The organism is Micromonospora sp. NPDC002389, from assembly GCF_040296095.1.
Classification (GTDB): domain Bacteria; phylum Actinomycetota; class Actinomycetes; order Mycobacteriales; family Micromonosporaceae; genus Micromonospora.
The window spans coordinates 115,344-171,708 of the sequence record NZ_JBEOWP010000013.1; the positions used below are offsets into that span (position 1 = coordinate 115,344).

Annotated in this window: 52 protein-coding genes, 1 tRNA gene, 1 other RNA gene and 2 pseudogenes (1 of these 56 running past the window's edge); 40 read left to right on the top strand and 16 right to left on the bottom strand. The window is 70.1% G+C overall.

The window, feature by feature from the left end; all coding sequences use genetic code 11:
- Positions 1-112 precede the first annotated feature (112 nt).
- The 3 genes from gltX to ABT008_RS23465 form a co-directional block, all read right to left on the bottom strand.
- A complete protein-coding gene (gltX, locus tag ABT008_RS23455) occupies positions 113-1,522 on the bottom strand; it encodes a glutamate--tRNA ligase (protein WP_350698434.1) in 1,410 nt (469 codons plus the stop codon).
- Between the two features lie 83 nt (positions 1,523-1,605).
- Positions 1,606-2,877, bottom strand: coding sequence for an MFS transporter (locus tag ABT008_RS23460; protein WP_350698436.1), 1,272 nt, complete (start codon positions 2,875-2,877; stop codon positions 1,606-1,608).
- Positions 2,874-4,223: a GH1 family beta-glucosidase gene (locus tag ABT008_RS23465; protein ID WP_350698438.1), complete on the bottom strand. Its 1,350-nt coding sequence runs from the start codon at positions 4,221-4,223 to the stop codon at positions 2,874-2,876. Before ABT008_RS23465 ends, ABT008_RS23460 begins: the two co-directional genes overlap by 4 nt.
- A 187-nt stretch (positions 4,224-4,410) precedes the next feature.
- Here ABT008_RS23465 and ABT008_RS23470 point away from each other — a divergent pair, with 187 nt between their 5' ends.
- The gene (locus ABT008_RS23470) at positions 4,411-4,857 is read left to right on the top strand and encodes an SRPBCC family protein (protein WP_350698440.1); all 447 of its coding nucleotides are present in this window, start codon (positions 4,411-4,413) and stop codon (positions 4,855-4,857) included.
- 100 nt (positions 4,858-4,957) lie between these two features.
- Here the strand turns inward: ABT008_RS23470 and ABT008_RS23475 are convergent, their stop codons facing one another.
- The 3 genes from ABT008_RS23475 to aceE all read right to left on the bottom strand — a co-directional run bounded on the left by ABT008_RS23475 (position 4,958) and on the right by aceE (position 10,292).
- Complete coding sequence (locus ABT008_RS23475; RefSeq protein WP_350698442.1) at positions 4,958-5,899, bottom strand: DUF8832 domain-containing protein; 942 nt, start codon at positions 5,897-5,899, stop codon at positions 4,958-4,960.
- Complete coding sequence (locus ABT008_RS23480; RefSeq protein WP_350698444.1) at positions 5,896-7,185, bottom strand: choice-of-anchor B family protein; 1,290 nt, start codon at positions 7,183-7,185, stop codon at positions 5,896-5,898. The genes ABT008_RS23475 and ABT008_RS23480 overlap by 4 nt, the downstream gene beginning before the upstream one ends.
- Positions 7,186-7,547: 362 nt before the next feature.
- Positions 7,548-10,292, bottom strand: a complete 2,745-nt coding sequence (gene aceE, locus ABT008_RS23485; RefSeq protein WP_350698445.1) for a pyruvate dehydrogenase (acetyl-transferring), homodimeric type — start codon at positions 10,290-10,292, stop codon at positions 7,548-7,550.
- A 221-nt stretch (positions 10,293-10,513) separates the two neighbouring features.
- Between aceE and ABT008_RS23490 the strand changes: the two genes are divergently transcribed.
- The 7 genes from ABT008_RS23490 to ABT008_RS23520 all read left to right on the top strand — a co-directional run bounded on the left by ABT008_RS23490 (position 10,514) and on the right by ABT008_RS23520 (position 16,979).
- Positions 10,514-10,918: a YjbQ family protein gene (locus tag ABT008_RS23490; protein ID WP_350698447.1), complete on the top strand. Its 405-nt coding sequence runs from the start codon at positions 10,514-10,516 to the stop codon at positions 10,916-10,918.
- A 59-nt stretch (positions 10,919-10,977) separates the two neighbouring features.
- The gene (locus ABT008_RS23495; protein ID WP_350698449.1) at positions 10,978-11,457 is read left to right on the top strand and encodes a MarR family winged helix-turn-helix transcriptional regulator; all 480 of its coding nucleotides are present in this window, start codon (positions 10,978-10,980) and stop codon (positions 11,455-11,457) included.
- A 40-nt stretch (positions 11,458-11,497) separates the two neighbouring features.
- Entirely contained in the window at positions 11,498-14,125 is a 2,628-nt protein-coding gene (locus tag ABT008_RS23500) for a thiamine pyrophosphate-dependent enzyme (protein WP_350698571.1), read from the top strand.
- A gap of 114 nt (positions 14,126-14,239) precedes the next feature.
- On the top strand, positions 14,240-14,677 hold the full coding sequence (locus ABT008_RS23505; RefSeq protein ID WP_350698451.1) for a DUF3052 domain-containing protein: 438 nt from the start codon (positions 14,240-14,242) through the stop codon (positions 14,675-14,677).
- A 59-nt stretch (positions 14,678-14,736) separates the two neighbouring features.
- A complete protein-coding gene (locus ABT008_RS23510; protein WP_350698453.1) occupies positions 14,737-15,201 on the top strand; it encodes a peroxiredoxin in 465 nt (154 codons plus the stop codon).
- An 87-nt stretch (positions 15,202-15,288) separates the two neighbouring features.
- Positions 15,289-15,363, top strand: a tRNA-Val gene (locus ABT008_RS23515).
- An 818-nt stretch (positions 15,364-16,181) separates the two neighbouring features.
- Positions 16,182-16,979: an alpha/beta fold hydrolase gene (locus tag ABT008_RS23520; protein ID WP_350698454.1), complete on the top strand. Its 798-nt coding sequence runs from the start codon at positions 16,182-16,184 to the stop codon at positions 16,977-16,979.
- Positions 16,980-17,021: 42 nt separating this feature from the next.
- Here ABT008_RS23520 and ABT008_RS23525 read toward each other — a convergent pair whose 3' ends face one another.
- The gene (locus ABT008_RS23525; RefSeq protein WP_350698456.1) at positions 17,022-17,588 is read right to left on the bottom strand and encodes a dihydrofolate reductase family protein; all 567 of its coding nucleotides are present in this window, start codon (positions 17,586-17,588) and stop codon (positions 17,022-17,024) included.
- Positions 17,589-17,668: 80 nt separating this feature from the next.
- Here ABT008_RS23525 and ABT008_RS23530 point away from each other — a divergent pair, with 80 nt between their 5' ends.
- Positions 17,669-18,244, top strand: coding sequence for a TetR/AcrR family transcriptional regulator (locus ABT008_RS23530; protein WP_350698458.1), 576 nt, complete (start codon positions 17,669-17,671; stop codon positions 18,242-18,244).
- A gap of 100 nt (positions 18,245-18,344) precedes the next feature.
- The gene (locus ABT008_RS23535; RefSeq protein ID WP_350698460.1) at positions 18,345-19,490 is read left to right on the top strand and encodes a polysaccharide pyruvyl transferase family protein; all 1,146 of its coding nucleotides are present in this window, start codon (positions 18,345-18,347) and stop codon (positions 19,488-19,490) included.
- A 42-nt stretch (positions 19,491-19,532) separates the two neighbouring features.
- On the opposite strand, the gene ABT008_RS23540 is transcribed toward ABT008_RS23535, so the two are convergent.
- Positions 19,533-19,739: a DUF8847 domain-containing protein gene (locus tag ABT008_RS23540; protein ID WP_350698462.1), complete on the bottom strand. Its 207-nt coding sequence runs from the start codon at positions 19,737-19,739 to the stop codon at positions 19,533-19,535.
- A 92-nt stretch (positions 19,740-19,831) separates the two neighbouring features.
- Here ABT008_RS23540 and ABT008_RS23545 point away from each other — a divergent pair, with 92 nt between their 5' ends.
- Positions 19,832-20,353, top strand: a complete 522-nt coding sequence (locus tag ABT008_RS23545) for a DinB family protein (RefSeq protein WP_350698464.1) — start codon at positions 19,832-19,834, stop codon at positions 20,351-20,353.
- Between the two features lie 50 nt (positions 20,354-20,403).
- On the opposite strand, the gene ABT008_RS23550 is transcribed toward ABT008_RS23545, so the two are convergent.
- Positions 20,404-21,273, bottom strand: coding sequence for a carbohydrate kinase family protein (locus ABT008_RS23550; protein WP_350698466.1), 870 nt, complete (start codon positions 21,271-21,273; stop codon positions 20,404-20,406).
- A gap of 116 nt (positions 21,274-21,389) precedes the next feature.
- Here ABT008_RS23550 and ABT008_RS30510 point away from each other — a divergent pair.
- The 3 genes and pseudogenes from ABT008_RS30510 to ABT008_RS23560 form a co-directional block, all read left to right on the top strand.
- Positions 21,390-22,152 (top strand): annotated as a pseudogene (locus ABT008_RS30510) (serine/threonine-protein kinase); the annotation flags it as partial.
- Between the two features lie 143 nt (positions 22,153-22,295).
- Positions 22,296-24,749 (top strand): annotated as a pseudogene (locus tag ABT008_RS23555) (DEAD/DEAH box helicase); the annotation flags it as partial.
- Complete coding sequence (locus ABT008_RS23560) at positions 24,746-25,711, top strand: SWIM zinc finger family protein (RefSeq protein WP_350698469.1); 966 nt, start codon at positions 24,746-24,748, stop codon at positions 25,709-25,711. The pseudogene ABT008_RS23555 and the gene ABT008_RS23560, both read left to right, overlap by 4 nt.
- 12 nt (positions 25,712-25,723) lie before the next feature.
- Here the strand turns inward: ABT008_RS23560 and ABT008_RS23565 are convergent, their stop codons facing one another.
- On the bottom strand, positions 25,724-25,981 hold the full coding sequence (locus ABT008_RS23565; protein WP_350698471.1) for a DUF3040 domain-containing protein: 258 nt from the start codon (positions 25,979-25,981) through the stop codon (positions 25,724-25,726).
- A 435-nt stretch (positions 25,982-26,416) separates the two neighbouring features.
- A complete protein-coding gene (locus ABT008_RS23570) occupies positions 26,417-26,662 on the bottom strand; it encodes a hypothetical protein (protein WP_350698473.1) in 246 nt (81 codons plus the stop codon).
- A 48-nt stretch (positions 26,663-26,710) separates the two neighbouring features.
- Between ABT008_RS23570 and ABT008_RS23575 the strand changes: the two genes are divergently transcribed.
- Genes ABT008_RS23575 through ABT008_RS23595 form a run of 5 tightly spaced genes read left to right on the top strand, consistent with a single transcriptional unit; the run spans position 26,711 to position 32,708 of the window.
- Positions 26,711-28,537 (top strand): DUF1800 domain-containing protein, encoded by a 1,827-nt coding sequence (locus ABT008_RS23575; protein ID WP_350698475.1) that lies wholly within the window; start codon positions 26,711-26,713, stop codon positions 28,535-28,537.
- A gap of 20 nt (positions 28,538-28,557) precedes the next feature.
- Complete coding sequence (locus ABT008_RS23580; RefSeq protein WP_350698477.1) at positions 28,558-29,925, top strand: DUF1501 domain-containing protein; 1,368 nt, start codon at positions 28,558-28,560, stop codon at positions 29,923-29,925.
- Entirely contained in the window at positions 29,922-31,331 is a 1,410-nt protein-coding gene (locus ABT008_RS23585; RefSeq protein ID WP_350698479.1) for a ferredoxin reductase family protein, read from the top strand. The genes ABT008_RS23580 and ABT008_RS23585 overlap by 4 nt, the downstream gene beginning before the upstream one ends.
- Before the next feature lie 19 nt (positions 31,332-31,350).
- A complete protein-coding gene (locus ABT008_RS23590; protein WP_350698481.1) occupies positions 31,351-31,935 on the top strand; it encodes an FMN-binding protein in 585 nt (194 codons plus the stop codon).
- Between the two features lie 50 nt (positions 31,936-31,985).
- On the top strand, positions 31,986-32,708 hold the full coding sequence (locus tag ABT008_RS23595; RefSeq protein ID WP_350698573.1) for an FAD:protein FMN transferase: 723 nt from the start codon (positions 31,986-31,988) through the stop codon (positions 32,706-32,708).
- 316 nt (positions 32,709-33,024) lie between these two features.
- Here the strand turns inward: ABT008_RS23595 and ABT008_RS23600 are convergent, their stop codons facing one another.
- The gene (locus ABT008_RS23600; RefSeq protein WP_350698483.1) at positions 33,025-33,696 is read right to left on the bottom strand and encodes a bifunctional DNA primase/polymerase; all 672 of its coding nucleotides are present in this window, start codon (positions 33,694-33,696) and stop codon (positions 33,025-33,027) included.
- A gap of 251 nt (positions 33,697-33,947) precedes the next feature.
- On the opposite strand from ABT008_RS23600, the gene ABT008_RS23605 reads away from it, so the two are divergent.
- The 5 genes from ABT008_RS23605 (at position 33,948) to ABT008_RS23625 (ending at position 38,984) form a co-directional block, all read left to right on the top strand.
- Positions 33,948-35,177 carry a helix-turn-helix domain-containing protein gene (locus ABT008_RS23605; protein ID WP_350698485.1) on the top strand — a complete coding sequence of 410 codons (1,230 nt, stop codon included), beginning with the start codon at positions 33,948-33,950 and terminating at the stop codon, positions 35,175-35,177.
- A gap of 13 nt (positions 35,178-35,190) precedes the next feature.
- The gene (locus ABT008_RS23610) at positions 35,191-35,763 is read left to right on the top strand and encodes a flavoprotein (protein WP_350698487.1); all 573 of its coding nucleotides are present in this window, start codon (positions 35,191-35,193) and stop codon (positions 35,761-35,763) included.
- A 393-nt stretch (positions 35,764-36,156) separates the two neighbouring features.
- The gene (locus ABT008_RS23615; protein WP_350698489.1) at positions 36,157-37,044 is read left to right on the top strand and encodes a Nif3-like dinuclear metal center hexameric protein; all 888 of its coding nucleotides are present in this window, start codon (positions 36,157-36,159) and stop codon (positions 37,042-37,044) included.
- Positions 37,041-37,778 carry a zinc ribbon domain-containing protein gene (locus ABT008_RS23620; RefSeq protein WP_350698490.1) on the top strand — a complete coding sequence of 246 codons (738 nt, stop codon included), beginning with the start codon at positions 37,041-37,043 and terminating at the stop codon, positions 37,776-37,778. Before ABT008_RS23615 ends, ABT008_RS23620 begins: the two co-directional genes overlap by 4 nt.
- Before the next feature lie 3 nt (positions 37,779-37,781).
- Positions 37,782-38,984, top strand: coding sequence for a bifunctional RNase H/acid phosphatase (locus tag ABT008_RS23625; RefSeq protein WP_350698492.1), 1,203 nt, complete (start codon positions 37,782-37,784; stop codon positions 38,982-38,984).
- 133 nt (positions 38,985-39,117) lie between these two features.
- On the opposite strand, the gene ABT008_RS23630 is transcribed toward ABT008_RS23625, so the two are convergent.
- On the bottom strand, positions 39,118-39,633 hold the full coding sequence (locus ABT008_RS23630; RefSeq protein ID WP_350698494.1) for a mycothiol transferase: 516 nt from the start codon (positions 39,631-39,633) through the stop codon (positions 39,118-39,120).
- A 94-nt stretch (positions 39,634-39,727) separates the two neighbouring features.
- Here ABT008_RS23630 and rnpB point away from each other — a divergent pair.
- Positions 39,728-40,144, top strand: an RNA gene (gene rnpB / locus ABT008_RS23635) — RNase P RNA component class A.
- A 615-nt stretch (positions 40,145-40,759) separates the two neighbouring features.
- Here the strand turns inward: rnpB and ABT008_RS23640 are convergent.
- Positions 40,760-43,438 (bottom strand): protein kinase domain-containing protein, encoded by a 2,679-nt coding sequence (locus ABT008_RS23640; protein ID WP_350698496.1) that lies wholly within the window; start codon positions 43,436-43,438, stop codon positions 40,760-40,762.
- 44 nt (positions 43,439-43,482) lie between these two features.
- Positions 43,483-43,902 carry a GntR family transcriptional regulator gene (locus ABT008_RS23645; protein WP_350698497.1) on the bottom strand — a complete coding sequence of 140 codons (420 nt, stop codon included), beginning with the start codon at positions 43,900-43,902 and terminating at the stop codon, positions 43,483-43,485.
- A gap of 598 nt (positions 43,903-44,500) precedes the next feature.
- On the opposite strand from ABT008_RS23645, the gene ABT008_RS23650 reads away from it, so the two are divergent.
- From ABT008_RS23650 to ABT008_RS23720, 15 genes are all read left to right on the top strand, one after another.
- Complete coding sequence (locus ABT008_RS23650) at positions 44,501-44,785, top strand: hypothetical protein (protein ID WP_350698498.1); 285 nt, start codon at positions 44,501-44,503, stop codon at positions 44,783-44,785.
- The gene (locus tag ABT008_RS23655; protein ID WP_350698500.1) at positions 44,775-45,116 is read left to right on the top strand and encodes a hypothetical protein; all 342 of its coding nucleotides are present in this window, start codon (positions 44,775-44,777) and stop codon (positions 45,114-45,116) included. The genes ABT008_RS23650 and ABT008_RS23655 overlap by 11 nt, the downstream gene beginning before the upstream one ends.
- Positions 45,117-45,243: 127 nt before the next feature.
- Positions 45,244-46,065, top strand: a complete 822-nt coding sequence (locus ABT008_RS23660; RefSeq protein WP_350698502.1) for a GntR family transcriptional regulator — start codon at positions 45,244-45,246, stop codon at positions 46,063-46,065.
- On the top strand, positions 46,053-46,829 hold the full coding sequence (locus ABT008_RS23665) for a glycosyltransferase (protein ID WP_350698504.1): 777 nt from the start codon (positions 46,053-46,055) through the stop codon (positions 46,827-46,829). Before ABT008_RS23660 ends, ABT008_RS23665 begins: the two co-directional genes overlap by 13 nt.
- A 914-nt stretch (positions 46,830-47,743) precedes the next feature.
- Complete coding sequence (locus ABT008_RS23670; protein ID WP_350698505.1) at positions 47,744-48,139, top strand: transcriptional regulator; 396 nt, start codon at positions 47,744-47,746, stop codon at positions 48,137-48,139.
- Positions 48,140-48,412: 273 nt separating this feature from the next.
- Positions 48,413-50,035 carry an FtsK/SpoIIIE domain-containing protein gene (locus ABT008_RS23675; RefSeq protein ID WP_502890492.1) on the top strand — a complete coding sequence of 541 codons (1,623 nt, stop codon included), beginning with the start codon at positions 48,413-48,415 and terminating at the stop codon, positions 50,033-50,035.
- On the top strand, positions 50,032-50,280 hold the full coding sequence (locus tag ABT008_RS23680) for a hypothetical protein (RefSeq protein WP_327024681.1): 249 nt from the start codon (positions 50,032-50,034) through the stop codon (positions 50,278-50,280). Before ABT008_RS23675 ends, ABT008_RS23680 begins: the two co-directional genes overlap by 4 nt.
- A 5-nt stretch (positions 50,281-50,285) precedes the next feature.
- Positions 50,286-50,477 carry a hypothetical protein gene (locus ABT008_RS23685; protein WP_350698507.1) on the top strand — a complete coding sequence of 64 codons (192 nt, stop codon included), beginning with the start codon at positions 50,286-50,288 and terminating at the stop codon, positions 50,475-50,477.
- Positions 50,474-51,019 carry a DUF2637 domain-containing protein gene (locus tag ABT008_RS23690; RefSeq protein ID WP_350698508.1) on the top strand — a complete coding sequence of 182 codons (546 nt, stop codon included), beginning with the start codon at positions 50,474-50,476 and terminating at the stop codon, positions 51,017-51,019. Before ABT008_RS23685 ends, ABT008_RS23690 begins: the two co-directional genes overlap by 4 nt.
- Positions 51,016-52,767, top strand: coding sequence for a replication initiator (locus tag ABT008_RS23695; RefSeq protein ID WP_350698510.1), 1,752 nt, complete (start codon positions 51,016-51,018; stop codon positions 52,765-52,767). Before ABT008_RS23690 ends, ABT008_RS23695 begins: the two co-directional genes overlap by 4 nt.
- Positions 52,768-52,769: 2 nt before the next feature.
- Positions 52,770-52,949, top strand: coding sequence for a helix-turn-helix domain-containing protein (locus ABT008_RS23700; RefSeq protein ID WP_169596195.1), 180 nt, complete (start codon positions 52,770-52,772; stop codon positions 52,947-52,949).
- Positions 52,949-54,166 carry a tyrosine-type recombinase/integrase gene (locus ABT008_RS23705; RefSeq protein ID WP_350698511.1) on the top strand — a complete coding sequence of 406 codons (1,218 nt, stop codon included), beginning with the start codon at positions 52,949-52,951 and terminating at the stop codon, positions 54,164-54,166. The genes ABT008_RS23700 and ABT008_RS23705 overlap by 1 nt, the downstream gene beginning before the upstream one ends.
- A 43-nt stretch (positions 54,167-54,209) precedes the next feature.
- Positions 54,210-54,491 carry a DUF7660 family protein gene (locus ABT008_RS23710; RefSeq protein WP_350698513.1) on the top strand — a complete coding sequence of 94 codons (282 nt, stop codon included), beginning with the start codon at positions 54,210-54,212 and terminating at the stop codon, positions 54,489-54,491.
- Positions 54,492-54,788: 297 nt separating this feature from the next.
- Positions 54,789-55,286 carry a helix-turn-helix domain-containing protein gene (locus tag ABT008_RS23715; protein WP_350698514.1) on the top strand — a complete coding sequence of 166 codons (498 nt, stop codon included), beginning with the start codon at positions 54,789-54,791 and terminating at the stop codon, positions 55,284-55,286.
- Positions 55,283-55,840 (top strand): DUF6036 family nucleotidyltransferase, encoded by a 558-nt coding sequence (locus ABT008_RS23720; RefSeq protein WP_350698516.1) that lies wholly within the window; start codon positions 55,283-55,285, stop codon positions 55,838-55,840. The genes ABT008_RS23715 and ABT008_RS23720 overlap by 4 nt, the downstream gene beginning before the upstream one ends.
- 243 nt (positions 55,841-56,083) lie before the next feature.
- On the opposite strand, the gene ABT008_RS23725 is transcribed toward ABT008_RS23720, so the two are convergent.
- Positions 56,084-56,365: the 3' portion of a hypothetical protein gene (locus tag ABT008_RS23725; RefSeq protein ID WP_350698518.1), read on the bottom strand. It continues 78 nt past the right edge of the window; only the last 282 of its 360 coding nucleotides appear in the window; its start codon lies off the right edge, out of view; the stop codon is at positions 56,084-56,086.

The following is a 56,365-nucleotide window of genomic DNA, read 5'->3' on the forward strand; positions in this document are numbered from 1 at the left end:
TGCTGCCGGTGACCCCGGCCGCCGCGCCTCCCGCCGTTGACCCGGATGTAAGGAGGGGTCCCCTGCTATACACCAGGCGTTAGCAGGGGACCCCTCCTTACACACCAGAGCCTTAGAACAGGCGGGCGCGGGCGGCGCGTAGCCGGGTCAGGGTGCGCTCGGCGCCGAGCAGCTCCAGCGACTCGAACAGCGGCAACCCGACCGTCCGGCCGGTGACGGCGACGCGTACCGGCGCCTGGGCCTTGCCGAGCTTGAGACCGCGCGCCGCGCCGACCTCCTCCAGGGTGGTCTTCAGCGTCGCCGCGTCCCACGAGGTCACCGCCGCGTAGGCGGCGATGGCGTCGTCCAGCAGCTCGGCCGAGCCCTCCTTCATCGCCTTGGCCCAGGCCGCCTCGTCGATCAGCGGCGAGGCGAGGAAGAGGAAGTCGACGTTCGCAACGATCTCGCTGAGGACCGCGATGCGGGTCTGGGCCAGCGGCGCCACCGCGGCGAAGGTCGCCGGGTCGAACTCGTCGGGCTGCCACGGCGGCGGGGGGATGCTGCCGGTACCGGTCAGCCACGGCCCGCAGACCTCGACGAACTCCTCGACCGACAACGCCCGGATGTACTCGCCGTTGAACGCCCGCAGCTTCTTCTCGTCGAAGAAGGCCGGTGACGGGTTGACCTCGTCCAGCCGGAACTCGTCCTCGATCACCGACCAGGGCACGATCTCCCGGTCGCCGGAGGGCGCCCAGCCGAGCAGCATCAGATAGTTGCGCATCGCGGCGGCGAGGTAGCCCTCGTCCCGGTACGCCTCCAGCGCGACCTTGTCCCGTCGCTTGGACAGCTTCTGCCGCTTCTCGTTGACGACCACGGGAACGTGCGCCCAGATCGGCGGCTTCACCCCGAGGGCGTCCCAGAGCAACTGCTGCTTCGGGGTGTTGGGCAGGTGCTCCTCGGCCCGGATGACGTGGGTGATGCCCATCGTCATGTCGTCGACGACGTTGGCCAGCAGGAAGACGGGCGAACCGTCGCCCCGGGCGATCACGAAGTCCTCGATGAGCTTGTTCTCGAAGGTCGGCTCGCCCCGGATCAGGTCCACGACCACCGTGGTGCCCTCGTCGGGCGTACGGAAGCGCAGCGCGCGGCCCTCGCCGGGCGGCAGGCCCCGGTCGCGGCAGTAGCCGTCGTAGCCGGTGTACTGGTTACCGGTCCGGGCCTGCACCGCCTCGCGGGTGCAGTCGCAGTAGTACGCGCGGCCCGAGTCGTACAGTCGGCGGGCGGCGGCGCGGTGCTCGTCGGCGTTCGAGGACTGGAACCAGGGGCCCTCGTAGCTGCCCCGCTCGATGCCGATCCAGTCCAGCGCCGACAGGATGCCCTCGGTCCACTCCGGCTTGTTGCGCGCGGCGTCGGTGTCCTCGATGCGCAGCACGAACACCCCGCCCTGCTGCTTGGCGTAGATCCAGTTCTGCAGCGCCGAGCGGGCACCGCCGACGTGGAACATACCGGTCGGGGAGGGGGCGAATCGCACACGTACCGTCACGGCCCCCAGCGTACAGATGTTAGGAGGGGTCCCCTGCTATCGCCTGGTGTTGTACAGGGGTCCCCTCCTTACATCACAGCCTGTCAGGGGACGGAGCGGATCTTCAGCACCAGGACGCTGCCGAGGACGGTCACCACGGCGGTGGTGGCGTAGAGGGCCGGGTAGCCGCCCAGGTACACCACGATCGGGGCGGAGATGGCCGGTCCGAGCACCTGTGGCGCGGAGTTGGCGATGTTGATCACGCCGAGGTCCTTGGCCCGGTCGGTGGCCCTCGGCAGCACCTGGCTGATCAGGGCGGCGTCCACCGACAGGTACACCCCGTAACCGGCACCGAGCAGCAGCGCGGCGACGATCGCCATCGGCCAGGTGGGGGCGACGGCCAGCAGCAGGGCCGCGACCGCGATCACCATCCCGGCGACGATCACGAAGATCTTGCGTTTGCCCGAGCGGTCCGACAGCCGCCCGGCGACCACCGTGGTGGCCATCAGCCCGGCGGTGTAGAGCAGGATCAGCACCAGCAGGCCACCCTCGGGGTCGGCCACCCGGACCTCGTCGGTGAGGAAGTACAGCAGGTAGAGGGTGCCGAAGGCGTTGCCGAGCTGGACCAGGAACCGGGTGATCCAGGCCCAGCCGAAGTCGGGGTACCGGCGCGGCGACACCCACATGCCGGCCAGCAGGCCACGCAGCGCCGGTCGGTGCGTACGCGGCAGCGGGTCGTCCGTGGTGCGCAGGGCGAACGGCAGCGCGAACAGCAGCACCGCGGCGGCGATCGCCAGGTACCCGGCGGCGTTGCCGGTGACCACGGCGGTGACCAGCACGACGCCGAGCACCAGCCCGAGCGCCTGCGGGATGCCGACCCAGCCGGAGACGCCGCCGCGTTGGGCGACCGGAACCCTGTCCGGTACGGCGGCGGTCAGGCTGGCCAGCATCGCGTTGAAGCAGGTCTGTGCCGCGATCCAGCCGACGACCACGCCGAGCACGGTCTGCGCCTGGGCGAGCAGCGCCAGCGACAGCGCGCCGAGCACCGCGCCGCCGAGGGTCCAGACGTGCCGACGACCGAACTCCCGACCGCCGATCCGCAGGCAGGTCCGGTCCGACAGCGCCCCGACCAGCGGGTTGACGATCACCGCGGCCAACGCGCCGAGGCCGGTGACCACCGCCAGCATGGTCTCCTTGTTGGTCGGCGCGATCTGCCCGAGCTGCTGCGGCAGCAGCACCTGGATCGGGGTGAAGAACGCCATCCAGACGCCGAGGTTCGCGGCGAAGAGCAGCGCGATCCAGCCGCGCCGCACCGGGACCGTCGGCTCCGCCAGCGCCGCCGGCAGCGAGGCCGGCGTCGGGTCGATGGTGGTCACCGGGGAGGTTCCCGCCGGGCCGCCGCGATGACCTCGCGCAGCCAGGAGTACGACGACTTGGGCGTACGTGCTCCGGTGGCGAAGTCGACGTGCACCAGCCCGAAGCGTTTGGTGAAGCCCTCGGCCCACTCCCAGTTGTCCAGCAGGGACCAGACGAAGTAACCGGTCACGTCGACCCCGTCGGCCATCGCCGCGTGCACCGCGCGCAGGTGACCGTCCAGATAGTCGATCCGCTCCGGGTCCGGCACCCGGCCGTCGGCGTCCGGGGTGTCGTCGTACGCGCAGCCGCTCTCGGTGATCTGGATCGGTGGCAGGTCCGACCCGTACTGCCGGTGAAGCCAGCCGAGCAGGTCCCGGAGCCCGTCCGGCGCCACCGGCCAGTCGAAGGCGGTACGCGGGTACCCGGTGAGCGGCACCAGCTCGAACGGCAGCGGAGAGCCCTCCTCGGGGGCGCGTACGCCGGTCGGGTTGTAGTAGTTGACGCCCAGCACGTCCAGCGGGGCGGCGATGACGTCGAGGTCGCCGTCGCGTACCACGCTGGTGTCGAAGCCCAGCTCGGTCGGGTAGCCGCGGCCGAGCAGCGGATCGGTGAAGAGCCGGTTGTGCAGCGCGTCGTAGGCGTACCCGGCGGCGGCGTCGGCCGGGTCGTCGCCGAGCATCCGTACCGGCGAATAGTTGTTGGCGATGGCGACCGGGCTGCTGCTGCGGGCGCGCAGCGCGGCGACCGCGAGACCGTGGCCGAGTAGTTGGTGGTGGGCGACCGGGAAGGCGTCGAAGAGCAGCGCCTTGCCGGGGGCGTGCTCGCCGGTGCCGTGGCCGAGGCTCATGTGGATGAACGGCTCGTTGAGGGTGATCCAGAGCTTGACCCGGTCGCCGAGGCGGGCGGCCAGCACGTCGGCGTACTCGGCGAAGCGGTGCGCGGTGTCGCGGTGCAGCCAGCCGCCGGCGTCCTGAAGCGGCTGCGGCAGGTCCCAGTGGAACAGCGTGGCGACCGGGTCGATGCCGTGGTCGAGCAGCTCGTCCACCAGCCGCTCATAGAAGTCCAGCCCGGCGGCGTTGACCGGACCGGTGCCGGTGGGCAGCACGCGGGGCCAGGCCACCGAGAAGCGGTACGCGGTCACCCCGAGCCCGGCCATCAGCGCGACGTCCTCGGCGTAGCGGTGGTAGTGGTCGCAGGCCACGTCGCCGGTGCTGCCGTCGAGGATGCGCCCGGGGGAGTGGGCGAAGGTGTCCCAGATGGAGGGTCCGCGACCGTCCGCGTCGGCGGCGCCCTCGATCTGGTAGGCGGAGGTGGAGACGCCCCAGCGGAATCCGGTGGGGAAGTCGGGCAACGGAGCGGTCTGCATGCGCCCTCCCGGCGAAACGCGAAACGTGTTCGGAACTCTAGGGGTCGTGGGAGCGCTGCGCCATAGGGTGCCGAGGCGTCGATGGCAATACCTTTCGGCGTGTCTTCGTCAAACCCGTCCACATACGTCCGTTTTTGCGCATACAGTTCCGAATATTGTGGGATGTCCTCACTGGAGGAAGACGGAAATGATCCTCGTGGAACGCAGCGCGCACGTGTCGGCACCGGTGAACGCGGTCTGGGACGTGGTTCAGCGCGCTGAACAGTTGCCGGCCTGGCTGGCCGGCGTCCGTGCGGCCGAGGTCCTCTCAGGAGAGGGCTTCGGCAGACGGCAACTGGTCCAGGCCGGGCGCGGTGCCGCACATGAGGCCGAAGTGATCGCCTACCAGGAGCCGACCCTGATCGGCTGGCGGGAACGCGCCAAAGGTGCCGGTGCCCGAGCGGAGGCGCGCACCGAGATATACGTCCAGCTCACCTCGGACGAGGACGAGGGTGGGACGGTCGTGCGGCTCATCGTCGTACGCTGGCCGGCCGGCCCGGTCAAGGCCGCTCTGCTCCGGCTCGGCCTGCGGAGGGTCGGCGCCGATCTGGAGGACTCGCTGGCTCGGCTGACCGACCTGGCCGCCGTCGGCTGACCGACCACCTCCTGGCGTCACCCACGATGCGGTGGCGGCCCCGGTGTCCCGACCAGGTGCACCCGGGCCGCCACCGTTTTCGACACCTCGTCCGACCGCCTCACACGACCACGGTGAAAGCCGCGACGCGTACCTCGTCGAGGTGTCGGAACTCGAAGAACAATCGGTAGGTGCCCGTCGACGGCACGGTGATGCCGAACGCCACCACCGAACTGGCCTGGCTGGCCGCCGCCGGATGGACGTGCAGGTACGCCACGTCACCCTGACGCAACGCGACCAGATGCCCGTACGCGCCCAGGTGCGGTTGCAGGTCGTTCACCGGCTGCCCGAGGCGACCGAGCCAGACCAGCACCTGGTGGGACTCCCCGGCACGAAGGCCACCGTCCAGGGTGACCGTGTAGTCGTCGACCAGGACCGTCTCCTCGGGCGGATCGAGCGGCCGGACCGCGTACCGGCCGGGAACCGGCACGTCGGTCCCGAGGGTGACCCCCGCCTGGGCGCCGAGCGGCCAGAAGTCGGCGATCACCCGCAACGGGCCGGGTGCCGACGGTGTGACCCGCACCCGCCAGGTGCCGTCGGGCGACATCTCCGGGTGCAGGTGTTGATATCCGGAGAGGTCACGCCCGACGAGGATCAGGTGCATCCGTCGCTCGTGGTTCTCCTGGAACGTGGTCAGCGCCGCTCCGCTCTGGTCGGTGATCTGGAAGGCCAGTTCGTTCGGCTCGCCGACGGTCAGGGCCGACGTGTGCAGCGCCAGCGTCCAGCCGTCCCGCGAGACCTCCAGCCCACCCGGACCGTGGCCCGCGTGCCCGCCCGCCATGGCGGCGGTCGGCCGGGCCGGACCGCCGGTCGGACCGCCCGCCCGACCGGCGAAGAAGCCGACCGTCAGGGTCAGCGCGAGCACCAGCGCGATCGCCGCGTAGCGCGTCGGCGAACCTGACGTCGGTTCCGGAACGGGGGGACCGGTCGCGTACTCCGGATCGGGCGGCACGTCGACGGGGCCGACGGCCTTCGCCGCCGGCCCCTGACTGGTCGTCGTCACGGCAGCCGCGGCTGCAACACGAACAGCCCCTGTTCGATGCCGCTGACCACGACGACACCGCTCGGGAAGTACGGGTAGGTGCTCCAGGCCCCGTTCATCGAGGAGCTGTTGCTGGACGGGTAGACGTCGAAGTACCCGGCCTCGGTGGCTCGGCCGGCGGCCACGTCGGTGAGGTCCAGGATGCGCAACCCGGCCCGGTAGTTGGCCTGGTAGCTGTACCTCCCCTTGACGTACTGGTTGTGGTCGGTGGCGGCGACACCGGAGGGCGCGCTGTAGGTGCCGATGTGTCGCGGTGCGTCCAGGTCCGCCAGGTCCCAGATGTAGGTCTGGGTGTTCACCCCGCGACGGGACTCGTCCAGCTCGTCGTCGAGCAGGAAGTACCGCTGGTCCTCGGTGAACCAGCCCTGGTGGGTGTACGCCCGGCCGGTGTACCCGATGCGGGCCAACTGCCGCGGAGCGGACTTGCTGGTCACGTCCACCACGGTGACGGTGTCCTCGTTCGAGCTGACACAGATCTCCCGGCCGGTGTGGGCGGTGTCGGGACCCCGGTACACCACGCACTGGGTGTCGTGGGTGTATCCGTCGTTGCTGACGCAGCCGGCGTACGTCGGGGACTTCGGGGTCCGGATGTCGACCATGTGCAGGCCGCCGCTGCACGTGTTGGTGCCGACCGCGTACGCGAAGCCGGTCTGCTCGTTGATGGCAATGTTGTGCGAGTTGCCGAACTGGTTGTACTGCGCGTTGGTCGTCCAGGTCTGCGGCGTGGTGACGCCCCGCAACCGGGTCAGGTCGAAGACCTGCATACCGTGCCCGGACACGTCCGCCACCACGTACGCGTGGTCGCGGTAGACCTTGATGTCCCGCCAGACCGCCGTGCGGTTCTGGTACGCGGGCAGGTTGCCGAGATAGACCGGCGCGGTCGGGTTCGAGATGTCCACGAACGAGGTGCCGTTGCGGCGACCGACGATCGCGTACTCCTTGCGGGTCTGGGGGTCGGTCCAGCCCCAGATGTCGTTCGCCTGGCTGCCGCCGATGCTCGTCAGCGGCAGGAACGACAGCAGGTCGACGTTGCGGCACGGGTAACCCGCCGCCTGGCCGTTCGTGCAGGCCGTCGCGGCGGCGGCGACCAACTGCTGGGTCGGTTCACGCTGTGCCATGAACTCCTGGGCCGAGGCCCGCCCGGCGGGGGTGGCGGGATCGTGTGCCACCGAGGGCGAGCCCGGTCCGAGCGTCGACACCACCAGTGCGCCGACGGCCAGGGCCAGGCCGATCCGGACGATTCGCATCTGTGCTCCCTCTCGTCGCGCGGGGGCGGACGGCGTCCGAGCCGGCGGAGGACGGCGCGACAGGGGGAGTCCACCGGGCCGGCGTGGTGCCCGTGCGGAAGCCGGATGCCTATCGACGATTGTGGATTGGTGATGTTACGGGGGGAAGTCGCCTCCCGAGCTCGCCTGTGTCATACCGGCACGCCGTCCAGGGGCGGGCGTCGCCGCCGTTCTCGGCGCTCGTGGTGCGGGTACGTGTGTTAGGAAGGGGCCCTTGCTATACACGAGGCGTTAGCAGGGGACCCTTCCTTTCACGCACCCCCCGCGCAGCGCGAAAGAGGGCCCGACGCTATGCGCCGGGCCCTCTTTCAGTGCGTGCGGTACTAGCTGTCGCCGCCGGTCTCGCCGACCGGGGCGGCGTTCACGTCGTCGATGGCGTACTTCTTGGCCGCTTCGGCCGGTACGTGCGCGGGTACGACGCCACGCAGCGCGAGCTGCCGCAGCGTGGCGACCGCGATCGACTCGGCGTCGACGCGGAAGTGCCGGCGCAGCGCGTGCCGGGTGTCCGACAGGCCGAAGCCGTCGGTGCCCAGCGAGGTCCAGTCGCCCGGCACCCAGCGGGAGATCAGGTCCGGCACCGCACGCATCCAGTCGCTGACCGCGACCTTCGGCCCGTCGGCGTCGGCCAGCTTCTGCTGGATGTACGGCACCCGCTGCTCCGCGCCCGGGTGCAGGAGGTTGTACGCCTCGCACTCGACCGCGTCCCGCCGCAGCTCGGTCCAGGAGGTCACCGACCAGACGTCGGCGGCCACCCCCCAGTCCTGGGCGAGCAACTGCTGCGCCTTGAGCGCCCACTGCATGCCGGTGCCGGAGGCGAGCACGTTCGCCCGGGGGGCGTCACCCTCCACCGTCGGGGCCGCCGCGTAGCGGTAGATGCCCTTGACGATGCCCTCGGCGTCCACGCCCTCCGGCTCGGCCGGCTGGTGGATCGGCTCGTTGTAGATGGTGAGGTAGTAGAAGATGTTCTCCTGCTCCTCGCCGTACATCCGGTGCAGGCCGTTCTCCACGATGTGCGCGATCTCGAACGCGAACGCCGGGTCGTACGCGACGACGGCCGGGTTCGTGGCCGCGAGCAGCAGCGAGTGGCCGTCCTCGTGCTGGAGGCCCTCACCGTTGAGCGTGGTGCGACCGGCGGTGGCGCCGAGTACGAAACCACGGGCCATCTGGTCGGCCGCCGCCCAGAAACCGTCGCCGGTGCGCTGGAACCCGAACATCGAGTAGAAGATGTACATCGGGATCATCGGCTCGTCGTGCGTGGCATACGACGAGCCGGCGGCGGTGAACGAGGCGACCGAACCGGCCTCGTTGATGCCCTCGTGCAGGATCTGACCGGTGGTCGACTCCTTGTACGACAGGAACAGCTCCCGGTCGACCGAGGTGTACCGCTGGCCGTGCGGCGAGTAGATCTTGGCGGTCGGGAAGATCGAGTCCAGGCCGAAGGTGCGCGCCTCGTCCGGGATGATCGGCACCCAGCGCTTGCCGAACTGCTTGTCCTTCATCAGGTCCTTGAGCAGCCGGACGAAGGCCATCGTGGTGGCCACCTTCTGCTTGCCCGAACCCCGCTTGACGTCGGCGAAGCGCTCGCTGCCGGGAATGGCCAGGGTCTTGGCCTTGGTCCGCCGGCTCGGCAGGTAGCCGCCGAGCTGCTTGCGCCGCTCGTGCAGGTACTGCATCTCGTCGGACTTCTCGTCCGGCCGGTAGTACGGCGGCAGGTACGGGTTGTCCTCCAGCGCCGAGTCCGGGATGTCCAGGTAGAGCCGGTCGCGGAACATCTTGAGGTCGTCCAGCGTCAGCTTCTTCATCTGGTGCGTGGCGTTGCGGCCCTCGAAGTGCTGACCGAGCGTCCAGCCCTTGATCGTCTTGGCCAGGATCACCGTCGGCTGCCCGGTGTGCTCCGTCGCCGCCTTGTAGGCCGCGTAGAGCTTGCGGTAGTCGTGCCCGCCCCGCTTGAGGTTCCAGATCTCGTCGTCGCTCAGGCCGTCGACCATCTTGCGGGTCCGCGCGTCCCGACCGAAGAAATGCTCCCGGACGTACGCGCCGGACTCCGCCTTGTAGGTCTGGTAGTCGCCGTCCGGCGTGGTGTTCATCAGGTTGACCAGCGCGCCGTCGGTGTCGGCGGCGAGCAGCGGGTCCCACTCCCGGCCCCAGACCACCTTGATGACGTTCCAGCCAGCGCCCCGGAAGAACGCCTCCAGCTCCTGCATCACCTTGCCGTTGCCGCGGACCGGACCGTCCAGGCGCTGGAGGTTGCAGTTGATCACGAAGGTGAGGTTGTCCAGCTCCTCCCGGGCGGCCACGCCGATCGCGCCCAGGGTCTCCGGCTCGTCCATCTCGCCGTCGCCGAGGAAGGCCCAGACGTGCTGGTCGGAGGTGTCCTTGATGCCCCGGTGCTGGAGGTAGCGGTTGAACCGGGCCTGGTAGATCGCGTTCAGGCCGCCGAGCCCCATCGAGACGGTGGGGAACTCCCAGAAGTCCGGCATCAGCCGGGGGTGCGGGTACGACGGCAGACCGCCACCGGGGTGCGACAGCTCCTGCCGGAAGCCGTCGAGCTGGTTCTCGCTCAGTCGGCCCTCGAGGAACGCCCGGGCGTACATACCGGGGGAGGCGTGCCCCTGGTAGAAGAGCTGATCGCCGCCACCCGGGTGGTTCTTGCCCCGGAAGAAGTGGTTGAAGCCCACCTCGTACAGCGAGGCCGAGCTGGCGAAGGTGGAGATGTGCCCGCCGACGCCGATCTCGGGACGCTGCGCACGGTGCACCAGCATCGCCGCGTTCCACCGCACGTACGCCCGGATCCGGCGCTCGATGTGCTCGTCACCCGGGAACCAGGGTTCGCGCTCCGGCGGGATCGTGTTGAGGTAGTCGGTGGTGGTCAGCGACGGTACGCCGACCTGGCGCTCACGGGCGCGCTCCAACAGGCGCAGCATCACGTAACGCGCCCGCTTGGTGCCACGATCATCGATGACACCGTCGAGCGACTCGACCCATTCGCTGGTCTCTTCAGGGTCGATGTCCGGAAGCTGGCTCGGCAGTCCGGCCGTGATCACCGGGCGCTTGCGTTCCGTAGCCACAGGCGTTCCCTCGGTTGTGTGTGGGATAGGTCTCTAGCGCCATCCTGCCCCGTCGTGGCACTCGCCGTCACGTCCACCCGGCGCAAGGGCGACGCTCGACACACGTACCGACCAGTAACTTCAGGTCGCCGCGCAGGCCGCGACGGGTCGTAGACGATCTTGCCAGGAAACGCTCCCGAGCGCGCCGGTACAAGATCTCGTAACCGGGCAGAATGAGGGGTATGCGTAGTGAGGTGATCAGCATCCGGACCGGTTCCCGGCCGACCGTCCGGGACATCACCGCCGAGGCCGAGCAGTTCCTCGCCGGGCAGGGCGACGGACTGCTGCACGTGTTCGTGCCGCACGCCACCGCCGGGGTGGCCGTCATCGAGACCGGCGCCGGCTCCGACGACGACCTGCTCACCGCGCTGGACGCTCTGCTGCCCACCGACGACCGGTGGCAGCACCGGCACGGGTCGCCCGGGCACGGCCGCGACCACGTGCTGCCCGCCTTCGTCGCCCCCTACGCGACGCTGCCCGTGCTCGGCGGCCGGCTCGCCCTCGGCACCTGGCAGTCGGTCTGCCTGGTCGACACCAACGGCGACAACACCAGCCGACAGGTCCGCTTCTCCTTCCTGCCCGGCTGACCACCACGCCGGCGTAACGGCGGAGCTGCCCGAATCCGGCCGGAACGTAGAATCCGACCATGCTGCGACCACCCGTCACCCTGGTCGGCCCGGGTGGGGCCGACCGCTCCCGGGTGGCCGGCGACACGGTCCGGCGGATCATGCACGTGGCCGCCGCCCTGCGGCACCACCAGGACACCGAGATCGCCGCACTGGGGCTGACTCCGGCGGTCGCCCGCGCACTGTACGAGCTGGACCCGGATCACCCGCTGCCCGCCCGCGAACTGGCCGGGCAGTTGCGCTGCGACCGGTCCAACGTGACCGCGCTGGTCGACAAGCTGGAGCGGGCCGGGCTGGTGGAGCGCCGCGCCGACCCGGCCGACCGGCGGCAGCGGACGCTGGTGGTGACCGAGGCGGGCCGGCGGATGCGGGACCGGGTCCACGAGGTGCTGTCCGACTCACGACTGCTGGCCGGGCTCAGCACGGAGGAGCTGGCGGTCCTCGGCGAGCTGGTCTGGAAGGTCTCCGACGGCGGCTGCCCGGAGCAGTTCGGCGTCTGAGGCCGGTCGGTCGGGTGGGCGAGGCGTGCCTCGGTCGGTAATGCTGTCGGACGTGACCACCCCGCAGGATCTCGACGACCGGTTCCGGGAGGCCCTGGCCGCCCTCGCCGCGCCGGGGCGCCGCGCCGACCCGGCACAGCCGGTGGCCGACGGTGCCACGCTGACCGGCGCAGAGCTGTTGGACCTCTTCGACGCCCAGGTCACCAGCCGCCAACTCGACCTCGCCGGGCGCTGGCTCCGCAGCTTCGGTGAGGGCTACTACACGATCGGTTCGGCCGGGCACGAAGGCAACGCCGGGGTCGCTGCGGCGCTGCGCCCCACCGACCCGGCCCTGCTGCACTACCGCTCCGGCGCGTTCTACTGCGTACGGGCCGCTCAGGTCGCCCGCAACGCGGAGCCCGACACCGACCGGAAGTCCGACGCGGACCCGGCCGGAGGCGGCGACGGCCGAACCGCGAACGCGTTCGCCACGCCGCCTCCGTCGACCGTCGGCGCGACGGGCGACCCCGGACGCGCCGAGGGCACCACACCGGTGGACGGCGATCCGGGTTCGGCCGAGGGCACCGTACCGACCGAGGACGATGTCGAACCGGCTGAGGAGGTCGAAGCGCCCGCGGATGATGTCGACCCGGCCGGCGGTGCCGAACCCGCCGAGGGCGCTGCGGTGCCGGGGACGGCGGGTGGCGGGTCGGTTGGCGCGCGGGCGGTGGACCCGGGGTACGCGGACGCGGCCCGGGACGTGCTGCGCGGGATGGTGGCCTCGCGGGAGGAGCCGATCGCCGGGGGCCGGCACAAGGTCTTCGGTCGGGCCGACCTCGCCGTCGTGCCGACGACCTCGACGGTCGCCTCGCACCTGCCCCGGGCGGTCGGCATGGGCCTCGCGGTGGAGCGGCTGCGTCGGCTGGAGACGCGGCAGGAGCCGACCTGGCCGGGGGAGACGCCGGCGGCGACGTGGGCACCCGACGCGATCGTGGTCTGCTCGTTCGGGGACGCCTCGATCAACCACGCCAGCGCCACCGCCGCCTTCAACACCGCCGGCTGGTACGACCACACCGGCCTGCGCATCCCGGTGTTGTTCGTGTGCGAGGACAACGGTCTGGGACTGAGCCTGCGGTCCCCGCAGGGCTGGGTGGCGACGGCGCTGCGGTCGAAGCCGGGGGTGCGGTACTTCGCCGCCGACGGCACGGACCTGGTCGAGACGTACGAGGTGGCGGTCGAGGCGGCGGCCTGGGTACGGCGGCACCGGCGTCCGGCCGTCCTGCACCTGACCACGGTGCGGTTGATGGGGCACGCGGGCGCGGACGCCGAGAGCGCGTACCGGTCGGCCGGGGAGATCCGTGCCGACCTCGACCGGGATCCGCTGGTGGCCACCGCCCGACGACTCGTCGAGGCGGGCCTGGCCAGCGGCGCGGAACTGCTGGACCGCTACGACGAGATCGGCTGGCGGATCCGTCGGCTGGCCGAGGGGGTGCTCGACGAGCCGAAGCTGGCCAGCCCGGCCGAGGTGGTCGCCCCGCTGGCGCCCCGCCGACCGCTGCGGGTGGCCCGTGCGGTGGCCGAGGCGGGCGACCGGGCGGCCGGTCCGGGCGCGGGCGCGCGGGTCGAGGCGTTCGGCGGCAAGCCGCCGGAGCTGGTCGGCCCGCTGACGCTGGCGCAGAGCATCAACGCCGCGCTCACCGACGGGCTGCTCGACCATCCGCAGATGGCCGTCTTCGGCGAGGACGTCGCCGCCAAGGGCGGGGTGTACGGGGTGACGAAGGGCCTGCGGGACCGGTTCGGTGTCGCCCGGGTCTTCGACACGTTGCTCGACGAGACCTCGATCCTGGGCCTGGGGCTCGGTGCCGGGCTGGCCGGGATGCTGCCGGTGCCCGAGATCCAGTATCTGGCGTACCTGCACAACGCCGAGGACCAGTTGCGTGGCGAGGCGGCCACGATGAGGTTCTTCTCGCAGGGCGCGTTGCGCAACCCGATGGTGGTGCGGGTGGCCGGGCTGGCGTACCAGGAGGGTTTCGGCGGGCACTTCCACAACGAGAACTCGGTGGCGGTGCTGCGCGACGTACCCGGGCTGGTGGTCGCCGTACCCGCGCGACCGGACGACGCGGCGGCGATGCTGCGGACCTGCCTGGCGAGCGCGGCGGTGGACGGCAGTGTCTGTGTGTTCCTGGAGCCGATCGGGCTCTACCACACCCGCGACCTCTACACCGACGGCGACGGGGAGTGGCTGGCCGGGTACGCCGAGCCGGGCGCGTGGGCGGGCGCACACGTGCCGGTCGGGCGGGCCCGGGTGTACGGCGTCGGCTCGGCCGAGGACGTCACCATCATCACGTTCGGTAACGGCGTACGGATGTCGTTGCGGGCCGCTTCGGCGCTGGCCGACGAGGGCGTCGGCACCCGTGTGGTGGACCTGCGCTGGCTGGCCCCGCTGCCGGTGGCCGATCTCATCCGGGAGGCCACCGCGACCGGCCGGGTGCTGGTGGTGGACGAGACCCGGCGCTCCGGCGGGGTGGGTGAGGGAGTGCTGGCCGCCCTGGTCGATGCCGGTTATGTCGGTGCGGCACGACGGGTGGCAGCAGTTGACTCATTTGTACCATTAGGTCCGGCTTCCCGTCAGGTCCTGGTGTCCGAGGAGGCCATCACCCAGGGTGCCCGTACGCTGCTGGCACGGTAAATTTCGTTCCACCCGGTGCGCCACTTGCGCCGGAGGGCACAACTGTGTGGACTTTGCCTGACGGCGTTCGAGGGGACGCCGCGAACTCGCCACGAGATGAGGAGGCACGCGACAGTGAGCGCGACCGCTGGTCAGGCTGCCGACGGGGTACGCAGCCTGGCGGACCGGTTCGGCATCGAGCCGGGGATGGTCGTCATGGAGATGGGTTACGACGACGACGTCGACTCCGATCTCCGGGACGCCCTGACCGACCGTTGTGGTGATCTGGTCGACGAGGACACCGACGAGGTGGTCGACGCGGTGCTGGTGTGGTACCGCGACGGCGACGGTGATCTCTTCGAACTCCTCGTCGACGCCCTCGGCCCCCTGGCCGACAACGGGGTCGTGTGGCTGTTGACGCCCAAGGCCGGCCGTGACGGGCACGTGGAACCGAGTGAGGTCGCCGAGTCGGCACCGACTGCGGGCCTGCAACAGACCTCCACCATCAACGCCGGCAAGGACTGGAGCGGGGCGCGTCTCGTGCTGCGCCGAGGCGCCAAGGGCAAGAAGTGACCCTGCTCAGCGGTGTGACAGGCTGAGGCCGACCCGACCTGACTCCCGAAGGAGCTCGCATGCCGATCGAGGTTGGTGCCGAGGCGCCGGACTTCGTGCTGAAGGACCAGAACAACCAGGAGGTACGGCTCGCCGACTTCCGTGGCCGGCGTACCGTCCTGCTGGTCTTCTACCCGCTGGCCTTCACCGGCATCTGCCAGGGCGAGCTGTGCGAGGTGCGGGACAACCTCGACGAGTACGTCAGCGACGACGTCCAGGTGCTCACCGTCAGCGTCGACTCGGTGTACGCCCACAAGATCTGGGCGGACCGCGAGGGCTACCAGTTCCCGCTGCTGTCGGACTTCTGGCCGCACGGTGCCGTCGCCCAGGCCTACGGCGTCTTCAACGAGGTCGCCGGCATCGCCAACCGGGGCACCTTCGTCATCGACAAGAACGGTGTGGTCCGGTTCGCCGAGATGAACATGCCGGGCGAACCGCGCGACCAGCACGGGTGGCGCAAGGCCCTGGCCGAGGCCAGCGCCTGACCCGTCCCGAACGGTGGTAACCGTCCGTCCGGGCCGTTGGGCGGCAGGGTAGGCTTGCCACCCGCCGGCTCGGCCGGACGGTGTCCCGGGCGCGTAGCTCAGCGGGAGAGCACTCGCCTTACAAGCGAGGGGTCGCAGGTTCGAAACCTGCCGCGCCCACCAGATCGAACGACGGCCCGGAGACCAGTTCTCCGGGCCGAGTCCGTATCGGCGGTTGCGAGCCGGCCGCGTGACGAGCGACGGCGCATGAACGTCCATGGTGACGATCGAGATCGAGGTATATGTTCTGGATGTGAGCCGGTGGCGGGGTGTAGTGACGGCGGTTGCTTGTGGCCTGGCAGGGGGCCTTCTATTCGTGTTGCTGGCCCCCAGTAGTGATCACCCGGTGGTGTTGTACGTCGTCTGGGCGCTGGTGTGGACGCCCTTGTTCTATTGGTTCGTGCTCCGGCCGGCTATGCGGAATGAGCGATGGACGAAAGTCGCTCGCTCGGATCGCCGTACGGCAGAGCAGCGCGGCGACAACACACCGGGACTCTCCGAACCGTGACGGTATGGGCGGACACGCGTCGTCGTCTACGGCGAACCCGGCGCTCTGAATACAGACCGGCCGAGCGCTGGGCCCGTTAGGCAGACGTCGAGGTCGCCGACGTGCGGTTCGGATACGAGAATGCACGTCGGCGGCGACCTCCTTGGTTCCTAGTTCGGCGCCTGTCGAGCTGAACCGTTTGCGCTATCGCACCTCCGGGCGCGGGGCGCCGCAGGCCGGGACCATCCCACGCGATCCGTCAACGCTCTCAGCTCGACAGGCGCCCAACGGGGTGTCGACCAGGTCCCGAGCACCAGCCGGGCGCGGGCGCGGGCGGATCACTCGTCGACCGCGTGATGACAGGGTGCGGTCTCGGGCAATCGGAGCCGAGCCGGACGGGTGCCGCGTACCGTCGTCGTCGGGTCGGTGCCGACGCGGACAGGGAGGGGCGCGAGTGGGCTACGCCGAGGTCGCCGACGTGCGGTTCTGGTACAAGACACACGGCACCGGGCGGCCGTTGGTGCTGCTGCACGGCGGGTTCGGCGCGGTGGAGACCTTCGCCGCGATCCGGCCCGCGCTGGCGCAGCGCCGCCGGGTGATCAGCGTCGACCTGCCGGGTCACGGACGCACCGCCGACGTCGACCGTCCGATGCGGTACGAGTCGATGGCCGACGACGTGGCCGCGTTGATTGGTCACCTGGGCCTGGGCCCGGTCGACGTGCTGGGCTTCTCTCTCGGCGGCGGGGTCGGCCTGCGGATGGCGGTCCAGCACCGGCAGATGCTCCGCCGACTGGTGGTGGTCTCCGCGCCGTGCCGGCGTCAGGGCTGGTTCCCGGAGGTGCTCGCCGGGATGCCGGAGCCCGACGAGGCGGCGGGCGAGCGGATGCGGGGCATCCCCGCGTACGAGCTCTATCGGCAGGTCGCGCCCCGTCCCGAGGACTGGCCGAAGCTCTGGGCGAGGACCGGTGAGCTGCTGCGCCGCGAGTACGACTGGTCGGCGGAGGTGGCCACGCTGACCACGCCCACCCTGCTGGTCTTCGCCGACGCCGACTCGATCCGTCCCGCGCACATGGTGGAGTTCTTCGGCCTGCTCGGCGGCGGCCACCGTGACGCCGGCTGGGACGGCAGCGACCGGCCGGACGCCCGTCTGGCCGTCCTTCCCGGGCTCACCCACTACGACATCGTGGACTCGCCCGCCCTGCCGGCGGTGGTGCTCCCGTTCCTCACCCACGCCCTGAACACCCCGGACTGACCGCGCCGCCGACACCTCGCCGACTTGCCCGGCCAGCCCTCTTTACCGGGTGTAGCGCAGCATGACCACGCCCGCGCCGATGGGGGTGGCGTCGACCAGGGTGAAGTGCTGCAGGTCGAACGAGCGGTCGGCGAGCGGGATGCCGCTACCGGCGACGATCGGGTTGACCTTGACCATCAGTTCGTCCACCTCGGGCAGCAGTTGGCCGGCGAGCTGGCCGCCGCCGCAGAGCCAGATGTCGCCGCCGGACTGTTGCTTGAGGCCGCGGACGAAGGCGACGGCGTCGTCGGAGACGATCTCCACCGCCGGGTCGTCCGACGGCGGCAGCGAACGGGCGAAGACGTACTGCTTCAGGTGGGCGTACGGGCTGGCGATGCCGAGCTTCAGGGCTGGTTCGTAGGTGGCCCGGCCCATCAGGACGGTGTCGAACCGGCCCTGCGGGCTGTCGATGCCGAGCTGTGCGTGGGCGAAGGTCGGGAAGGTCTGCGGCCAGTGCGTGGCGAGGTGTTGCGCCACCTCGGGGTCGGGGCCGAAGAAGTCGAACGCCCCGTCGGGGGCGGCGATGAAGCCGTCGATCGTGCTGGCGACGTAGTAGACGAGCGATCGCAAACCGGTACTCCAATCACTACGGATGTTGTGGTTGTCGCCAAACTACAACACCTGTCGTGGTTGTTGCTAGGGTGTTCCCCATGGCACGCAACCCCGAGCGACGGGCGGCCCTGGCGGACGCCGGGCTGCGGGTACTGGCGGCGCAGGGCGCGCGGGGGCTCACCCACCGGGCCGTCGACACCGAGGCGGGCGTACCGGTCGGCACCGCCTCCAACTACTTCCGCTCCCGGGACGCCCTGCTCGGCGCGCTAGGCGAGCGGATCTTCGAGCGTTTCGCCCCCGACGAGACGGTGGTGGCCGGACTGGCCGCCCGGGAGCCCTCCACGGCGCTGCTCACCGACTACGTCCGGTACATCGTCGAGCGGACCACCCGGCAGCCGGAACTCACCCGTGCCCTGATCGAGTTGCGCCTGGAGGCGGCCCGTCGGCCCGACCTGGCCCGGATCCTCGGGGCCACCCTGCGGCAGGGTTACCGCGACGACGTCGCACATCAACTGGCCGCCGGGCTGCCCGGCGGCGCGTTCGAGGTGGCCCTGCTGCGCTACGCCGTGGACGGGCTGCTGCTCGACCTGCTCACCCCTTCGATCGACGCCGGGTTCGACCCCGACGACGTGGTCGTCGCCCTGGTGTCCCGGTTGTCCGCCGCGCCCTCCTGAACCCCGATCGCCGCTCGGGCGGTGCCCCCAGCGCGGCGAGGACTGTTCGCCGGTGCAGCGGGAAGACGTCGATGCGGACGCACCTGGGGAGGAGCGACGGATGACGCGTGCCGGACTGACCATCGGCGTGCTCGGCTCGTACGGCGGGCGCAACCTCGGTGACGAGGCCATCCTCACCGGCCTGCTGGCCGACCTGCGGGAACAGGAGCCGAACGCCCGGATCATCGTCTTCTCACGGAACCCGGCGCACACCGCGGCGGCGCACCCGGACGTCGAGGCGGTGCCGTGGGAGGGGGTCAGCCGCACCGACTCCGCCCTGGTGCTGTCGCAGCTCGACCTGCTCATCCTGGGCGGCGGCGGCATCCTCTACGACAAGGAGGCCCGTCGCTACCTGCGCGTGGTGCGGGTCGCCCAGGAACGCGGCCTCCCGCTGCTCACGTACGCGGTGGGGGTGGGTCCGCTCAGCGAGATGGTGGACACCGGGATGGTGCGGGAGACGCTGGCCGGCGCCACCCAGGTGACCGTCCGCGACCAGGAGTCGCGGATGGTGCTGGAGGAGGCCGGACTGCTCAACCCGATCACCGTCACCGCCGACCCGGCGTTCCTGCTGGAACCGGAGGACTTCCCGGCGGACCTGCTGCGCGAGGAGGGCGTCCCGGCGGGCAAGCGGCTGGTCGGCATGAGCGTACGGGAGCCCGGTCGGGCCGCCGAACGGCTCGACGTCGACGGCTACCACCGGCTGCTGGCCCAGATCGGCGACTTCCTGGTGCACCGGATCGACGCGCACGTGCTGTTCGTTCCGATGGAGCGCGACGACATCCGGCACTCGCACGGGGTGCTCTCGCACATGATCGCCGCCGAACGCGGACGCATCCTGCACGGCACCTACTCGCCGCAACAGGTACTCGGGCTGATGCGCCACTTCGACCTGGCCGTCGGCATGCGGCTGCACTTCCTGATCTTCGCCGCGATGATGGGTACGCCGTTCCTGCCCCTGCCGTACGCCGGAAAGGTCTTCGACCTGGCCCAGCGGCTCGGGGTGCCGGCGCTGCGCGGCGTGGAGCGGGAGGTGGAGGGGCCGCTGCTGGCCGAGGTCGACCAACTGTGGGACGAGCGTGACCAGCGGCGGGAGACCACCGCCCAGCGGGTCGCCCAGGTCTGCGAGGAGGCCCGGGGCACCTCGCGGGTCACCCGGTCGGTGCTGGAGAGCCTGCGCACCCGTTCCCTGGTCGAGGTCGGCGCCTGACCTGTGTGTTCGGTTGGTGGGCCGCGTCGTGCGCCGGGTGGATCAGACGGCCGGACCGCGCCAGCAGTAGCGCCACTGCTGGCTCTGGGCGTCGACCGACTCCAGCTCGTAGATGTCTGCCCCGGCCAGGCCGCCCGAGCCCAGGTGGTGGTGGGTCAGCGGGGGACGGCCGTTGGGGTCCAACTCGACGGTGACCTGCTGTCCGTCCGCCTCGCCACCTACCAGCGGGATCTCAACCGAGGATGCCATGCGCCCATCCTGCCCCGCCCGCCGCCGCCGTGCAGCGGATAGCCGGGGCGCGGGGGACAGCCGACGGGGCGGAACGGGGCTAGTGTCCGGTCATGGCGGAGATCGCGATAGACCCGACGCTCGGCCCGGTCGTCAACCGGGTGGCCGGCGAACGGGAGATCCTCGAATCGTTCCTCGACTTCCACCGGGCGGTGCTGCTGCGCAAGCTGCGCGGCCTCGCCGACGCCGACGCGGCCCGTCGGCTGCTGCCCTCGGCGACCACGGTCGCCGGGCTGGTCAAACACCTCACCGAGATCGAACGCAACTGGTTCCACATCCTGCTCGACCCGGCACCGGGCGAGGTGTTCCCGACCTCGGAGGAGGCGGCGCTGGCCAGCTTCACCCTGAGCGAGGCGGACACGGTGGAGAGCCTGGCCGCCGACTACGAGCGGACGTGTGACCGGTCGCGGGAGATCGCGGCCCGCTTCGACCTGGACCACGTGGTGCCGCAACCGCAGCTCGGTGAGGTGTCGCTGCGCTGGATCCTGGTGCACATGATCGAGGAGACCGCTCGGCACGTCGGGCACGCCGACATCCTTCGGGAACTCACCGACGGCACCACCGGCGCCCTCTGACCGTCGCCCACGGTCGGACAACGCGCGCGGCACCGACGGCCGGGCGGCCGTCAGGGCAGGGGGAGCAGCCCGGGCGGGTACTCCATACCGTCGTGGGTGCAGGCTGCGGCGGCCACCTGGGCCGCGTACCCGGCCGCCTCTGCCCAGGTCGCACCCCGCGACCGGGCCGCGACGACCCCGGCGGCGAAGGCGTCCCCGGCGCCGTTGGTGTCGATCACCGGGCCGGGCGGCACGGCGGCCGGCACCCGGTGCACGCGGCCGCCGAGATGCAGCTCCGCGCCGTCGGCGCCCCGTGTGACCAGCACCGGGCGCGGTGCGAACGTGGCGGCTGTTGCCGCCGCCCGGTCGCCCAGCGCCGCGCCGCTGACCAGCACCAACTCGGCGACCTCGGCGAAGGGCCGGTGATAGGGGTTGCGTCCGTCCCAGTCGTGCAGGTCGGTGGAGCTGCTCACCCCCTCGGCCAGACGGTCGGCGAGGGCGGGCAGCAGGTCCCGGACCCAACTCATGATCGACAGATGGACGTGGGTGGCGTCCTCGACCAGCGCCGCCACCCGCTCCATGCGGAACGGCGCGGGACCGTCCGAGGCCCGGGGGTCGTACAGCGACATCCGGCGTCCGGTGGGGTCGACCAGGTTCACCGAGCGGCGGGTACCGGCCGGGTCCTCGGCCAGCACGGCGGGTACGCCGGTCCGGGCCAGCGCGGCGCGCACCACGTCCCCGGCCGGGTCGGCGCCGACCGTGTCGATCACCGCCACCCGCAGCCCGAGCGCGTGCGCGGCGAGGAGCACCCCGGCACCCGTGTTGCCGATCCGCAGGTCGATCGGGTCGACAGTGACCGAGTCGAGAACCGGCAGCGGCAATCCGGGCACCCGCACCCGTACGTCGACACCGAGTCCACCGATCACCAGAAGGTCGTACATGGCGTCGACGGTAGCCGTGCGGTGGCGCCTAAGCTGTCCCGGTTGTTAGCAGGGGACCCCTCCTCTACCGGAGGCGTTAGCAGGGGTCCCCTCCTTACCCGACGAGGGGGCGTGGCGTGCTGGTCGTGCACGGGGTGTGGCTGCCTGGTCGCGGTCTCGCCGTCTGGGCCGAGGACAGCACCCGGGACCCGGAGGCACCGCGCCGACCGGGGCGGGCACCCCGGGAACGGCCGCACCCGTTCGCCGCCGACCACGCCGCGCTGACCGCCGTCGTGGGCGAGGCCGCCGAACCGGCCGACCTCGGCACCGCGTTGCTGAGCCTGCCCACCCGGGGCGGCTCGCCGCTGGACTCGCCGGAACTGGTCCGGACCACCGTCGTGGCACCGGCCCGGGGCCGGGTCGCCCTGGCCGGTTGGCGGGTGCCCGTGCTGGCGTACGGCCCGGACGCCGCCCTGGTGCTGCTACGCGGCCTCGACGGCGTGTCCGCCGTACCGGGTGCCGCCCTGCGACACCTGGCCGAGGTGGCCGCCTTCGCCGTCGACCTGGCCGGCCGGGGCCGCGTCCTGCCCAGCCTCGCCGCCCCGCCGACCCCTCACCCGGCCTCCCCGGCCCGCGAGGCCCACCAGGCCCACCAGGCCCACCAGGCCCACCAGGCCCACCAGGCCCACCAGGCCCACCAGGCCCACCAGGCCCACCAGGCCCGACGACGGTCCACTGCCCGGACCGGGTCGACGGCGGCCGGCGTCGGGCGACCGGGAGACGGCGTAGCCGCGCGTGCGGTGTGGCGTCCGCTGCTCACCGGCACCGACGCGGCCTGGGCGCGGTCGTTGGCGCTGGCCCTGCCGCCGGTCGCCCGCGCGGTGGTCGAGACGGACCTGCCCGCCCTGCCGGGGCCCGGCGGTGCCGTCGGTTCCCCGGGGCGCCGGACGAGCGGCTCGGCGCGCACCGCCCGGCGTAAGAGTGAAGAGGGGTCCCCTGCTCTACCGGAGGCGTTAACAGGGGGCCCTTCCTTACATCTGGGGGACGCGCTGGATGTGGTGACCGACGCGGCGGTGCGGGCGGCGCTGCCGGAGACCGCGCTGGCCAAGGGCGTACGCCCCGGCACGGCGGTGGCGTCCTGGCTCGGCGCGCTGACCGGGCCGCACCGCGAGTTCACCGCCGAGCCGGCGGCGCTGGACCTGCTCCGGTCCGAGCTGGACGCCTGGCAGCGGGACGCCGCGGGCGGGACGGTACGGGCGAGCTTCCGGTTGGTGGAGCCGTTGACCGAGGAGGTGTCCGGCCCGGTGACGGTGGTGCCGCTCGACCTGGAGGCGGCGGTGGCGGACCCGGGCGGGTGGCGGGTGGAGTTCGGGCTGCGCGCGGCCGACGAGTCGGGTCTGCACGTCGACGCCGGTCAGGTGTGGCGTGGCGGGGGCGGCACCGTCGCGGGTGCCCATCCGCAGGAGACGTTGCTGGCCGAGCTGGGCCGGGCCAGCCGCCTCTGGCCGGAGCTGGACACGGCGCTGCGGACCGCCACCCCGGAGGCGCTGGAGTTGGACGCCGACGGGGCACACCGGTTCCTGTGCGAGGGTGCGCCGATGCTGCACGCCGCCGGGTTCACGGTGCTGCTGCCGTCGTGGTGGCGGCGGCCCGCGTCGCGGTTGGGCGCGCGGCTGCGCGCGGGCTCGCGGGCCGCGCCCGGCACGGTCAGCGGCCCGACCGACCGGGTCGGGCTGGACGCCCTGGTCGACTACCGCTGGGAGGTGGCGCTCGGCGACCATCCGTTGACCGAGGAGGAGTTGGCCCGGCTGGTCGAGGTGAAGACGCCGCTGGTGCGGCTGCGCGGCCAGTGGGTCGAGCTGGATCCGAAGCGGCTCGCCGCCGGTCTGCGCCTGTTGCGGTCCACCGGCGAGCTGACCGTTGCCGACCTGCTGCGGCTCGGGCTGGCCGACGGTACGCAACCGGACGCTCTGCCGGTGCTGGAGGTGACCGCCGACGGGGCGTTGGGTGACCTGCTCGCCGGGTCGGTGGAGCGTCGGCTCACGCCGCTGGACCCGCCGCCGTCGTTCCACGGCACGCTGCGGCCGTACCAGCGGCGCGGGCTTGCCTGGCTGGCGTTCCTCCAGTCGCTGGGGCTCGGCGGGGTGCTCGCCGACGACATGGGGCTGGGCAAGACGGTGCAGTTGCTGGCCCTGCTGGCCGGTGACCCGGCCGAGGCCGGGCCGACCCTGCTGGTCTGCCCGATGTCGCTGGTGGGCAACTGGCAGCGGGAGGCGGCCCGGTTCGCCCCGGAGCTTCGCGTACACGTGCACCACGGCGCGCAGCGGGCGCGGGGCGACGACGTCGGTGCCGCCGCGCAGGAGGCGGACCTGGTGCTCACCACGTACTCGGTGGCGGCGCGGGACGCGGTGGACCTGGCCGGGGTGGACTGGCACCGGGTGGTGCTGGACGAGGCGCAGGCGATCAAGAACGCCGCCACCCGGCAGGCCGAGGCGGTGCGGTTGCTGCCCGCCCGGCACCGGCTCGCGGTCACCGGTACGCCGGTGGAGAACCGGCTCGCCGACCTCTGGTCCATCATGCAGTTCGCCAATCCGGGGCTGCTCGGTCCGGCCGCGACCTTCCGCAAGCGGTTCGCCGAGCCGATCGAGCGGCACGGCGACGCCGACACCGCCGAGCGGCTGCGCCGGATCACCGGCCCCTTCGTGCTGCGCCGGCTCAAGACGGACGCGTCGATCATCTCGGACCTGCCGGAGAAGCTGGAGATGGAGGTCGTCTGCAACCTCACCGCCGAGCAGGCGGCGCTCTACCGGGTGGTGGTCGACGACATGATGGCCCGGATCGAGTCCTCCGACGGCATCGAGCGGCGGGGCCTGGTGCTGGCCACGATGACCCGGCTCAAGCAGGTCTGCAACCATCCGGCGCAGTTGCTGCGCGACGGTTCCCCGCTGGACGGACGCTCCGGCAAGCTGGCCCGGTTGGCGGAGATCCTCGACGAGGTCCTGGCGGCGGGAGAGAAGGCGCTGCTGTTCACCCAGTACGCCGAGTTCGGCGGGATGCTGCGCGGTCACCTGGCGGCCCGGTTCGGCCGGGAGGTGCTGTTCCTGCACGGCGGGGTCGGCAAGGCCGAGCGGGACGAGATGGTGGCCCGCTTCCAGTCCGACGACGGGCCCGCCCTGTTCGTGCTCTCCCTCAAGGCCGGCGGGACGGGCCTGACGCTGACCGCCGCCAACCACGTGGTGCACGTCGACCGGTGGTGGAATCCGGCGGTGGAGGACCAGGCCACCGACCGGGCGTTCCGGATCGGGCAGCGTCGACGGGTCCAGGTCCGCAAGTTCGTCTGCGCCGGCACGGTGGAGGAGAAGGTCGCCGCGCTGATCGCCGAGAAGCGCGGCCTGGCTGCCTCGGTCGTCGGCACCGGTGAGCAGTGGATCACCGAGTTGTCCACCACCCAGTTGCGGGAGCTGTTCGCGTTGGAGGCCGGGGCGGTGGCCGAGTGACCGAGGGCAGGTTCGCCGACTACGGTCCGCCGCGTCGGGTCGACGGCGGGCTGCGCGCCCGCAGCACCCGGGGCGCCATCGGGGTGTCCTGGTGGTCGCGGCGGTTTCTGGAGGTGCTGGAGTCGTTCGCGCTCGGCACCCGGCTCACCCGGGGCCGGGCGTACGCACGAGCCGGGCAGGTGGTACGCCTCGACGTCCACCCCGGACGCGTGGACGCGGTGGTGCAGGGCTCACGACCTCGGCCGTACCAGGTCCGGGTGGCGTTCCCGCCGTTTCCGGCCGGCCTCTGGACGCGGATCGAGACGGAGTTGGCCGCCCAGGCGTTCTTCAGCGCCCGGCTGCTCGCCGGTGATCTGCCGGCCGAGCTGGAGGAGTTGCTCGCCACGCTCGGCGCACCGCTGTTCCCCGCTGCGGTGACCGACCTGGAGCAGCACTGCTCCTGCCCGGACGCGGCGGTGCCCTGCAAACACCTCGCGGCCACGTTCTATCTGCTGGCCGAGGCGTTCGACGCGGACCCGTTCGCCCTGCTGCACTGGCGCGGCCGCAGCCGGGACGACCTGCTCGCCCGGCTGCGCGAGCTGCGCGGCACCCCGACCGGGTCCGTCCACGTCGGCGAACCACCCGGGGCGACCGCCACCGCCCGGCAAACAGGCACCCCGACAGCAGGCACCCCGACGGCAGACGGCCCCGCAGCGAACGGTGCTGCCGACCGGTCGTCCGGCGGCGACGCGGGTCTCCCGGCGGCCGGTGCGGCACGGGTCCTCACCGATCTGCCGGCCCCGCCGCTCGCCGAGACGGTCGACCGGTTCTGGTTGCCGCCGGTGCCGCTGCCGGACCGCCCGCCGAGCCTGGCGAGCCGGCCGGACCTGTTGTTGCGGCAACTCGGCGCACCCGCACCGGCGATCGGCGGGCCGGGTCTGGCCGAGCGTCTGCGCCAGGCGTACCGGCAGCTCGGCGAGTGAACGGACCGCCGGTCAGACCCAGCGGTGCCGGTACCGCCACATCAGGGCGGTGTTGACGACCAGCAGGACGGCGTACACCGCCCCGGCCAGTCGGCCGGCGAGTACGGTCGTGGCCGGCAGGGCCGCCCACAACACGATGGTCATCAACAGCAGCAATCGGCCGCGTCGCATCCGGGAGCGGTTGTCGAGCCGGGCGAAGAACGCCGGATCGCTCTCCCGGAGATTGCGGGTGATCTGCTCGAAACGGCGTTGGTCCTCTTTGCTGAGCATGTGCCTTCCCCTCACGCGTTCAGCAACGGCGCGGCGGAATACCCACTGCGGAGACGACTCACGCTCTCTTGCTGGTCCTACTTTGGCCGGTCCGGTCGCCCGCACTGGCGGGAGCGCGGCGCAAGAGCGGAGGAAGGGCGGCGGGAGCGCGTCCGGACGCCTGAGCGCCGCCTTAGTCCTGCCTTAAATCTGCCTGTGGGGTCGAACCGGTCCGACGTCGACCGGGCAGGTGGGATTGTCACGTACGGTAAGTGGCTCGGGTCGTCCGTGCTGCTCGCGAGGTGCGTACCCGGGTGACCGGTGCGGGAGGCGACATCCGTTCGCATTGAGCGTTGCCTTAAGTCGCCCAGGGCGGGCCCGACGGCCTGTCTTGTCGGGTCACATGCCGCTGACTACCTTGCCGGGGCAACCCCCTCCGGCAGCAGTCGTCGCACCTCACCACCCCCGCTCGGCCGTGAGCGCGACGCTGGGTAGAAACGGGAACGGTGTATGGCCGACCAGCATGTGCCACCCCGCCGCGACGAACGCGGACAGGACCCCCGCCCGTACCCCCGATCCCGCCAGCCCCACCCGCATCCCGAACCCCGGCCGCACCACGTCCCCCCGCACCCCCAACCCCGGCAGCACCCGGCCGACCCGTATGCCGCACCCCGGCAGCACCCGGTCGACCCGTACGGCCATGACGGTCGCCCGCAGTGGATCGGGCCGGACGGACACGGGGTGCCGCCGATGCCGGTGGGCGGACCGCCCGATGCGGACGGTGACGACGACGGTGGTCGGCGGGTCGGCCGGCGTCGGGCGCTGGCCGCGCTGGGCGGTACCGCCGCCGTGGTCGCCGGTGGCGCGGCCCTGGCGATGACGCCGCAGGTGCGCGGCCTCTTCGGCGACGGCGCGGCGGTGGCCGGCGACGCCACCGGGACCACCACGACCGACGGTACGCCGGCGCGTCCCAGCGGGCAGCGGCCGAGCACGGTCCGCACCTACACCGAGCAGAACGAGAGCTACATGGGCTCCCGCGCCGGTGAGGTGCTGAAGAAGAACGCCCCCACCGGCGGTCGGGTCTACTCCGGCCCGGCGCAGGCCGCGGCGGAGACCAAGGTGACCGTCAAGACGGTGCTCAGCAAGGACCCGGCGGTGCACCTGGCCCGCCGGTTGACCTTCGGGCCGACCGCCGCCGTGCTCGCCGAGATCAAGCAGCGCGGCATCGACGGCTGGGTGCGCTGGCAACTGGAGCCGGAGAAGATCGCCCCGACCCGGGCCGAACTCAAGCTCGCCGAACTGCCCACCCTGAACCTCTCGGTCAAGGAACTGCGCGAGCAGCGGGACCAGCTCAACGAGCGGGGCGCCCAACCGGAGCGGGAGATGGTGGACGCCACCGTCGCCCGGCAGATCTGGTCGGACCGCCAACTGTTCGAGGTGATGGTCGACTTCTGGAACGACTTCCTGCACGTCGCCGCCGAATTCGACGGCGGTGAGGTATACCGCAACTCGTTCGACCGGGACGTGGTCCGCAAGCACGCGCTGGGCAGCTACCCGCAGATGCTGCTGGCCGCCAACCGGCACCCGGCCCTGCTGCTCTATCTCAACCAGGTGGACTCCCGGGCGGACGCGGTCAACGAGAACCTGGCCCGGGAGAACCTGGAGTTGTACTCGGTCGGTGTCGACGGCGGCTACACCGAGGCCGACGTCCGCCAGGCCGCGCTGCTCCAGACCGGCCGGGGCGTCCAGGACGGCGCGTACGTGTTCCGCCCCGACCGCCACTACGTCGGCAAGGTCAAGATCCTCGGCTTCCGCCACGCCAACGACTCGGCGGACCCGAAGCGGGCCGAGGCGGCGATCGACGCGTACCTCACCCACCTCGCGTTGCACCCGTCCACCGCGAAGTACGTGGCACAGAACCTGGCCGTCCGGTTCGTCTCGGACACCCCGCCGAAGTCCCTGGTGGACCGGTTGGCCAAGACCTACGGCGCGAACCATGGCCAGATCAAGCCGGTGCTGATGACGTTGTTCAGCTCCTCGGAGTTCTGGGCGGCGGTGGGGCAGAAGGTACGCCGCCCGCTGGAGTACCTGGTCGCCACGTACCGCACCCTCGGCGTCTCCCCGGACGCGGCACCGAACCACGACAACGGCGACAACCGCCGCACCCCGTACGCGCGTGGCCTGCGGCAGGTCTCCGACAAGCTGCGCGAGCTGGGCCACCATCCGATGGGCCAGCCCACCCCGGACGGCTACCCGGACGTCTACGTGGCGTGGACGTCGGCGGGCACGATGGTCAACGGCTGGAACGAGGCGAACGAGCTGCTCGCCGCCAACCGCACCGTGTTCACCCACACCCGGCCGGAGAAGCTGGTGGCCGACCCGCCCGCCACCGCCGGGGCGTATGTGGACGCGCTGGCCCGACGGCTGGTCCGGCAGAAGCTGTCCGACCGGGAACGGGCGCTGATCCTCGACGTGGCCGGGGTCTCCGCCGGCACGAGGGTCGACGCGAACTTCGACGGGGCGATCGCCGCCGTCGCGCGGGCGATCCTCGCCTCCCCCCAGCACCACCTCCGCTGAGGCACCCGATGGAGGAGCCCGTGTACTCGTACCCCCTGCACCCGGAATGCCCCGACGTGCGGCGACTGGCCGACAACCCGGCCGAGGCCCTGCTACGGGCCGAGGCCGACGTGGTGGCCGCCGAGAACGCCGCCGAGGCGGACCGTTACCGGCGGCTGGAGGAGCTGGAGGAGGCCCAGCAGGACGGACGCGGGGTGACCCGGCGGACCTTCGTCGCCGGTGCCGCCGCCACCGCCACCGCGCTGGCCACCGCCCAGTTCGTGACCACCTCGGCGTCGTTCGCCGCCACCAAGACCGGCACGCTCGTGCACGTCTTCCTCTACGGCGGCCTGGACGGGCTCAGCCTGGTCGCGCCGAACGACGACCCGGTGCTCGACCGGGCCCGCCCGGACCTGCTGCTGCCCGACGACTCGCTGGCGCTCGGCCGGGGCTTCAAGCTGACCAGCGCGTTCCGGCCGCTGGAGCGGTGGTTGCGCGCCGGGCAGCTCGGCTTCGTCCCGGGCGTCTCCGACGAGCGGCTGTCCCGCAGCCACTTCCAGGCCGCCGACGCCTGCAACCTCGGCGGGCTGCCCGGCGAGACCGGCGGGCGGGGCTGGTTGGACAGCCTGGTCGACGCGCTCGGCAAGGGCACCGCGTTCCGCAGCGTCGGTGTCGGCAGCACGCTGCCCCGCTCGCTGGTCGGCAACAACGGGGCCATCTCGCTGAACAGCGTCGGCTCGTTGCGCCTCGCCGGTGACGAGCGGTACCGGGAGGCCACCGAGAAGGCGATCCGGGGCCTGTTCACCGGCATCAACCACCCGGTCGAGGAGGCGGTGCGCTCCGGGCTCGGTGCGCTGGCCACCGCGCGCCGGCTCTCCGCCGAGCCGTACCGGCCGGCCGAGGGCGTGGAGTACCGCGGCGTCGGCTTCGCCTTCCAGCAACTCGCGCAGCTCATCAAGGGCGGCGCGAACGTCCGGGTGGCCACCGTCGGCATGGGCGGGTACGACACCCACGAGAACCAGGGGACCCGTGACGGCGGGCAGCTCTATCGACGGCTCAACGAACTGGCCGCCGCGCTGGCCGCGTTCTTCACCGACCTCGGTGACGCCGCCGACGACGTGACCGTCATGGTGTCCAGCGAGTTCGGGCGGCGGGTCGCCTCCAACAGCGGCGGCACCGACCACGGGCACGGCGGGGTGGTGACCATCCTGTCCGGCCGCAAACTCGCCGGTCCGCTGCTCGGCACCTGGAACGGATTGAACGCACTCGACTCCGGAGACGTCCCCGAGTACAACAACATGTTCAACGTCTACGGCTCGGTGGCCCAGGGCCGGTTCGGGCTCACCAACGCGGAGGTGGACAAGATCTTCCCCCGGATGAAGTACGCCCCGATGAAGCTGTACGCGTGACCCACCACGCGTACGCCGACCGCCGGTCCGGGCCACCGCCCCGCGCCGACGGTCGTCCGCCCGCGCCGTCGCTGCCGGTGGCGACCCGACGCGGGCCTGCCGGTCGGCGGCTGCTGACCGGGCTGTTCCTGGTCGGTCTGGTCGCCAGCGTGCTGCCCTGGTGGTTCGACACCCCGGCCGGTTCGCTCACCGACGCCACCGCGATAACCACCGCCGCCGGTCAGATCACCGGCCTGCTCGCCGGCTACCTGCTGCTGGTGCAGGTGCTGATGATGAGCCGATTGCCGGTGCTGGAACAGGTGGCCGGCGGCGAGCGGATCGCGGCGTGGCACCGGGACCTCGGGGTCACCCTGCTGGTCGCGGTGCTCGCGCACACCGCCTTCGTCCTGGTCGGCTACGGCGGTCTGACCGGTCGCTCGCCGCTGGACCAGGCCGGGGTGATGCTGCGCGAGTACCAGGACATGGTCTCCGCGTTCGCCGCCGCCGGTCTGCTGGTGCTGGTTGGGCTGACCAGCGTCCGGGCGGTACGCCGGGCGTTGCCCTACGAGCTGTGGCACGCCACCCACCTGGCCGGGTACGCGGTGCTGCTACTCGGCTTCGCGCACCAGTTCAGCAACGGCACCCAGTTGTTCCGCCCCGGCCCGGTCCGCACCGGCTGGATCGCCTGCTACGGGCTGGTGGTCGCCGCCCTGGTGTGGGGGCGGCTGGTCGGGCCGATGGTGTTCAACCTGCGGCACCGGCTGCGGGTCGCCGACGTGGTGGCGGAGAGCCCGGACACCGTCTCGATCTATCTGACCGGCGCCCGGCTGGACCGGCTGGACCTGCTCGGCGGGCAGTTCTTCCGCTGGCGTTTCCTGACCCGGGGCTGCTGGTGGCAGTCGCACCCGTTCTCGGTCTCCGCCGCCGCCAACGGCCGCTGGTTGCGGCTGACCGTCAAGGTGGTCGGCGCGTACACCCGGGACCTGCGTGACCTCGACCCCGGCGTACGGGTCTGGGCGGCGGGACCGTCGGGCACCTTCACCGCCGCGCACCGGGTCCGCGAGCAGGCGCTGCTGATCGCCGGTGGCAGTGGCATCACCCCGCTGCGGGCGATGCTGGAGGAGTTGCCGCCCGGCGCGGCGCTGATCTACCGGGCCCGCACCCCGGCCGACGTGCTGCTGCACCGGGAACTGGACTGGCTGGCCCAGGCCCGGGGCGTGCGGATCTGGTACGTCGTCGGTTCCCGCGACGACCCCGGCCCGCGTCAGGTGATGTCGCCGGACGGGTTGCGCCGGCTGGTGCCGGACGTGGCCCGACGCGACGTCTACCTCTGCGGCCCGCCCGGCCTGGTCGAGCAGAGCCGGCGGCTGCTGCGCCGGGTCGGCGTCCCACGCCGCCAGATCCACGTCGGCACCTTCGAGCTCTAGGCAGAGGAGTACCACCCCGATGCGTCGCGCGTTGTTCGCGATCACCGGCCTGGCCGCCAGCACCACCGCGATGGTGGTGCTCAAGGCCGCCCCGGGCACCGGCCAGGTCGCCCAGGAGCCACCGCCCGGCACGGCACCGACCACGGACGGGCCCCCGCCGCAGGTCGACGTCGAGTCGGCGGCGCCGAGCCGTGAACCCCGCGCCTCCCGGTCACCGAAGCCCGCACGCAGCACCGAGGCCCCGGCGAGGCGTACCGACCCGTCCGACGCCGCCCGGACCCCCTCGGCCCCCCGCACCACCACCGCCGCCCCACGGCCCACCACCCGGAACGTCACCGGGCCGGTGGTCGGCAACGAGTTCGGCAACGTGCAGGTCCGCATCACCGTGAACGGCAGCCGCATCGTCGACGCCACGGCGCTGGAACTGCCGGAACGGACCGCCCAGTCCGAGCACCGCAGCGACCTGGTCGACAGCCGGTACAGCGGCGTCGCGGGGCTGGTGGTCGCGCGGCAGAGCGCCGACCTGGACACCGTCTCCGGGGCGACCGCGACGAGCGAGTCCTACCGACAGTCCCTCCAGGCCGCGATCGACCGGGCCCGCTGATGGCCGCCGGCACCGCGACCCGCCCCGGCCTGCGCCGGGTCGAGCACGTCATGGGTACGCCGATCAGCCTGGACATCGCCGACGACCTGCCCGCCGCCGAGCTGACCCGCCTCGCCGACGAGGTGTTCGGCTGGCTGCGCGAGGTGGACGCGCGGTTCAGCACCTATCTCCCGGACAGCGAGGTGTGCCGCTTCGAGCGGGGTGAGCTGCTGCTCTCCGAGGCGTCGGCGGACCTGCGGCGGGTGCTGGAACGCTGCGCCGACCTGTGGGGCGACACCGACGGCTTCTTCGACGCGTACGCCACCGGCGGGCTCGACCCGTCCGGGTACGTCAAGGGCTGGGCCGCCCAGGTGGCCTCGGACCGGCTGCTCGCCGCCGGTGCGGTCAACCACTGCGTGAACGCCGGTGGGGACGTGCGGGTGCGCGGTCGCTCGTCGACCGGGCGACCGTGGCGGATCGGGGTGCGGCACCCGTGGGACCCGTCGGCGGTCTGCCTGGTGCTGACCGGCACCGACCTGGCGGTGGCCACCTCCGGGGTCTACGAACGCGGTCACCACGTGCGCGACCCCCGGCGGGGCGCACCGGCGAAGGGCCTGCGGTCGGTGACCGTGGTCGGGCACGACCTGGGGCTGGCCGACGCGTACTCGACCGCCGCGCTGGCCATGGGGGTGACCGGCATCGGCTGGGTGGACCGGTTGCCGGGGCACCGGCACGCGGTGGTCACCGAGGACGCCCGCTGCCTGCGCTCCACCGACCTGCCGTTGGCCGACTGACCGGTGGGACGGGCGATCAGGGCCAGCGGGCCGGTCGGTGCAGGATCGCGGGCCGGGAGCCGAGCGGCCGGGGACGTCCGGGGCGTGAACCCGGTGGTCGGGTGGCCGCCCAGCGGCGTCCGGGCCGGTGCCGGCGAGGCGGTTCGGCCCCGCCCTGGTGCTGCTCCGTGTGGTCGGTGGACATCGGATCCCCGCTCCCGGCGCGGGCGCGCCGTCGTGGTGCTCAACGAGCAATTCCCGCCGGGCGTCGCTGTCTGGTACCCCACCGAGTCGTCAGGCGCGGCTCAGCGACCCCGTCGAGGCACCGGCGGGCGGCTCAGCGGCCGCGCCGGGGCAGCGGCAGGTGGCCCGGGACCAGCGCGGAGGTCAGCGTGACGCCGGTGGCCCGCAACTCGTCGACGAGCGTGTTCTGCACCAGGTACGAGTCGGGGAGCTGCCAGCGGGCCTGCTCCGGCGCGACCGCCCAGCGGACCGGCCCCTCGGGCAGCCGGGTGGGTGGGGCCGGCACCCACGATCCGGGCCCGTGCCGCACCACGTGGAAACAGTGCTCCAGCTCGGGGCGCAGCGGGTCACCGGGGCGGACCAGGAACATCCAGCGTCCGATCGGGGTGACCAGCACCGGTCCGCGCACGCCGGGACCGACCGGGTGCGACCGGACCGCGTCGAGCACCCGTCGGCCCAGGTGGGCGGCGACCTCCAGCACGTCGAACGCGCGGCCGGTGGGCAGCAGGATGCCGTGCGGGCGGGACCGCCACCAGGTGGCCACCCGGGCCGGGTCGGCGCTGGCCGCGTGCTCCCAGTCCTCCAACGCGGGGTGGCAGCCGACCGTCGGGCAACCGGCCCGGCCGCAGACGAAGCGGCTGCGCGCCAGGCAGGCGCCGGGGGTCACCTCCCAGCCGTGCAGCGCGTACCGCACCGCGACGCGGCGCAGCCGGACCCGCTCCAACGGCGACAGTCGTGCCACGCTCGGTGCGACATTCCCCCACATTGGTGCCATCTCCCCTCGCCGGGCCGACCGGCACCAGCACATACGTCGAACAGCGTCACTGCCGTGGTCGGCGATCGTTTATTTGACAAAGTGGCCGATGCAACTTGCACGAAAAGTACGAGGATCGGCCGTACGGCTGACGCACAAGCAGTGCGACCAGCGAAAACCTGACGTACGGATGGATGGCCGCACCTGCGGATCAGCCCCCGGCTCCTGGCCAGGGCTCCAGCAGCAAGGGGAGGACTGGCGACATGGACGAACTGCCCATCGGGCGGCGGGTGGCCTACTGGCGCGGGCGACGCAAGATGTCGCAACAGGTCTTCGCCGACCGACTGGGCAAGTCCAAGAGCTGGGTCGACAAGATCGAGCGCGGCGTACGGCGGCTGGACAAGTTCTCCGTGCTCTACGAGATCGCCGACATCCTCCAGATCGACGTGCAGCTGCTGCTCGGCAAGGACCCTGAGCGGCGTACCGACACGATGAACTGCATCGACCAGGTCGAGGTCGAGGAGATCCGGGCCGCCCTGGAACGGTACGACTCGATCAGCGCCTACTTCGACGCGAAGCCGGACCCGCCGCCGCTCGCCGACATGGGCAAGGCCGTCACCCACGCCTGGCTCACCTACCAGTACGGCCGCTACGGCATGCTGACCCGGGCGCTGCCGAAGCTGCTGCGCGACGCCCAGGCGGCCGACGCCGCGTACGGCGGTGAACAGGCCCGACGCGCCGCGAACCTGCTCGGGCAGGTCTATCAGATCGCCTCCTCGGTGCTGCGCAAGCTGGGGGAGTGTGACCTGTCCTGGCTGGCCGCCGACCGCTCCATCGCGGTCGCCCAACGCGCCGACGACCAACTGCTCGCCGGGATCGCCACCACCCGGGTCTGCAACGCCCTGCTCGCCATGGGACGCCCCCGCTCCGCGCTGGAACTCAACGTCCGCATCGCCGACCGGATCGCGCCGGGCGGCGGCAACGACAGCAAGGCCGACCGGGTCTCGGTCTACGGGATGCTGCTGTTGCAGGGCGCGATGGCCGCGGCGCGTACCGGCGATACCTCCACCTGCGCGGACCTGCTCGCCGGCGCCCGCGACGCCGCCATCGAACTCGGCAGCGACCAGAACCACTACTGGACGTCGTTCGGGCCGACCAACGTCGAGCTGCACCGTGCGGCGGCTGCCGTCGAGCTGGGCGACGGCGGGCGGGCCGTCGAGATCCACCGCACCCGGATCGTCAACCTGCCGTTCGACGCCATGCTGCCCGAACGCCGCGCCCATCACCTGCTCGACCAGGCCCGCGCCTACAACCAGATGGGCGACATGGCCAACGCCGGGGAGATGCTGCTGCGCGGCGACCGGCTGGCGCCGTCGGAGATCCGCTGCCGTCCGATCGCCCACGAGGTCATGTCCGAGGTCCTGCGTCGCACACGGGGTGCGCCGCCTTCTCCGATCGCGGAGTTGGCTGAGCACATGGGAGTAGGAGTATGACTTCGGAGCCGGCATGACCGGTTCGCACCGCCACGACGGGCACCAAGAGGTGCTGTACATCATCGCCTGCGGTTCGCCGTTGGCCCGAGACGTGGGCCGGCTCGTCGAGCTGGCCCAACAGGACGGCTGGGACGTCTGCGTGATCACCACGCCGGACGGCGCCAAGTTCGTCGACCGCACCTCGCTGGCCCGCCAGACCGGCCACCCGGTGCGTACGCACTACAAGAACCCGGGGGATCCGGACGTCCTGCCGTCGGCCGACGCCATCATCGTCTGCCCAGCCACCGTCAACACGGTCAACAAGTGGGTGGCCGGCATCGCCGACACCCTCGCCCTCGGGTTGCTGGTGGAGGCACAGGGACGGGGCGTACCGCTGGTCGCCGTGCCGTACACCAACGCGGCGATGGCCGCCCACCCGGCCTTCCGCACCGGGATCGCCCGACTGGCGGAGTGGGGGGTGACCGTGCTCTTCGGCGACGACGTCTTCCCCCTGCATCCGCCCGGGACCGGAGAACGCCATCAGCACACCTTCCCCTGGGCCCTGCCGCTGACCGCCCTGCGCGACCAGCTCTGCCGGACCGGGTGAACCTCGGGCGGGTGGGGTGAAAGGAAGGGCACCTTATTAACGCCTCCGGTAGTACAGGGGTCCCCTGCAATCACCCCACCACCCCGGATGCCGCAACCCTCAGCCCGGGCCGTGGCCACCGCCACGGCCCGGGCACCGTCCCCCACCACCCCGCGCCGGGAGCCCGCCAGTCGGGAGCGTGCAGTCGGGAACGTGCCGACCCGGGAGCGTGCCGACGCCGGGAGCACGTCCGTCGGAAGCGCCGACGCCGGGAGCTGCACGCCGCGAGCGCCGAGGCCGGGAGCCGTCCGTCGGGAACGCCGACGCCGGTGGCGACTGCGGGGGCGGGTGAGATGCCCAAGGTCGGCCGGGTGACGTCCCGGAGTGCCGCCGACGCCGGTAAGCTGGCCCGCCGTGAGCACAACCGCAGCCGTGCCGACCGTCGCCGACGTCGTGGCCGAGCTGGAGCGGCGCTATCCGCCCGCCTGGGCCGAGGAGTGGGACAAGGTCGGGCTGGTGCTCGGCGAGCCCGATGCCCCGGTCCGCCGGATCCTCTGCGTCGTCGACGTGGTCCCGGAGACCGTCGCCGAGGCACTCGCCGCCCGCGCCGACATGATCATCGCGCACCACCCGCTGCTGCTGCGGGGCGTCTCGTCGGTGGCGCCGACCACGTACAAGGGCCGGATCATCCACCAACTGATCAAGTCCGACGTCGCGCTCTACGTCGCCCACACCAACGCCGACGTCGCCGTACCCGGAGTCTCCGACGCCCTCGCCCACCGGCTCGGCCTGACCGACCTGCGCCCGCTGGTGCCCTCAAGGCCGGGCAGCCCCGCCGCCGGTGAGGGCCGGGGCGCCGGGCGCATCGGCCGGCTGCCGCAGCCGCTGACCCTGGCCGAGCTGGCCCGGCACGCCGCCGCCGTGCTGCCTCCCACCGCCATCGGCGTACGCGCCGCGGGCGACCCGGACCGGACGGTGCGTACGCTGGCAGTCTGCGGCGGTGCGGGGGACAGTTTCCTGGCCGACGCGACCGCCGCCGGGGTGGACGCGTACCTCACCGCAGACCTGCGTCACCACCCGACCGGCGAACACCTCGCCACCGGTGGACCGGCGCTGCTCGACGCCACCCACTGGGCCACCGAACGGCCCTGGCTCGACGACCTGGCCACCGGGTTGCGCGCCACGATGCCGGACGTCGAAACCCTGGTGTCCGACCTGGACACCGACCCGTGGACCGTACACGCCGCCTCACCCGCCGCTCCGGAGCGATCCGCAGCGGACGACAAGGAGCCCCGACCGTGAAGGCTGACCCCCAGGTCCAGCGCCGCCTGCTCGACCTCCAGGCGATCGACACCGCCCTCGCCCAGCTCGCCCACCGCCGCCGGGCGCTGCCCGAGCGCGCCGAACTGGAGGCCCTCGCCCGGGAGTTGTCGTCGCTGGAGGACGAGCGGGTCCGCGCCCAGGTGGCCGTGGACGACCTGGACCGGGACATCGCCCGGCTGGAGAAGGACGTCGACCAGGTACGCGCGCGCAAGAAGAAGGACGAGGACCGCCTCGCCGCCGGTGGCGGCCCGGCCCGCGAGCTGGAGGCGCTCCAGCACGAGCTGGTCTCCTTGAACCGCCGGCAGAGCGACCTGGAGGACGCCGAGCTGGAGCTGATGGAGCAGCGCGAGACCGCCCAGTCGGTGCTGGACGGCGTCGAGCAACGGCTGGCCGAGGTGCGCGAGCGGCGGGCCGCCACCGAGCAGCGCCGCGACGAGGCCCTGGCCGAGATCGGCCGCGAGGAGGAGTTCAAGCGCTCCGCCCGGCAGCCGCTCGCCGGCGACCTCCCCGCTGACCTGGTGCAGCTCTACGACAAGATCCGCACCGACACCGGGCTGGGTGCCGCCCTGCTGACCGCCGGCCGCTGCGGCGGCTGCCGACTGGACCTCTCCGGCGCCGACCTGGCCCGGATCCGCAAGACCGACCCCGACGAGGTGGTCCGCTGCGAGGACTGCCGCCGGATCATGGTCCGCACCAACGAGTCCGGGCTGTAGCCGGTGGCACCACGTACCGTGCTGGTCGAGGCCGACGGCGGCTCCCGGGGCAACCCCGGCCCGGCCGGCTACGGCGCGGTTGTCCGTGACCAGGCGACCGGTGAGGTGCTGGCCGAGTGCAGCGAGTCGATCGGCACCGCCACCAACAACGTCGCCGAGTACCAGGGCATGATCGCCGGCCTGACCGCCGCCGCCGAACTGGGCGCCGCCGAGGTCGAGATCCGGATGGACTCCAAGCTGGTCGTCGAGCAGATGTCCGGCCGCTGGCAGATCAAACACCCCGGGCTGCGTCCGCTCGCCGCCCAGGCCGCCCAGATCGTCAGCCGGTTCGACGCGGTCCGCTTCACCTGGATCCCCCGGGACCGCAACACCCACGCCGACCGGCTGGCCAACGCCGCCATGGACGCCGCCGCCACGTCGGGCACTGCCACCCCGAGCGTCACGCCACCGCGTACCGTCGAGTCACCGCGCCGCCTCGGCGGCCCGGAACCGGCCGGCGGCGGCGCGACCCAGGTCGCCGCCCGCGCCGAGTCGCCCGGCACCGACCCGAGCAGCGTCCCGGTCTCCTGGGAGCCGCGCCCCAGCTTCACCGCCACCCGGCTGATCCTGGTCCGGCACGGCGAGACCGAGTACACCGAACAGGGCCGCTACTCCGGACGCGGCGACATCCCGCTCTCCGCGAAGGGCAAGGACCAGGTGCGGGCCACCGCCGCCCGGGTCGCCGCGCTCGCCCCCGACACCGCCGCCGTGGTCAGCTCACCGCTGTCCCGGTGTACGGCGACCGCCGAGGCCATCGTCGCCGCAATCGGCGACATCCCGGTACGCCGCGACGACGAGCTGATCGAGTGCGACTTCGGCGCCTGGGAGGGCCGGACCTTCGCCGAGGTACGCGAAGGTTGGGCCGGTGAACTCGACGCCTGGCTCGCCTCGCCGAGGATCGCCCCACCCGACGGCGAGTCCTTCGACGAGGTAGCCCAACGCTGCACCCGCGTGGTGGAGCGACTGCTCGCCGCGTACCCCGGTCAGACCGTGGTCGTGGTCTCGCACGTCTCGCCGATCAAGCTGATGCTGCGCGACGCGCTCGCCGCCACCGACGCCTTCCTGCACCGCCTCTACCTAGACGCCGCCGGCATCTCCATCCTCGACCGCTGGCCCGACGGCGGCGTAGCCGTCCGCTCCATCAACGAAACCCCCTACCTCCCCTGACCGACCGGGGCCGCTGTGCGGGGCCGCTGTCCGGGGCCGCCCTGCGGGGTTGATCAAGGAGTTTTGGTCACCGTTCGCGGGTGATCCAGCCCCAAACCCCTTGATCAACCCCAGGGGGTACGGGTGGGTGGGGTTACTCGCCTAGGGGGCCGTTGGCCAGCTCGGCGACGATGTCTAGGTGGCCCAGGTGGCGGGCGTACTCCTGGACTAGGTGGAACAGCACCCGCTCCAGGGATGCCGGTGGCGCGCCGTTCCAGCGGGGGCCGGGGGCGCCGACGGCGTCCAGGTCGGCGCTCTGCACCACCGTGCGGGTGTGGGCGCCCTGCGTGCGCAACTCAGCCACCAGCTCCGCCAGACCCAGCTCCGGCGGTACGTGCCACCGCTTGTCCCGCCAGTCGCCCCATGGCTCGGCTACCGGTTGGCCCTGGAAGCCCCACTCGATCCAGCGCAGCTCGACGAACCGCAGGTGCCGCAGCAACTCCACCGGAGTCCAACCCGACGGCAAACGGCTCGCCCGCAACTCCGCCTCGGGCAGCGCCGACACCTTGGCCAGCACGCTCTCCCGGAAATAGTCGAGGTAGCGCAGGAACACCTCGGCCCGCCCGTCGGCCGGAGCCGTGCACTCGGGAAACGGCGGCAGCGTCGTCATCGGCCCATTATGCGTACCCCCGGACGACCCGGCCCGCGGTCCTGCCGGCGCAATAGGCGGCGACCCGGTGTCGTTAGGATGAGCGTGCGACGGACGAGTCGACCGGGCGGTCGCGTCGGCGGGCTGCGGCCCGCCGCCGAGGAACGTCCGGACTCCACAGGGCAGGGTGGTTGTTAACGGCAACCCGGGGCGACCCGCGGGACAGTGCCACAGAAAACAGACCGCCGACCCCCAACGGGGACGGTAAGGGTGAAACGGTGGGGTAAGAGCCCACCAGCACCCCGGGTGACCGGGGTGGCTCGGTAAACCCCACCCGGAGCAAGGCCAAGTAGGGCCGTCACCGCAAGATGACGACCCGCGCAGACGCTTGAGGGCGGCCCGCCCGATGTCTGCGGGTAGGCCGCACGAGCCTGTCGGCGACGGCAGGCCGAGATGGATGGCCGCCGCCGGTGCGAACCCCGCAAGGGGTACGCGCCGCGCACAGAATCCGGCGTACAGGTCGACTCGTCCGTCGCCCACCAGCTCAGAGACCTGATCAAGGCTCTGAGCTAGTCCTATGTTCGGGTGTCGATGGTCGTTCATGGTCAACATTGGTCGGCGTTTAACGCCCTGACGACACCCTGACGCCCTGGAGACGCCCTGAGTGCGGGCTCAGTCGAACTTGCCTCGGGCCGGGCGGGCTGCGCCGTCTTGGGGCCCTTTCCGGGGTCGGTGCTCGGGGGTGTTGGGTCGGGGCCGGCGGCTGCGGGGAGGGCCGGGCACGTCCTAGCGCGGTGGAGCTGCTGCCGTGACCCGGTGACCCGGTGGCAAGCCAGTCCCGGGTTTGGACTGGCGCGGCAGCCGGAAGCCCCAACCCCGCGCCTAGGTCGACCCGCCGGCTTCCGTCACGGCCTTGCTGGGGCTGGTTCCTGGGGATGGTGGGCGGTGTCCCGGCGGCTGTCGGTGGCTTACCGCCCCGGCGCCGTAGGCGGCCGGGGTGGCTTGCCGCCGGCCGGGCTTGCCGCCCCGCACCGCGCGGAGCGCGGTGCCTTGATTCAGAACAGAGGAAATCGGCAGCCGAAGAACTTCTGGAACTCCGGAGCTGTTGGCTTCGATCTATGGAGGATGGGCGCAAGCCGCAGCCAGTTTAAAGCAAAGCTGCTGCAAGTTTTCGGATCTGGTGGCTGTCCTGTTCAAGGAGGAGTTTTCGCAACTCCTGCATGCCTGACCTATGAGGAGGGCCGTCTAGGTGGAGCCGACTAAGACCAATTTCCCATTCGATGTGATTCCTTGCGCGGTCAATCAGGATCACAAGGCCAGGGTTTCCGTCAACGTTAGTAGAGAGGGCGCGGGTCATGGCGGGCCATCTAGTAAATATTTCAGCAAAAATTGCTAGCGGTTTTCCCATTTCTACGCCATTGGATATCGACATATCTGGGGTTGTTCTTAGCAGTAGCCTCAAGTAAAACTGCCACAAGGTTAGTGTTCGCTTGGCTTCCCTTCCGGAAAGGTCACCCATTATCTGAATTCTTGAACGAAGAAATTCTCGAATTTCCGGATGGGATTCGAGAGCGTAAATCGTAGTTCTCTCGCTTTCCGCGACTGTGCTGGTTAAGAATAGACGTTTTCTTCCTGCAAGCCACGGATTCGCCCGGGGCGGCGCATCCGCCGCTTCCGTTCCCAAGCTGGGTGGATCTAGCTCGTCGCTCGTCGCTACTGGGCCTAGGAGATCAGCGAGGTAGAGGTCAACGTGCTCGTCACGTACACGGGGCAGTGTTATCGGCAGGTGTGTAAGCTTGCGTAGAAACGTCCAGCCGGCAGAGGGGTCTTGGCCGTACCGTACGGCATTGCTTTTCGCAATGTGGCCATACACCTCATCCAACTGTGCCGCTACAATCGTCTGATCCAATCCGATTACCAGTCGACATGCCTTGAGTGTTCCGGATAGGAACAGATTGAGAGCTTGCAGTACCTCGACTGAGCCTTGCGGTCCACAACGATCAAGGTCGTCTACGAATATGACAAGCTCAAGACCGCAGTTGTATAGGGCGTCAAGTACCACTTTTACATCATGTTGGAAAAGGTATAAGCTGCCCGACTGTGCATGATGAAGAGGATCGCGAATGGTGGGCTCGTTATTAGGCGCACTAAGCGTCCCGCTCAATACCGGGCCTTTGAACAGTTCCTCAGGAAGGAATGCGTCGGCCCGGCCTAGGAAGTACCGCAGAGTGGTGTGAATAATTCCTAGGGCGATTAGAAATAGAGGTATGGCCCAGGCGATTGTCGTTAACTTCGATGCTGCTCCGTTCGAGTCTAGCTTGAGGAGTTGAATGGCGGCAGGGATGATCAGAGCGATCACTGAGAACTTGAGGAGCGGTGACGTTACTGACTGCCTCAAGTGACGGCGAAGACGTGATCGATCTATCCGCGCGGCATTCTGGGCAAACCAGAAGCGGTGCTGTGCGTTCTCGCTATCGAACATCGCTTGCACCGCTGCATGGTTGATTGTCTTGGCGAAGCCGGCCCACACCTGCTCGCTTGACTGATGTGACCAAGGCTCGAAGAGTGCGGTTGCCGGCGGCCGTTTTTCCCTGTGTGGATCATTCAATTTGTAGGTTTGGGCGATTTGTGTTCCAGTTTTCAGGCGTGCCAAAGAGCCAAGGATTCGGTGAGCCTCAACCGGAGTGAATCGAGCATTCCGTTTAAGGGAAGTTAGTCTGTCTATGATTTTTCGATTATTTTTGTCCTTTAGTCTCCAATCGTGCTCGCGGAGGTCAAGACGATCCTTGATAAGGCGCATTACGGTTGTCTTCCCGGACCCCCAGGGTCCATCGACCGTAATCACCTGAGGGCCGGTGTGGTTGGCGCTTTCTGCATGTCCGTCGTCTGTCAAAGAAAGAAGATCTGTGAGAACATCGACTAAAGCATTTCGGCCGAGAAGGTCCTGTTTTGATGGCGAATCACCAAATCCCCTAGTGCGAACCGTTGGTCGCCCCCGGTTTTGCTCTCTACCTCCGGCTACCTCCCGCAATAAGGTCTCTGCTTCTGATGCTGAAGGCCGGCGCGGCGGATCTTGTGCCAGCATCCTAAGGATTACGGCTGAGAGGGGGGTTCTGCGGGTAAACGGACGTATCTCGCCTTGACGGATTCCCTCGAACAGCACGTCGATCCTATTGCCAGAGAAAGGTGATGCATCCTCAAGGGCAGAGTAGAGAGTGACCCCAAGTGCCCAAACGTCGCTTGCTGAGGAGTGCTGCGATCCTTCAATCAACTCGGGTGCCATGAAGAGAGGAGTGCCAGTGAGATTCTGTGCGGAGGATCGGTCGGGGGGATAGCTGCTGAATCGAGCTATTCCGAAATCCGCGAGGGCGATGTGCTCATCTTTGCCTATCAGGATATTAGACGGTTTGACGTCGCCGTGTATTACGCCGGAACGGTGAGCGGTGCTTAGCGCAGATGCGATGGTGGCGCCAATTCGGGCGATTTCCGTTGATGTCAGCGAGTTTTCAGCAATTATGTCATTTAGGGTCAGTCCGTCAGGGATGTATTGCATGACCATTGCAGGTCGCCGGTCTGCGAGAAAAATAAAGTCGTAGACCTTTACGATATTAGGGTGGTCTAGTTGGCTTGCCGCCCTGATCTCGTTCATGAATTGCGGCAGCATCGGATCACTTTGTGCTGAACTGCTCCCGAAGATCTTGATGGCGACGAAACGTTCAGTCATGTCATCGTAAGCGCGCCAAACCTCGCCGAATGATCCCCTTGATATGGGTTGGTCGAGACGATAGCGGCCGATGAACTTATGCTTCATGGCGGGGATTTCCATGGCGACCTCAGAACTATGGGGGCCTGTATGGGGTTAGGCTGAGTTCATTTCAGATTAGTGTTCAGTCGACGATAAGAGTTTATTATTTCTGTTACTTTGCCGCTCCGCCGTACCACGATCTGCTCTTCTTCCACCAATTCTCCGCGAGGTACGCCTAGAAGGCGGGATACTTCGGTACTTGCTGGAATGATGTGGCTGCTGAGATCTACCTCCTGGCCCGCGCCATCAGTCCGAGCTTGTGCCGCCGCAACAGTCCCCCGCCCGCGCTCCGTTCTAACCAATCCCTCGTCGCGAAGTAGTGCGAGGGCATGGCGGATAGTGCCTCTGCTGGCCTTGAATTCCACCATCAGTGCTCCCTCTGAGGGGAGAAGGCTTCCTGGCGCGATCAAGCCGGAGATGACTCGCGCTCGGAGCTTGCTTGCTATGACCAAGTAGCGAGGCCTGCCATATTGCGGGGTGGGCATCTCGACACCGTACCTGGCACTTGTCTTACCAAGTGCCAACCGCAAGCGTCGTTCTGGTGTGTAGACAAGTCGTCCACTTGTAGGTACGTTTCCGGGTGTGCGGCTGGGATGACGGCGTGTATCAGGGGTGGTGCTGCGTCGGCCTGGTCGTTTGTGAGGCGCGGCGTCCTGGTGGGCCGGTTGCGGTAGTCGCGCGTACAAGGTGGCTCGGCGATACCCGACCCGTCCGGTGTCGGAGGTGCGCCGTGCCCTCTGTCTGGCCGGTGGCCGGCTGGTTCCCCCGGTCGGCCACCGGCTCTCCTACACCTGGAGGTGCGATGCCTGGCTCTCATCGTGGACGTCCCTGGCTCCTGTCTTGGCGGTCACGCCGACAGGCGAACCGGGCTGCACCCGGAGTCGGAAGCTGCTCGGGCGCTCCCACCCCTGCTCGCAACGCCGTTCCGCTGCGCTGGGCGTTGGAGCGGACTCGTGAGTTGCCGGCGTTGCGTCATGCGCCGCTGCTGACCCGGGGGCAGATGGTTCGGGGCAACGGTGGGCGGTGGCCGCGATGAGCCAGACGAGCCGGCGACCCGTCGTGGCTAGCCATCCTGCGTGGTGTGTGCCAGACCGGTGTGGGCATCTGGTGCTGCCGGTGCTGGCGCACATGGCGCGTCGTCATCGGGGCGTGTTGCTGCGGGTGGGTGAGGTCCGGTCGTCCGGGCTGGTCGTGTCGTACCTGATCGGCTCCGACGACGAACCGCCGACGGTCGTGGTGCACGCTTCCTGCCGGGCCGGTTCCGGCTGGGCGGAACTCACCCTCCCGCAAGCCGGGCAACTCGTCGACCAGCTCCGCTCGCTCCTGACGCAAGCCGCCTGCCCAGGGGAGGGCGAGCATGGACAGTGACGAGCCGACCAACATCCACACGGCCAACACTGCCGATGAGGCATCGTGTCCTGACTGGTGCCGGGGCTGCGGGCCGAACGATCCGATGCATCGGGGGCTGCTGGCCACGATCGGTAGTGAGGGTGGCGGCTGGGTGAGTCTGCAACTGCTCCTGGACCGGTTTCGGCGGCGCGAACCGGTCGTCAAGATCAGCGCGACCCGCTCCGGCGGAACGGAATCGGTGTTGTTGTCGCGTATGCAGCTCGATCGGCTGATCTACGAACTGACCTACGCCCGGTGGCGGGTCATGACCAAGGGGCAACCGTTGGAGGGACACTATGGCGACCACTGACCGTAGCTCCCGCCGTACTCCAGTGCCCGCGCGTCGGCCGCGACGATTGGTGGTGGCTGTGGACCCGGTGCCGGAGCAGCCGGCGGGTGGGACCACCTGGCAGTCGTTGGAACGTCTAGGGGGTACGGTGACCGGTGTGCATGGCCGCGACTGGCGCCCTCGTTACCTGCAACTCGCTGAAGAGTTGCGGGTAAAAATCACGAGTGGGGAACTTGCCCCCGGCACGCTGATGCCGTCGGAGACGGAGTTGGCCGACACGTCGGGCCTGTCGCGCACGAGTGTCCGCAACGCCATCCGCCAGCTCCGGGAATGGGGCCTGGTCCGCGCGGAGCAAGGGCGCGGCACCTACGTACGCGCACCACGCCAGCGGGTACGGCGTCGTAACGCGGAGCGGTACCAGTGGGAGAAGGATCGGGTCCTGCTCGACCAGGACGAACGCTTGAAGACCGGCGCGACCGAGCATGACACCGGCCTGACCGTCGACGATCTCAAGTTCCACGCCGAGTACACCCGCGTGGAAGCCGATGCGGAGATGGCGGCGGCCCTGCAAGTGGAGCCGGGTACGCCGCTGCTGCGCCGGGTGTACTGGACGTCGTCACGCCATGAGAACGCGCCGCTGACCATGTCGTACTCGTATCTACCCTATGACCTGGTGGCCGCGAACCCGGACCTGCTCGACGCCAGCAACGAGCCCTGGCCCGGCGGCTCACAGCACCAGCTTCACACGATCGGCGTCGAGCTGGACCGGATCGACGAAGAGGTGCGGGCGCGTCCGCCGTCGCCGGATGAAGCCGAACTCCTCGACATCGACCCTGGCGTCTCCGTGTTGACCGTGCGTAAGACCTCCATCGACATCACCGGCCGGGTCGTCGAGGTGGCCGACGTGGTGATGCCGGGGGATCGGTCTGAGCTGGTGTATTCCCATAAACTGCAACGGTGGAAAGCCTGACGGGCCTCGTCTCGGTCATCACCCCGGTCCACGCGCCGAGTGTCGAGTACCTGGAGGGCGCGTACGACTCGTTGGTCAAGCAGGACATGCCCGACGGGTGGGACTGGCAGTGGCTCGTCCAGGAAGACGGGCAGACCGGCGTGTTGGACGGGGTTCTGCCGGACGACCCTCGCATAAGCCTCGGCGGCGGTCGTCCCGGCGGCCCCGGTGTTGCCCGCACCCTCGCTCTTTCCCGTGTCACCGGGCAGTACGTCAAGGTGTTGGACGCGGATGACCAACTCACGGCCGGCGCACTCGCCCGCGACATCGCCGCCTTCGACACACACCCGCAGATCGGGTGGACGACGTCCCGCGTCCTGGACCTGATGCCCGACGGGTCGACCGTGGGATGGGACCAAGACCCCGACGGTGGACCGGTCGGCCGCGGTGCCGTCCTCGCCTTCTGGCAGGCCAACGGCTATCGCGCCCAGGTCCACCCCGCGACTCTGTGCATCCGCCGGGATCTGCTCCTGGCCCTCGGCGGCTGGATGGCCCTCCCGGCCTCCGAGGACACCGGCCTGCTTTTGGCGGCCAGCGCGGTCAGCGAGGGTTACTTCACCCGCGAACACGGCCTGCTCTACCGAAAGTGGCCCGGCCAGGTCACCAGTCAGGCTGCCCACCGGGAACCCGTCGAGTACGAAGGCCGCATGAAAATCATCGCGGCCAGAGCCGAAGCCCTGGCCTCAATGCTCCCGAACGGCCTGCCGGCCGCTCCTACGGCGTAGCCGCATGCTTCGGCATTCCATAAGTCCGCCACGAAGATGTGCCGCCGCCTGTCGGCCAGCGAATCCCGGGCGTACCGTTTGAACCTCTGAACGCGGTGCAGTAGTTATCGTTGACTCCTCGACCACTTTCGCCAAGTGGCAAATTTTCGCCCTGCCATCTGCAGTATTAGCAGAGTCGACAGTAGGGCTGGGATAAACCCAAGAATCCACAAGGTGATAAGCCCTGCACGGGGGGCAGCATCTGTGTCGCCGTGAGCGTAAATGTGCCAGCCTACCCAGGCTAGCGCCAGGGTGCTCGCCCCGGCGAAGGTTAGCAGGAGCGGTATCGTCGACCCCAATAGGCTGGGTCCTCTTCGGTTCTTCTGTAGCCAATGCTCCCACCGTAGTCCGCCGGGTACCTGATTGCTGAGTTCATCAGCGATGTATTTCGCGGCTCGCACAGTGCCGAAGTGGTGAGAGACTAGACGGCCACAAAGAAGGTAGGAAGTGAAGGGGATCAGAAGCAGGAGGGTGGTTAAACTTTGCTGAGACACGGAGAATCCAAATATCGCTGCTGTGACAGTTAGCTGTAACGACAGTATCTGATGTTGAGTTTGGATTCTCGCCTGGATTTCTTCCCGCAGTGCCGAAAATTCTGCCAGCGGTCCATCCCATCCGGATCCAATGCTTCTGCCACGCGCTCGTGCATCCATGGCGCAATCGTAGGTATTGATGGCAAAGAAGATCTTTATCTTCTTTCTGGGTTGATCCTGGCGAGCGAAGGGCCGGATGGGCAGTTTCCCCTGAATGCCCGACAAGGGTAGATGCGGTAGGGCTGCCAGCCCCGAGGACTAACTTGTTGACTTGTCTGCCAAGTGCCGTCTACGTTGGACCTCGCAACTTGGCAGACAAGTCAACAAGTTGGAGGTTGAGCGATGGCTCTGCGTGGCGGTACGAGGTTCGCCGTGCGGTTCGAGGACGTGTTCCCGGCGGGGTGCGCGTTGGTGCCCGAGTCGTTGGGTGAGGTCGAGGACTACGACGAGAAGACGGGCCGGCGGTCCCCGACGAAGGACAAGCTGACTGGTCAGCGGGTGTGGCAGGTCCGCGTGATGGACCTTGACCCTGAGCTGGGCAAACGGTCCCGGGAAACCACGGTGAAAATCTCGGCTGATTACCAGCCGGTGCCGCCGTCGGGTGCGCCGTTCGAGGCGGTGGAGTTCGACGGGATGACGGTGACGCCGTACGTGAGCAACAACGGTCGGATGGCGTATTCGCTGCGGGCGACCGGGCTGCGGGCTCCGGTGGTCGGCGGCAAGAAGGCGGCGGCGTAGCCGCATCTGGTGGGGGCGGGGCTGTCTGGTCTTGGCGGACGGCAGCCCCGCCCCCTGGTGTCTCTTCCCCTGCTCTGTCGAGAGAGGTCGTGACGTGTCCAAGGGTAGGCGTCGGGCTGGCCGTGGCTGGCCTCGGTGTGTCGCGTGTCAGGTCCGGTTCGAACCATCTACTGGTGCGGATGGCCGGTGTGGGTGCTGCGCCGGGCAGCTCGTTCTTCCGTTCCCGCCGGTGCGTGACGCGGCGGGCCGGTTCGTGTCGTCGCGGGGTGCCTGATGTTCGGGCGGCCTCGTGGTGACGTGGTGATGACCTCGGCCGGGGATCTGGTGGTGTTCCGGCCGAAGCGGTTCGCGCTGCCGATATGGGCGGTGCTGCTCGGCCTGGTGCTGCGCTGGTCCGGCCGGGCTGTCTGGTGGTGTCTGCGGCATCCGGTGGCCACCGGTACGGCGGTGCTGGCGCTGTGGCTGTTCGTCGAGTTCGGCTGGTCCGGGCTGGTGGTGCCGCTGGTGCTGGGGTCGGCGGCCTCGGCGGTGTGGCGGTGGCGGGACGAGTCGTCCTGGTGGACCTGGTTGGCCGGTCCGCTGCTCGGGTCGTTCCGGCGGGTGTTCGTCTACCGGCGGGTGTGGCGGGAGGCCATGACGCTGTGCGGGCTCGCTGACACCTACGACCTTCGGCCGGTCCTGCCGCAACTGCTGCGGGTGCGCTCAGATCAGGCGCTCGACGTGCTGACCGTCCGCATGGTCCGGGGCCAGACACCGGAACAGTTCCAGGCGGTCAGCGCGAACCTGGCGTACGCGTTCGGCCGGCGACACGTCCGGGTCTACTCGGAACGTCCCGGCGACCCACCGACCCGCACCGGACACGCGGCCTGGCTGCTGCGGCTCGTGGACCGGGTGCGGTTCCGGGATCGGCCGACGCTGGTCTACCTGGCGGTGGTGCGTACCGATGCGCTGCGCACGGTGGTCCCGCCGTTCGACGTGCCGACGGTGCCGGACTTCACCGCGCTGCCCCTGGCCCGGCGGGAGGACCTGCGTCCCTGGTCGCTGCACCTGCTTGCCACGCATGTTCTCGTGGGTGGGGCGACCCGCTCCGGTAAGGGGTCGGTGTTGTGGTCGCTGGTGCGGGTTCTCGGCGGCGGTATCGCCTCCGGTCTCGTCCGGCTCTGGGTGATCGACCCGAAGGGCGGGATGGAGTTCGCGCTCGGGCGTCCGATGTTCGCCCGGTTCGCCTGCAAGTCCTTCGAGGCCATGGCGGACCTGCTCGACGAGGCCGTGACCGTGCTGCGCGAGCGGCAGACCCGGCTTGCGGGCACGGTGCGGGTGCACACGCCGACGGAGGCTGACCCCCTGGTCGTGGTCGTCGTCGACGAGATGGCTGCACTGACCGCTTACCTGCAAGATGTCGAGCTGCGTAAGCGCATCGCCTCATCGCTGGGGCTGCTGCTGTCCCAGGGGGCCGGCGTCGGCGTCCTGGTGGTGGCGGCGTTGCAGGATCCGCGTAAGGACGTGCTGCCGTTCCGGGACCTGTTCCCGACCCGCATCGCGCTCGGCCTGACCGAGGCGTCCCAGGTCGACATGGTCCTTGGCGACGGTGCCCGCACCCGGGGCGCCCTCGCGGACCAGATGCCCCGGTGGGCGAAGGGCGTCGGGTACGTGATCCTCGACGGCACCCCCGACCCGATGCGGGTCCGGTTCTCGTACGTCTCCGACGACGACATCCGCGCCATGGCCCGCCAGTACCCGGCCCCCGCCGATGCGGCGGACATCCTCGCCCAGGTCGGCCGGGAAACCGCCCCCGAACCGGCCCGGCCACCGCTGCCGCGTACGCCGTCCGGACCGCTGCTGCCCGAATCGCTGCGCAATCTGCTCGACCGCGACACCAGGGGTGAGGGCCGATGACCGCGCCTGGTCGCCGCTTCTACCGGCTGCGTACCCCCGAACCGGTCACCGCCGTGTCCGTCCGCGTCGACCCCGATCGACCGGACCCGTACCCGGTGTATCTCGCGGTCGGTGCGGGCCGACGACGCATGTCCCTGACCCCCGACGAGGCGTGGGCGCTGTGGCGCTGCCTCTCCGAAGCGGTCGCCTCCCTCGGCACCCCACCCGACTACATCCGCACCGACATCCGACCCGCCCGGAGGTAACCGCCGTGAACACCCTCACCCGCGTCCTCAACCGGCTCCGGCGTCCGCTGCACATCCGGCTCGTCGGCCCCGCCCACCAGACCGCCGCCGCCCTGCACGGCGTGGCGCAGATGGTCGACCGCCGCCCCGACATGAACGGCCGACGCATCCGCATCGACCTCACCATCCGCGAGACGCCGCTGGAGGAATGGCGATGACCACGCGCACCGAATCCGCGGTACGCCTGGTGATCCTGCTCGCCATCGGCACCATGGCCGGCGCCGCCGCCTTCACCCACGTCCACGACCTGTCCGTTGCCCACGGCCAACCACACTGGATCGGCTGGGCCAACGCCGTAGCCGTCGAACTGATGGCCATCTACCTCGGCCTAGAGATCCGCGCCCGACGGCGCACCGGCCGCCCCGTCGGCCTGGTCGGCTCGCTCCTGGTGGCGTTCGCGCTGCTCTCCCTTGCCGCCCAAGTCGCGGGCGCTGAACCGTCCGTGTGGGGGTGGATCGTCGCGGCGGTGCCGTCGCTGGCCTTCCTCGCCCTGGTCAAGGTCGTCCTCTCCAACGCCCCGATCACCCCACCGACCGTCGAGCCGCACCCGCCGACCGCGTACCGGTCCGAGGAACCTGAGCCGACCACGGCCGTCGAGCCGGTCCGCCCGGCTGAGCCGACGCCGTCCGTCGTTCCGGCGGTGCTGCCGCCCCGTGCCGTCCAGCCGAACCGGCCGCACGTCGTGGGGATCATCCGATGACCGCTGCCACCCTGCCCGGCCTCGAACCCGCCCCGACCCCGGCTGCCACTCCTCGGCCGGGGTCGCGGGCGGCCCGCATGGCACTGCCCCGCTCGGTCGACGTGCTCAAAGAGATCGCGGCCGAGTACGGCGTCTGCGTCCGCCCCCTCGCGATGCGGCGCACCGACCTGAACACCGGCTTGACCGAGGTCGTCGACCTGCCCTGCGGTGCGACGCGGGAGGACAAGTGTGGGCCGTGCGCGAAGAAAAACCGCCGACTGCGGCAGGCCCAGATCCGGGAAGGCTGGCACCGCGACGACGAACCCCTACCGCCACCGGAACCGGCGACCGAGGAACAGAAGGCGCTGATCCTGCTGCGCGGTCACCTGGAGTTCTCCCGCGACGAGGCATCCCGGGCCAGCCAGTGGGACCAGGTCGACGACCTCGACGAGGCAATCCGCGAAGTCGAAGAAGCGATCACAGCCGAAGGACTCCGAGGCCGCGTCGCCCCACCACACTCGACCGGCGACGACGACCAGGGCGACGAGGACAACGGCCGCCGCCGCAAGCGTTCCACCCGCCGCCGGCAGGATGCTCCGGACTTGCCTCGGCGCAAGGTCGAGCGACGCACCGTCGGCCGCACCTACACCGCCCCCGACGGCACCGCCTACCGACCGTCGATGTGGCTCACGCTCACCCTCGACTCCTACGGCCCCGTCCGCCCCGACGGCACCCCACTCAACCCCGACCGGTACGACTACCGCCGCGCCGCCTGGGACGCCGTCCACTTCCCCCGACTGCTCGACCGGTTCTGGCAGAACCTGCGCCGCTGCGAAGGATGGAACGTCCAGTACGCCGGCTGCGTCGAGCCCCAACGCCGACTCGCCCCCCACGCCCACTTCGCCATCCGAGGCACCATCCCCCGCGACGTGCTCCGCATCGTGGCAGCGGCGACGTACCACCAGGTGTGGTGGCCCTCGGTTGACGTCCAGCGGTACACCCTCAACCGGCTACCCGTCTGGGACGAGCAGGCGTCGGCATGGACCGACCCGGACACCCGCGCGCCGCTGACCACCTGGACGGAAGCCCTCGACGCGATTGACGACGACCCGGACGCGGAACCGGTGCACGTCGTGCGCTTCGGCTCCCAGGTCGACGCACGCGGCGTCATGCCCGGCACCGACGACGCCGAACGCACCATCCGCTACGTCACGAAGTACATCACCAAACACACCGGCGACGTCCACAAGATCACCAGCAGCAGGCAGCGCGCACACCTGGACCGGCTGTGGCAGGAACTCCAGGTGACCCCGTGCACCGAACGCTGCGCGAACTGGCTGCTCTACGGCATCCAGCCACGCAAGGCCAACGCGAAACTCAAGCCCGGCCGCTGCAAGGGCAAAGTCCACCAACGAGACACCCTCGGCATCGGCGGCCGACGCATCCTCATCTCCCGCGACTGGTCCGGCAAAACCCTCTCCGACCACAAACACGACGTACGAGCCTGGGTACGCGCACTGCTCGGCGTCAGTGTCGGCCTCGATGGCGTCGACGACCAGGGCGCCACCGTCGAACCCGTCCGCCACGCCTGGGAACTCGCCCGACCCGACGACCCCGACGTGGGACCGCTGGCACACCGACTCCTGCGGGCCATTGGCGAACGCGCCCGCTGGCGCTCCGAACTCCTCGCCGCCAAGGACCGCGCCGCCCAGCTCCCCGACACCGAATCGACGTCGGGCACGAACGGCATGACGGGGGAGGGGCAGTGACGGTGGCGCACGATGGGCTCTGGACGATCCGGGACGTGGCGGCGTACCTGCGGATACCGCCCGAGACGCTGTACCGCTGGCGCAAGGTTAAGTACGGTCCGCCGGCCGCTCGGGTCGGTCGACACCTGCGGTACGAACCGGAAGCGGTCCGATCCTGGGTACGTGAGCAGGCGGCGGCCTGATGGGACACGTAGAGGATCGCTGGTACAAGACGGTTCACCACCCGGGTGGGCGACGGGAGCGGGTCAAGACGAACCTGTTCGGCAAAGGGCTGCGCTACCGGGTGCGGTACGTCGGGCCGGACGGCAAGGAACGGAAGAAGTCCTACCCCGACCGGGCCAAGCGCGAGGCTGAGGCGTTCCTCGTCTCCACCGAGACGGACAAGCTGCGCGGCTCGTACGTCGACCCGGTTGCCGGTCGGATGACCTTCGCCGAGTACGCCGAGACGTGGCTACGGACGCGCTCGTTCGACGAGTCGACCCGGGAGAGCACTGAGTTTCGAGTGCGGAAGCACCTGCTCCCGTGCTTCGGCTCTCGAAAGTTGGCCGAGATCAAACCGGGCCACATCCGGGAATGGGACGCGAGCATGGTCGGCAAGCTGGCTCCGGCTACCCGGGCCGTGGTCTTCGCCCACCTGCGGACCATCCTCGGCGCGGCGGTCGACGACGAGCGGATCACCAAGAATCCGTGCTCGGCAAAGTCGGTCAAGCCCCCGCGACCGGTACAGCGCCGAGTGGTGCCATGGCGATACGACCAGGTTTCGGCAATCCGCGCTGGCCTCGCCGAGCGGTACCGCGCGATGGTCGACCTGGGCGCCGGCTGCGGACTGAGGCAGGGGGAGATCCTGGGCCTCGGTGTCGACGACATCGACCTTGACTCGGGCTGGTTGCACGTCTCGCGTCAGGTCAAGCTCGTCCGCTCTCGGCTCGTCTTCGGGCTACCCAAGAACGACCGTGACCGTCGGATACCGCTGCCCGACTCCGTCGGCCTGGCGCTGCGGCAGCACCTCGACGACTTCGCCCCGCTATCGCTCACCCTGCCGTGGGAGAACCCGGCGGACGACGAGCGGGTCACGGTGTCACTGCTGTTCACCACAACCCGACGGGGCGCGATCAACCGACGCACCTTCGACAACAAGAGCTGGCGTCCCGCCGTCGTGGCGGCCGGCATCACGCCGACCCGTGCCACCGGGATGCACGCGCTACGGCACTTCTACGCCTCGTCGCTGCTCGACGCGGGGGAGAGCATCAAGGCCCTCGCGTCGTACCTCGGCCACGCCGACCCCGGCTTCACCCTCCGCGTCTACACCCACCTGATGCCGGCTAGCGAGGAACGCACCCGCAACGCGATCGACAACCTGTTCAGCCCCGAGAAGGGCGACGAGCGCGATGCACGCTGACACTCCGGGAAGCATCGGGTGGATGGCAAGGCACCATGACCGGATGAGTAATCCCTACGAAACGGGCCGCTTCGCCGACGTCGGCGAACTCGATCGAGTTGCCTCCCACAGCGACGTGGCGCGAGTCGTTGAAGAGATGTTGAGTGACCTTCGCCAGCACCCGGACCAGTGGGAGAACCCGACGCTGGAACGCTTCCTCGACGCGCTGTCGGCCTCGCTGTCGGCCTTGCCCAACTCCTACGCGAACGCGGGCGAAGAACTACCCGAGCAGCCCTCCTGGAAGCTCCTCGCCGAGGTGCTCGTCACGGCAAGCGGTTACGAGTGATCCTCTGCGGCTGACCGCTTATCTGGGGTGCCCAAAAGCCCGTACGCCCTGGCGACGCCCTGAGCGGGTGTCAGGCGAACTAAGCGCCTGCTCAGGGCACGAATGAACTTCATAATCCGGCGTACAGGTCGACTCGTCCGTCGCCCACCAGCTCAGAGCCCGACCTGATGCCGGCCAGCGAGGAGCGCACTCGCGCCGCGATCGACGGCCTTTCTTCCTGCGTGGTGATGCGGTGTGAGCAGCGCAGATGCGGTAGCCGAGTTGTGTTTTTGGCGTTTACGGCGCATGCTGGCAAGTATGAGTGGGGAACTCCTGACCACTGGTCAAGCGGCCAAGTTGCTGGGGTCGTCGCGTCAGCAGGTGGTCAACCTGTGTGAACGTGGGGACCTGCCGTTCGTGCGGGTGGGTGCGCACCGCAAGGTCAGGCGGGAGCATGTCGAGGCGTTGTTGCGGCCCGAGCGGGCGTTGACCCGTGATCAGCTCAAGTCGCTGTGGCTGCACCAAGCGGTGGCGGGTGGCCTGGTCGTCGATCCGGACGAAGTGCTGGGTAGGGCTGCGAAGAACCTTGATCGACTGCTCCGGCAGCATCGGGGGACTATGGCCGAGGTCTGGCTGAGGCGCTGGCAGGACAAGATCAACGAAGGCGTGGGCTCTGTCCTGCGGTCGTTGACATCGGAAGACCCGGAGGCTGTCGAGTTGCGGCAGAATTCGCCCTTTGCAGGCGTGCTCTCGCAGCCGCAGCGTCGGAAGATTCTTGAGTCCTTCAAGCGCAGCGGCGGAGACCGGGCGGCATGAGGCGCGCAGAGCTGGAGCACGTCCTGAGAGCGACGGGTCGGATTGTCGAAGACCGGAACGTCCTCATCATCGGCAGTCAGTCGGTGCTGGGGACGATTCCGGAAGGTGATCTTCCGTTGGAAGCCACTGCCTCGATGGAGGTAGATGTGGCGTTCTTCGACGACCCGGACGATCAGAAGTCCGACCAGATCGACGCGTTCATCGGCGAGTTCTCGCCGTTCCACGAGACGTTCGGCTACTACGCCCAGGGTGTGAGTGTGTCGACTGCCGTGTTGCCTGATGGCTGGCGCGACCGTTTGGTGCTGGTGGAGTCCGACAACACCCAGCCGGGACGTGGCTATGCACTCGAACCGCATGACTGCGTGGTGTCCAAGCTGGTGGCTGGCAGGGAGAAGGACACCAATTTCGCTGACGCGTTGCTCCGAGCGGGCCTGGTAAGACCGGACGTGGTCGCCGAGCGAATCGAACTCCTGGCCGACGTGCATCCCTTGGTGATGAAGCGCCTGCGGGACTGGATCGCCGCGTATCAGCCGGGGCCTGAAGCCGTCGGTTAGACGGATCGCGCGAAGCTGCTGGCGGCGCAGCGAAGACCCAGAGCGGGTGCCCCACAACTCCGGCCCTGGTCAGAGCGGGTGTAACCTTCATGGTCCGGTGTACCGGTCGACTCGTCCGTCGCCCACCAGCTCAGAGCCCTGAAATCGCTCTGAGCTGGTTCTATGCGCCGGTCTAATCCGACGTGGCGAGTGGCTTCGATGCGAGGCAGGACGGGGGCGTCCGGTGAACGCTGTCCCTGCTGATCACTGCGACCGGAACTCGTGGACGACCTCGATCGCACCGACGATGTGCTTGTTGAACTCGTCCAGTTCCTCGGCGGGTACCCACAACTCCAAGATGGTGTCGCCACCGACCTGACGGACGGGGTAGCGGCTCACAAACTCCGTCTCGACGCGGAAGCGGGTCACGTACCCCGTGCCGGACGCGGGCACGTTCCAGTCCCGGGCGATCTTGATCGCGTAGTCCTCGTTCAACACCGGATAGAAGATCGGCTGATCGGGAAGACGCGGTGGCCACTGCCGCCA

Excerpts from the sequence above, each read along its gene's own strand:
- ABT008_RS23465 (WP_350698438.1), bottom strand. The coding sequence starts at position 4,223 with ATGCAGACCGCTCCGTTGCCCGACTTCCCCACCGGATTCCGCTGGGGC.
- ABT008_RS23470 (WP_350698440.1), top strand. The coding sequence starts at position 4,411 with ATGATCCTCGTGGAACGCAGCGCGCACGTGTCGGCACCGGTGAACGCG.
- ABT008_RS23480 (WP_350698444.1), bottom strand. The coding sequence starts at position 7,185 with ATGCGAATCGTCCGGATCGGCCTGGCCCTGGCCGTCGGCGCACTGGTG.
- ABT008_RS23490 (WP_350698447.1), top strand. The coding sequence starts at position 10,514 with ATGCGTAGTGAGGTGATCAGCATCCGGACCGGTTCCCGGCCGACCGTC.
- ABT008_RS23495 (WP_350698449.1), top strand. The coding sequence starts at position 10,978 with ATGCTGCGACCACCCGTCACCCTGGTCGGCCCGGGTGGGGCCGACCGC.
- ABT008_RS23500 (WP_350698571.1), top strand. The coding sequence starts at position 11,498 with ATGCTGTCGGACGTGACCACCCCGCAGGATCTCGACGACCGGTTCCGG.
- ABT008_RS23510 (WP_350698453.1), top strand. The coding sequence starts at position 14,737 with ATGCCGATCGAGGTTGGTGCCGAGGCGCCGGACTTCGTGCTGAAGGAC.
- ABT008_RS23530 (WP_350698458.1), top strand. The coding sequence starts at position 17,669 with ATGGCACGCAACCCCGAGCGACGGGCGGCCCTGGCGGACGCCGGGCTG.
- ABT008_RS23535 (WP_350698460.1), top strand. The coding sequence starts at position 18,345 with ATGACGCGTGCCGGACTGACCATCGGCGTGCTCGGCTCGTACGGCGGG.
- ABT008_RS23540 (WP_350698462.1), bottom strand. The coding sequence starts at position 19,739 with ATGGCATCCTCGGTTGAGATCCCGCTGGTAGGTGGCGAGGCGGACGGA.
- ABT008_RS23545 (WP_350698464.1), top strand. The coding sequence starts at position 19,832 with ATGGCGGAGATCGCGATAGACCCGACGCTCGGCCCGGTCGTCAACCGG.
- ABT008_RS23550 (WP_350698466.1), bottom strand. The coding sequence starts at position 21,273 with ATGTACGACCTTCTGGTGATCGGTGGACTCGGTGTCGACGTACGGGTG.
- ABT008_RS23565 (WP_350698471.1), bottom strand. The coding sequence starts at position 25,981 with ATGCTCAGCAAAGAGGACCAACGCCGTTTCGAGCAGATCACCCGCAAT.
- ABT008_RS23570 (WP_350698473.1), bottom strand. The coding sequence starts at position 26,662 with ATGGCCGTACGGGTCGACCGGGTGCTGCCGGGGTGCGGCATACGGGTC.
- ABT008_RS23575 (WP_350698475.1), top strand. The coding sequence starts at position 26,711 with ATGCCGGTGGGCGGACCGCCCGATGCGGACGGTGACGACGACGGTGGT.
- ABT008_RS23590 (WP_350698481.1), top strand. The coding sequence starts at position 31,351 with ATGCGTCGCGCGTTGTTCGCGATCACCGGCCTGGCCGCCAGCACCACC.
- ABT008_RS23595 (WP_350698573.1), top strand. The coding sequence starts at position 31,986 with ATGGGTACGCCGATCAGCCTGGACATCGCCGACGACCTGCCCGCCGCC.
- ABT008_RS23600 (WP_350698483.1), bottom strand. The coding sequence starts at position 33,696 with ATGTGGGGGAATGTCGCACCGAGCGTGGCACGACTGTCGCCGTTGGAG.
- ABT008_RS23605 (WP_350698485.1), top strand. The coding sequence starts at position 33,948 with ATGGACGAACTGCCCATCGGGCGGCGGGTGGCCTACTGGCGCGGGCGA.
- ABT008_RS23610 (WP_350698487.1), top strand. The coding sequence starts at position 35,191 with ATGACCGGTTCGCACCGCCACGACGGGCACCAAGAGGTGCTGTACATC.
- ABT008_RS23630 (WP_350698494.1), bottom strand. The coding sequence starts at position 39,633 with ATGACGACGCTGCCGCCGTTTCCCGAGTGCACGGCTCCGGCCGACGGG.
- ABT008_RS23640 (WP_350698496.1), bottom strand. The coding sequence starts at position 43,438 with ATGGAAATCCCCGCCATGAAGCATAAGTTCATCGGCCGCTATCGTCTC.
- ABT008_RS23645 (WP_350698497.1), bottom strand. The coding sequence starts at position 43,902 with ATGCCCACCCCGCAATATGGCAGGCCTCGCTACTTGGTCATAGCAAGC.
- ABT008_RS23655 (WP_350698500.1), top strand. The coding sequence starts at position 44,775 with ATGGACAGTGACGAGCCGACCAACATCCACACGGCCAACACTGCCGAT.
- ABT008_RS23670 (WP_350698505.1), top strand. The coding sequence starts at position 47,744 with ATGGCTCTGCGTGGCGGTACGAGGTTCGCCGTGCGGTTCGAGGACGTG.
- ABT008_RS23675 (WP_502890492.1), top strand. The coding sequence starts at position 48,413 with ATGTTCGGGCGGCCTCGTGGTGACGTGGTGATGACCTCGGCCGGGGAT.
- ABT008_RS23680 (WP_327024681.1), top strand. The coding sequence starts at position 50,032 with ATGACCGCGCCTGGTCGCCGCTTCTACCGGCTGCGTACCCCCGAACCG.
- ABT008_RS23690 (WP_350698508.1), top strand. The coding sequence starts at position 50,474 with ATGACCACGCGCACCGAATCCGCGGTACGCCTGGTGATCCTGCTCGCC.
- ABT008_RS23695 (WP_350698510.1), top strand. The coding sequence starts at position 51,016 with ATGACCGCTGCCACCCTGCCCGGCCTCGAACCCGCCCCGACCCCGGCT.
- ABT008_RS23705 (WP_350698511.1), top strand. The coding sequence starts at position 52,949 with ATGGGACACGTAGAGGATCGCTGGTACAAGACGGTTCACCACCCGGGT.
- ABT008_RS23710 (WP_350698513.1), top strand. The coding sequence starts at position 54,210 with ATGAGTAATCCCTACGAAACGGGCCGCTTCGCCGACGTCGGCGAACTC.
- ABT008_RS23715 (WP_350698514.1), top strand. The coding sequence starts at position 54,789 with ATGAGTGGGGAACTCCTGACCACTGGTCAAGCGGCCAAGTTGCTGGGG.
- ABT008_RS23720 (WP_350698516.1), top strand. The coding sequence starts at position 55,283 with ATGAGGCGCGCAGAGCTGGAGCACGTCCTGAGAGCGACGGGTCGGATT.